General features: G+C 55.3%; 40 protein-coding genes (1 of these 40 only partly in view). 13 read left to right on the top strand and 27 right to left on the bottom strand.

The window, feature by feature from the left end; genetic code table 11:
* From HOV93_RS10535 to HOV93_RS10545, 3 genes are all read left to right on the top strand, one after another.
* On the top strand, nucleotides 1-184 hold a 184-nt coding region (locus tag HOV93_RS10535; RefSeq protein WP_207396458.1), incomplete at its 5' end, for a hypothetical protein.
* Entirely contained in the window at nucleotides 178-14,514 is a 14,337-nt protein-coding gene (locus tag HOV93_RS10540; RefSeq protein WP_207396459.1) for a putative Ig domain-containing protein, read from the top strand. The genes HOV93_RS10535 and HOV93_RS10540, both read left to right, overlap by 7 nt.
* A gap of 636 nt (nucleotides 14,515-15,150) precedes the next feature.
* Entirely contained in the window at nucleotides 15,151-17,175 is a 2,025-nt protein-coding gene (locus HOV93_RS10545; RefSeq protein ID WP_207396460.1) for an RHS repeat-associated core domain-containing protein, read from the top strand.
* 503 nt (nucleotides 17,176-17,678) lie between these two features.
* On the opposite strand, the gene HOV93_RS10550 is transcribed toward HOV93_RS10545, so the two are convergent.
* From HOV93_RS10550 to HOV93_RS10560, 3 genes are all read right to left on the bottom strand, one after another.
* Nucleotides 17,679-18,245, bottom strand: a complete 567-nt coding sequence (locus tag HOV93_RS10550; RefSeq protein ID WP_315853388.1) for an ISAs1 family transposase — start codon at nucleotides 18,243-18,245, stop codon at nucleotides 17,679-17,681.
* Nucleotides 18,246-18,321: 76 nt separating this feature from the next.
* The gene (tnpA, locus tag HOV93_RS10555; protein ID WP_207396462.1) at nucleotides 18,322-18,765 is read right to left on the bottom strand and encodes an IS200/IS605 family transposase; all 444 of its coding nucleotides are present in this window, start codon (nucleotides 18,763-18,765) and stop codon (nucleotides 18,322-18,324) included.
* A 29-nt stretch (nucleotides 18,766-18,794) separates the two neighbouring features.
* The gene (locus tag HOV93_RS10560) at nucleotides 18,795-19,424 is read right to left on the bottom strand and encodes an ISAs1 family transposase (protein WP_207396463.1); all 630 of its coding nucleotides are present in this window, start codon (nucleotides 19,422-19,424) and stop codon (nucleotides 18,795-18,797) included.
* Nucleotides 19,425-19,711: 287 nt separating this feature from the next.
* On the opposite strand from HOV93_RS10560, the gene HOV93_RS10565 reads away from it, so the two are divergent.
* On the top strand, nucleotides 19,712-19,954 hold the full coding sequence (locus HOV93_RS10565) for a hypothetical protein (RefSeq protein ID WP_207396464.1): 243 nt from the start codon (nucleotides 19,712-19,714) through the stop codon (nucleotides 19,952-19,954).
* A 52-nt stretch (nucleotides 19,955-20,006) separates the two neighbouring features.
* Here the strand turns inward: HOV93_RS10565 and HOV93_RS10570 are convergent, their stop codons facing one another.
* The 10 genes from HOV93_RS10570 to HOV93_RS10615 form a co-directional block, all read right to left on the bottom strand.
* Nucleotides 20,007-20,801 (bottom strand): hypothetical protein, encoded by a 795-nt coding sequence (locus HOV93_RS10570; protein WP_207396465.1) that lies wholly within the window; start codon nucleotides 20,799-20,801, stop codon nucleotides 20,007-20,009.
* Complete coding sequence (locus HOV93_RS10575) at nucleotides 20,798-21,562, bottom strand: coenzyme F420 hydrogenase/dehydrogenase beta subunit N-terminal domain-containing protein (protein WP_207396466.1); 765 nt, start codon at nucleotides 21,560-21,562, stop codon at nucleotides 20,798-20,800. The genes HOV93_RS10570 and HOV93_RS10575 overlap by 4 nt, the downstream gene beginning before the upstream one ends.
* 550 nt (nucleotides 21,563-22,112) lie before the next feature.
* Nucleotides 22,113-22,328 carry a hypothetical protein gene (locus HOV93_RS10580; RefSeq protein WP_207396467.1) on the bottom strand — a complete coding sequence of 72 codons (216 nt, stop codon included), beginning with the start codon at nucleotides 22,326-22,328 and terminating at the stop codon, nucleotides 22,113-22,115.
* Between the two features lie 94 nt (nucleotides 22,329-22,422).
* Complete coding sequence (locus tag HOV93_RS10585) at nucleotides 22,423-22,671, bottom strand: hypothetical protein (protein WP_235990138.1); 249 nt, start codon at nucleotides 22,669-22,671, stop codon at nucleotides 22,423-22,425.
* A gap of 8 nt (nucleotides 22,672-22,679) precedes the next feature.
* Nucleotides 22,680-23,555 carry a hypothetical protein gene (locus HOV93_RS10590; protein WP_235990141.1) on the bottom strand — a complete coding sequence of 292 codons (876 nt, stop codon included), beginning with the start codon at nucleotides 23,553-23,555 and terminating at the stop codon, nucleotides 22,680-22,682.
* 99 nt (nucleotides 23,556-23,654) lie between these two features.
* Nucleotides 23,655-25,151 (bottom strand): AAA family ATPase, encoded by a 1,497-nt coding sequence (locus HOV93_RS10595; protein WP_207396470.1) that lies wholly within the window; start codon nucleotides 25,149-25,151, stop codon nucleotides 23,655-23,657.
* A 53-nt stretch (nucleotides 25,152-25,204) separates the two neighbouring features.
* Complete coding sequence (locus tag HOV93_RS10600) at nucleotides 25,205-25,858, bottom strand: ATP-dependent endonuclease (RefSeq protein ID WP_207396471.1); 654 nt, start codon at nucleotides 25,856-25,858, stop codon at nucleotides 25,205-25,207.
* Between the two features lie 6 nt (nucleotides 25,859-25,864).
* A complete protein-coding gene (locus HOV93_RS10605; protein WP_207396472.1) occupies nucleotides 25,865-26,059 on the bottom strand; it encodes a DUF2997 domain-containing protein in 195 nt (64 codons plus the stop codon).
* A gap of 4 nt (nucleotides 26,060-26,063) precedes the next feature.
* Nucleotides 26,064-26,426, bottom strand: coding sequence for a DUF1257 domain-containing protein (locus HOV93_RS10610; RefSeq protein WP_207396473.1), 363 nt, complete (start codon nucleotides 26,424-26,426; stop codon nucleotides 26,064-26,066).
* A gap of 379 nt (nucleotides 26,427-26,805) precedes the next feature.
* Complete coding sequence (locus HOV93_RS10615; protein WP_207396474.1) at nucleotides 26,806-28,860, bottom strand: recombinase family protein; 2,055 nt, start codon at nucleotides 28,858-28,860, stop codon at nucleotides 26,806-26,808.
* A 251-nt stretch (nucleotides 28,861-29,111) separates the two neighbouring features.
* Between HOV93_RS10615 and HOV93_RS10620 the strand changes: the two genes are divergently transcribed.
* Both HOV93_RS10620 and HOV93_RS10625 read left to right on the top strand, forming a co-directional pair.
* Nucleotides 29,112-30,593 carry a hypothetical protein gene (locus tag HOV93_RS10620; protein WP_207396475.1) on the top strand — a complete coding sequence of 494 codons (1,482 nt, stop codon included), beginning with the start codon at nucleotides 29,112-29,114 and terminating at the stop codon, nucleotides 30,591-30,593.
* A 178-nt stretch (nucleotides 30,594-30,771) separates the two neighbouring features.
* Nucleotides 30,772-31,080, top strand: coding sequence for a helix-turn-helix domain-containing protein (locus HOV93_RS10625; protein ID WP_207396476.1), 309 nt, complete (start codon nucleotides 30,772-30,774; stop codon nucleotides 31,078-31,080).
* A 50-nt stretch (nucleotides 31,081-31,130) separates the two neighbouring features.
* On the opposite strand, the gene HOV93_RS10630 is transcribed toward HOV93_RS10625, so the two are convergent.
* From HOV93_RS10630 to HOV93_RS10640, 3 genes are read right to left on the bottom strand one after another with little or no spacing between them, the layout of a single operon-like run.
* Complete coding sequence (locus tag HOV93_RS10630) at nucleotides 31,131-32,264, bottom strand: tyrosine-type recombinase/integrase (RefSeq protein WP_207396477.1); 1,134 nt, start codon at nucleotides 32,262-32,264, stop codon at nucleotides 31,131-31,133.
* Nucleotides 32,257-33,342, bottom strand: coding sequence for a tyrosine-type recombinase/integrase (locus tag HOV93_RS10635; RefSeq protein WP_207396478.1), 1,086 nt, complete (start codon nucleotides 33,340-33,342; stop codon nucleotides 32,257-32,259). The genes HOV93_RS10630 and HOV93_RS10635 overlap by 8 nt, the downstream gene beginning before the upstream one ends.
* Nucleotides 33,343-33,513 (bottom strand): hypothetical protein, encoded by a 171-nt coding sequence (locus HOV93_RS10640; protein ID WP_207396479.1) that lies wholly within the window; start codon nucleotides 33,511-33,513, stop codon nucleotides 33,343-33,345.
* Nucleotides 33,514-33,737: 224 nt separating this feature from the next.
* On the opposite strand from HOV93_RS10640, the gene HOV93_RS10645 reads away from it, so the two are divergent.
* A complete protein-coding gene (locus HOV93_RS10645; RefSeq protein ID WP_235990144.1) occupies nucleotides 33,738-35,144 on the top strand; it encodes a sulfatase family protein in 1,407 nt (468 codons plus the stop codon).
* A 69-nt stretch (nucleotides 35,145-35,213) separates the two neighbouring features.
* Here HOV93_RS10645 and typA read toward each other — a convergent pair whose 3' ends face one another.
* Nucleotides 35,214-37,022 carry a translational GTPase TypA gene (gene typA / locus HOV93_RS10650; protein ID WP_207396481.1) on the bottom strand — a complete coding sequence of 603 codons (1,809 nt, stop codon included), beginning with the start codon at nucleotides 37,020-37,022 and terminating at the stop codon, nucleotides 35,214-35,216.
* Between the two features lie 362 nt (nucleotides 37,023-37,384).
* On the opposite strand from typA, the gene HOV93_RS10655 reads away from it, so the two are divergent.
* A complete protein-coding gene (locus HOV93_RS10655; protein WP_207396482.1) occupies nucleotides 37,385-38,419 on the top strand; it encodes a zinc-binding metallopeptidase family protein in 1,035 nt (344 codons plus the stop codon).
* Here HOV93_RS10655 and HOV93_RS10660 read toward each other — a convergent pair.
* Nucleotides 38,389-39,372 carry a DUF4261 domain-containing protein gene (locus HOV93_RS10660; protein ID WP_207396483.1) on the bottom strand — a complete coding sequence of 328 codons (984 nt, stop codon included), beginning with the start codon at nucleotides 39,370-39,372 and terminating at the stop codon, nucleotides 38,389-38,391. The genes HOV93_RS10655 and HOV93_RS10660 overlap by 31 nt on opposite strands.
* A gap of 96 nt (nucleotides 39,373-39,468) precedes the next feature.
* Nucleotides 39,469-40,029 carry a PSP1 C-terminal domain-containing protein gene (locus tag HOV93_RS10665; RefSeq protein ID WP_207396484.1) on the bottom strand — a complete coding sequence of 187 codons (561 nt, stop codon included), beginning with the start codon at nucleotides 40,027-40,029 and terminating at the stop codon, nucleotides 39,469-39,471.
* Nucleotides 40,030-40,188: 159 nt separating this feature from the next.
* Between HOV93_RS10665 and bioB the strand changes: the two genes are divergently transcribed.
* Complete coding sequence (bioB, locus tag HOV93_RS10670) at nucleotides 40,189-41,202, top strand: biotin synthase BioB (protein WP_235990146.1); 1,014 nt, start codon at nucleotides 40,189-40,191, stop codon at nucleotides 41,200-41,202.
* Between the two features lie 441 nt (nucleotides 41,203-41,643).
* Here the strand turns inward: bioB and HOV93_RS10675 are convergent, their stop codons facing one another.
* The 4 genes from HOV93_RS10675 to HOV93_RS10690 all read right to left on the bottom strand — a co-directional run bounded on the left by HOV93_RS10675 (nucleotide 41,644) and on the right by HOV93_RS10690 (nucleotide 46,740).
* Nucleotides 41,644-42,663, bottom strand: a complete 1,020-nt coding sequence (locus tag HOV93_RS10675; protein ID WP_207396486.1) for a hypothetical protein — start codon at nucleotides 42,661-42,663, stop codon at nucleotides 41,644-41,646.
* A 128-nt stretch (nucleotides 42,664-42,791) separates the two neighbouring features.
* Nucleotides 42,792-43,388, bottom strand: coding sequence for a 3-isopropylmalate dehydratase small subunit (leuD, locus tag HOV93_RS10680; protein WP_207396487.1), 597 nt, complete (start codon nucleotides 43,386-43,388; stop codon nucleotides 42,792-42,794).
* Nucleotides 43,389-43,438: 50 nt separating this feature from the next.
* On the bottom strand, nucleotides 43,439-44,854 hold the full coding sequence (leuC, locus tag HOV93_RS10685) for a 3-isopropylmalate dehydratase large subunit (protein WP_207396488.1): 1,416 nt from the start codon (nucleotides 44,852-44,854) through the stop codon (nucleotides 43,439-43,441).
* Between the two features lie 209 nt (nucleotides 44,855-45,063).
* A complete protein-coding gene (locus HOV93_RS10690) occupies nucleotides 45,064-46,740 on the bottom strand; it encodes a serine/threonine protein kinase (protein WP_235990149.1) in 1,677 nt (558 codons plus the stop codon).
* 302 nt (nucleotides 46,741-47,042) lie between these two features.
* On the opposite strand from HOV93_RS10690, the gene HOV93_RS10695 reads away from it, so the two are divergent.
* Nucleotides 47,043-48,380, top strand: a complete 1,338-nt coding sequence (locus HOV93_RS10695) for a nucleotide sugar dehydrogenase (RefSeq protein ID WP_207396490.1) — start codon at nucleotides 47,043-47,045, stop codon at nucleotides 48,378-48,380.
* 116 nt (nucleotides 48,381-48,496) lie between these two features.
* Nucleotides 48,497-49,606, top strand: coding sequence for a hypothetical protein (locus HOV93_RS10700; RefSeq protein ID WP_207396491.1), 1,110 nt, complete (start codon nucleotides 48,497-48,499; stop codon nucleotides 49,604-49,606).
* A gap of 8 nt (nucleotides 49,607-49,614) precedes the next feature.
* Here HOV93_RS10700 and HOV93_RS10705 read toward each other — a convergent pair whose 3' ends face one another.
* Nucleotides 49,615-50,163 carry a hypothetical protein gene (locus tag HOV93_RS10705; protein WP_207396492.1) on the bottom strand — a complete coding sequence of 183 codons (549 nt, stop codon included), beginning with the start codon at nucleotides 50,161-50,163 and terminating at the stop codon, nucleotides 49,615-49,617.
* Between the two features lie 371 nt (nucleotides 50,164-50,534).
* On the opposite strand from HOV93_RS10705, the gene HOV93_RS10710 reads away from it, so the two are divergent.
* Together HOV93_RS10710 and HOV93_RS10715 are read left to right on the top strand one after the other, a co-directional pair.
* On the top strand, nucleotides 50,535-51,545 hold the full coding sequence (locus HOV93_RS10710; protein ID WP_207396493.1) for a ketoacyl-ACP synthase III: 1,011 nt from the start codon (nucleotides 50,535-50,537) through the stop codon (nucleotides 51,543-51,545).
* Nucleotides 51,546-51,580: 35 nt separating this feature from the next.
* Nucleotides 51,581-52,135 carry a YqgE/AlgH family protein gene (locus tag HOV93_RS10715; protein ID WP_207396494.1) on the top strand — a complete coding sequence of 185 codons (555 nt, stop codon included), beginning with the start codon at nucleotides 51,581-51,583 and terminating at the stop codon, nucleotides 52,133-52,135.
* 230 nt (nucleotides 52,136-52,365) lie between these two features.
* Here HOV93_RS10715 and HOV93_RS10720 read toward each other — a convergent pair whose 3' ends face one another.
* From HOV93_RS10720 to HOV93_RS10730, 3 genes are all read right to left on the bottom strand, one after another.
* A complete protein-coding gene (locus HOV93_RS10720) occupies nucleotides 52,366-53,229 on the bottom strand; it encodes a hypothetical protein (RefSeq protein WP_207396495.1) in 864 nt (287 codons plus the stop codon).
* A 472-nt stretch (nucleotides 53,230-53,701) separates the two neighbouring features.
* Complete coding sequence (locus tag HOV93_RS10725) at nucleotides 53,702-54,805, bottom strand: M24 family metallopeptidase (RefSeq protein WP_207396496.1); 1,104 nt, start codon at nucleotides 54,803-54,805, stop codon at nucleotides 53,702-53,704.
* Between the two features lie 210 nt (nucleotides 54,806-55,015).
* On the bottom strand, nucleotides 55,016-57,671 hold the 3' end of the coding sequence (locus tag HOV93_RS10730) for a cadherin domain-containing protein (RefSeq protein WP_207396497.1). It continues 5,990 nt past the right edge of the window; 2,656 of the gene's 8,646 nt are visible here — the last part of the coding sequence; its start codon lies beyond the right edge, outside the window; the stop codon is at nucleotides 55,016-55,018.

A 57,671-nucleotide genomic window follows, 5' to 3' on the forward strand; every position in this document is an offset into this window, starting at 1 on the left:
CTTGGTGCTGGAGAAACGCTATCGGCTGACATCGACTCGTATCAACTGGATGACGGCTCCTTCTGGGCGTACGGCGGCCATGCGCACCTTCGCCTGTTCGATAGCTCCGGCAACCAGGTCGCCAACGCCGATTATGCCGGCGGCAGCGATCCTGACTCCGGCTACGGTGGCGATCCAGTGTTGAATTACACCTCGACCTCTGGGGGTATTTATTATTTGGGCGTTTCTTCGGATGGTAACGAAGCGTACCAGGCTTACTACGGGGGCTCTGGCACCAGCCGGAATACGTTCCAGTACGAGTTGGAACTGAACCGAGATTACGGTGGTGGGGCTGCAAGTGAAATTGTTGTCCTTGGTGATGTCACCGGTTCGTATGAACTTGAAGATGGCATCGGAACGATTGACTTCGGTAATGTCGCTGTCGGTGGCGCAAGTCGCCGCACTTTCTACATCCAAAATATCGGTGATGGCGAACTTGTGGTATCGTCATTCACGCCTCCGTCAGGGTATAGCCTGGTTGGCACCAGTGAACCGCTCACGATTCCAGCCAACTCGCAGCGGGCTGTGGTCCTGGAACTCTCAGGTACCACGCCGGGAACGCGCAACGGAACATTGGTCATCAACAGCAATGATTCCAATGAAGCGGCGTACTCCATTGCATTGACGGGCCTCATCAATCCACCCGCATTGGACGCTGTCAACGATACGATCGGCGGCATTGTTCCAGGCTCGAATATCTCGTTGGATGTCCTTGGCAATGACATTCACATCGACGGGACAATCACCTCCGTCACGGCGGTCAACGGCGAGACGGTCACGATCGCTGCGGATGGCAAGTCTCTCGATTTCATTGCCCCTGCCGATTTCGAGGAAGCCGTTTTCCTGTATACGATTTCCGACGGATTCACGACCGAAACGGCGACCGTCACGCTGACGGCCAACTTGGACCCGACGGCGGAAGCAGATGTCGTCACCGGCATCGAGGCAGGTATGGAGGTCTATCTTTATGTGCTCGACAATGATTTCGACGCGGATGGAGATGAAATCACGATTTCTTCCGTTGGAAGTTCAACCCAAGGCTATGTCGAAGTCCATGGAAGTTATCTGATTTACCAGGCCAAAGCGGGGTTCACTGGCGAAACGTTTGAATACACGATCACCGATTCCGCTGGCAATACATCCACTTCGACGGTAACCCTATCGGCTCCAGAATCTGCCCAGTCGAGCCTCGAGATCGACTGGGATCGTCTTTCCGATGTTACCCCAAGCATGGGTGTCAACTATCGCCAGACGTCATTCCATAAATCGCAGGATATGCTTTACGCGGGACTGGATCTGGAGAACGTCGGGACCTATGCCATTCGTGGCCCCGTCCTGCTTGGCGTCAAAAACCTGGACAACCCGAATGTTGTCGTACAGGGGCATAATGGCATCTCGCCAGGTGGAATTCCTTATTACAACATCACGGATCTTGTCGTCGATGACGCATCTGATCAGTTTGAACCTGGAGAAACCGCTGCCGGGCTTGAACTGCAGTTCTACAACCCATCCGGCGAACAGTTCCGCTACGAGTTGGTCTTCCTATCGCTTCTGAACGAGGCTCCCGAGTTCGTATCGACCCCGGTAACGCAAGTTGTCGAAGGGGCCACCTATCAATACCACGCCGATGCGATGGATCCCGATCAAGACAACGTCACCTATTCGCTGGTATCTGGTCCCGACGGGATGTCGGTGTTCGCGTCCAGCGGCATCGTTCAATGGGACACGGCCAGCGGAGACAAGGGGACCTATCCGATCGTCATTCGCGCAACCGATCCGTTCGGCGCTTATACCGATCAGCAGTACACGCTGGAAGTGGTCCAGACCGGCAATCGCCCACCGCGCTTCACATCGTTTGCTGAAACCGACGCCTACGTGAATACGCCTTATCGGTACCAACTTGCGGCGACCGATCCCGATAGCGACCCGTTGACCTATTTACTCGTCGAAGGGGAATTCCCCGCAGGAATGACGCTCGAAGATGCAACGCGTGGCCTAGTGAAGTGGACGCCCACGGCCGATCAAGTCGACCAGACTCATACCGTGATGGTCAAAGTGAGCGATGGCAACGGTGGCGAAGCGTTCCAGACATTCGATGTCTACGTGAACCCTGAGCCAGGCAACACGCCCCCTGTCATCGTCAGCGAGCCATCAACTCAGCTGATCTTGCCGGAAATCATGGCGGGCAATTCCACCGGAGACGTGTCCCCCATCAGCATCGACATTGCTCTGGAGAATGGAGAAACCATTACTCAGACTGTCAATCTCGTACTGGATGAGGAAGGAGTGCTCGGCGCAGATATTGTCTTTGTCGTCGATGAGTCGGGCTCGATGTCAAGTTACCACGACTGGCTGCAGAACATGGTACTAAGCCTGGATTCGTTCCTTGTAGCGCAAGGCGTTACCGACAATCGCTACTCGTTGGTTGGATACGGAGAAGCGGAAGGCGGAGGAAGCAGCAGTCAAGGTGAGTACCGACTGCATGTTTCACCAGAAACAATGCCTAGCCTTTCCGACTTTGGCGATACGATTTCAACTGCCTATGGAGTCACCGTCTCGGCCGGCAGTGGGTTACGACTAGCCGGAGATATTGGGGATGGTTCGCATAGTAGCTTGGATGTCGATATGTTCCAGGTTACGCTGAACTCCTACGACGAATTGTTCATCGACCTGGACGCGCTGACCCTGGATGATGGCACTTCGCTCAGCAGTTTCGACGGTACCATTCGCGTCTTTAATGATCAGGGAGACGTGGTAGCTTCGTCCTCGGATGATTATGGCGGCTATAGTGGTTACGGTGGCTACGGAGGAGTCCCTGATGGCGACGATGACTTCCTCCGGTTTACCAACTATGGAAGTACTGGCAATTTCTACATCGGCATCTCGGGCGAAGAGAATTACGACTACGATCCTTCAACGGACGCCAGCGGTTACGGCGGCAGCACCGGCGACTATGAAATTTTGCTATCGGTGAAAGGTTCAACGGGAACTGACATCGGAGACACCACCTCCGCGGCTCAGGCTCTCAGTCAACCGAGCGACGGCGGCATTATCGCTCACCGTACCCAGGGCAATGGAAGCTACGGCGAAAACGATGTCGATATGTATTCGCTGGATCTCACTTCGGGAGAAAGAGTCGTTATCGACATCGACTCCCTGGATGATCCTGACGGATATGGCGGCTACGGAGGTGGGATCGACACTCTCTTACGAGTTTTTGACGCCTCCGGTAACGAAGTTGCTTCCAACCTCAGGGTCGCGACGGGCTATAGCGATCCTCAGTTGACGTTCGAGGCTCCGTCGACAGGGACGTACTATATCGGAGTTTCCTCCGCGCAAAACGCAGTATACGATCCATATGTCGCCGACAGTGGCCCCCACGATCCGTACCTGGGGCACGTCTTTTCCACCACCTCTGGTGACGGATGGGGCTCTGCCTCCGAGATCTCAGACTTAACCAGTAGCCTGGAAATCAGTGGCGGGACGGAAGACGGTTACTCCGGAATCAGTACGGCCTTGAATAGTCTTAGCTATCGTTCTGCCGCATCCTCCCACGTCATCCTGATCACAGACGAGGATCGAGACAACATTATCTCGTCGATAACCTTCGGCTCTCTGCTAGACGATTTAGAAGAAGGTGGTGTCACCCTGCATAGCGTTGTCAGTGCGGACTTTGAGGACGGAAATTCACAAGTCGCACTGGGCGGCAGCGCCGACGGAACTGCCTATCTGGAAGGAGCCAGCGGTACATTCACTGAAAGTGTCGGACTCGACGTTGCATACGCGTCCGAAAACACGGAAATCGACTACATCGATCTCAGTTTTCAAAATAACGGAACCGTTTGGAGCTTGTATGAACTCTCTCAAGGAGGAAATACGGCCGTCTCATTCACGAACGCCTTCGTCGACGTGATGACGACCACGGTCCTGGAAGATCTCACGATTGATCTGCTGGTAACCGATGCTGGCGTTTCCGTCGTGAATTTGACCGGCGCTCAGTCGGCCACTGGCGAAACAATACTTTCGTTTGATGTTCTTATTACTGGCGATGGCAATGCCCACGCATTTGATCTACAGTTTGTCAGGGCCTCAAACCCATCGGTCGTTATCGGCTCGATTCCGGTGACGATCACCACCGGCTACCGATACGACGTCGACGCCGTAGATGCAGATCTGGACGAACTTACTTACGAACTGGTTGGTCAAACACATGGCGCGACGATTGATCCGCTTACCGGAAAACTCTCGTGGCAGCCGTCAACGCCCGGTTCGTACGAATTTACCGCGAAGGTAACCGATGGGCGTGGTGGCGAGGACCTGCAGACTTGGACCGTGGACGTGCTGTCCCCTTCGGCGGCCAACGCAGATCCGGTTTTCCAGACGGTCCCCGCGAAAACCTGGGATGCGGATCGAGACTATACTCTTGACGTCACCGCGACCGATGCGGACGGCGACACCGTCTTGTATCGGCTGGTCGACAATGAATCTGGCGGAATGCCGCTGCCCAGTGGGATGACCATCGATCAGCTTACCGGCCGAATCACCTGGTCTCCCACTGTCGACCAGGTTGGCACGCACCAGGTCCAGGTTCAAGCGATCGATGGTCGGGGCGGTTCGGCAACCCTCGTGCTGAGCATCGACGTCTCGCTGCCTGACGGGTACGGAAATGAGCGTCCAGAGATCACGTCGACGCCTGTGCTGGCCGCCATCGAAAGCGAAACGTACCGCTATGACGCAATTGCGGTGGATGCGGACGACGATACATTGACATTTGATTTGCCATATGCCCCCGAAGGCATGGCCATCGATCCCGTTACCGGTCGGATCGCCTGGATTCCGACCAGCGACCAGATCGGTTCCCATACCGTTTATGTGCGTGTCAAAGATGGGCAAGGCGGGATCGACTTACAGACCTTTAATGTCACCGTAGCATCGTTCAACGACGCTCCTCAGTTTGTCTCGGTTCCCCAAGGTGGAGCGGCCATTGGGGAGGCCTTCCAATATCAAGCCGAGGCCATCGATCCCAACGGTGACGTGGTTACCTACTCGCTCGATGCCGATTCGATTGCGGCTGGTCTTTCCATCGGTGTTACCAGCGGTCTACTGGTTTGGTCCAGCCCCACCGGCGGAAACCAACGCGTCACGATTACTGCCAGCGACGGACGCGGAAAAGAAGCCGTTCAGGAATTCATTCTCTCGGTAAATACGAACGCGCCTCCGACGATTACTTCGATTCCCACCGGGCCTGCGTTCATTGGACAGCCGTATAGCTACGACATCACCTACGACGATCCAAACCAGAGTGATGTCGTGACGCTCTCACTCGACCAGATCTCGCAAGATCGAGGTATGGTGCTTGTGGGGGACCAACTTCAATGGACGCCCACTTCGCTGGGAGATTTCGAGGTAGCCGTCACCGCGACCGATAATAGTGGCGCATACTACACGCAAACGTTTACCCTTTCGGTCGTTGCCCAAACGGTAGCGAGTCAGCCGCCCGAGTTCACCTCGACTCCTACCGGACCTGCTTGGGTTGGCAGTTCGTGGAGTTATGAGCTGACGGCCTCGGATCCGGATGGAGATAGCTTTACTTTCTCCCTGGGGAATGGTCCTACCGGAATGAGCCTGGTAGGTTCCACACTATCCTGGACTCCCTCTGCCGTAACGTATGGCGAATCGGTCGAGATTAAGGTAGAGGACCAACACGGTGCGTATTCGACGCAGACCTTCCAATTGCCTGCGGTCGCTCCGCCAGTGAGCAACGACCCACCTGTCATCACATCGTTTCCGACGGGCCCGGCAATCACTGGCAAACGCTTTCACTACCAGGTAGCCGCTCATGATCCAAATGGTGATGTGCTAAATTACTCGATCGATAGCGCCGCCGAGGCCGACGGAATCGAGATCGATTCCGAGACAGGTGCGTTGACATGGATTCCCGGTTCGAGCGGTAGCTATCCGATCACGATCACCGTCAACGATGGCACAGACACAACCACGCAGAGCTTTACACTTCCGGTCGTTGATCCACTTCCCAATAACGAGTACCCAGAAATTACCTCCACGCCGACGGGCCCTGCGGTGGAAAACAGCCTCTACGAGTATCAGGTCATTGCCACCGATGCCGATGGAGATGCGCTTGCCTACACGCTCGTTTCGCCGCCGTCAGGCATGACGATCGACAACGAGACTGGTTTGCTTACTTGGACGCCTACGACATCCGGTGATTACACTGTCACCATCACCGTCGACGACGGAAACGGCGGAGTGACCGAGCAAGAATTCATCTTGCCGGTTGTGGCAACGACGCCAGCCAATGATCCCCCGGTTATTCGCTCGGCACCATTGAGTTCCGTTCGTCTGAATAAAGGGTATTCCTACCAGGTCGACGCTTACGATCCCGATGGCGACTCGCTGAGCTACGAACTGACGAGTGCCCCCGCAGGCATGCAGATCGACGAGAACGGCCGCGTTACCTGGTCACCCCAGGTATTGGGTAGTTTTGACGTTGAAATCACGGTATCCGATGGACATGGCAATTCGGCGATTCAGTCGTATACCATCGCGGTCCAGTCTCCGGTTGCCGCAAACCTCGCACCGAAGTTCACTTCGAGCCCAACCGGTCCGGCGGTGCGAGACAAGGCCTATGTCTATCAAGTCGCGGCGTCCGATCCTGAAGGCCAGGCGATCACCTATGCCCTCGACGCTGCCTCGATCGCACTTGGCATGTCGATTGACTCGCAGACTGGACTTCTGACCTGGACTCCTGCGACCAGTGACAAGGTTCACATTGAAATCACCGCTTCCGATGGACAACTTGCCACGAAGCAGTCGTTCGACTTGGCGGTGGTCGATAACACACTTCCGACCATCACCAGCACGCCGGTACGCACAGTGGATGTTGGTACCGCGTACACCTATTCCATCGTGGCAAGTGATGCAAACGCCGGAGACGAAGTCACGATTAGCCTCTTGGATGTCGGTGCGTTGCCGGCTGGCCTGACCTTTACGCCTGGCAGTGCCGGAACTGCCACTATCGCAGGCACGCCAACGGAAACTGGGCTCTATTCCATTACGGTGTTGGCGTTCGATTCCGCCGGTGGCGTCGCTCAGCAGGTATTCGATCTACGAGTGGCCGACCCCAGCAGCAACGCCTCACCGACGATCGATTCCGTCATGCGATCGTCCATTCAGGCGGGGCATCTCCTGCTGCACCAGGTGGATGCCCTTGATGCCGATGGAGATCCCCTCTCCTTTGTTTTAACCTCGGCGCCTACAGGGATGACGATCGACAGTCGGGGACTCATTCAGTGGACTCCGACGGCAAGCCAGATCAACAACCCGAGTTCGCCGTACCAGGTCTCTATCGAAGTCTCAGACGGAGCTTTAACAGCCACAGCGACCTACGACATCAACGTCATCAATCAGTCAAACAACGCGGCACCAGCCATAACAAGCGAAGCGGTAGAGAGTGCCTTGGCCGATTGGGTCTATGCCTATCAAGCGACAGCCGAGGATACTGATAACGATTTCTTGCGCTGGCAACTGACCAATGCTCCGAGCGGCATGCTGGTTGACCCCAATACGGGGCGCGTCCAGTGGAAACCAGAGCGAAGCCAAGTTGGTAGTCACCTTGTCACGCTACGCGTTTCTGACCTCCAGGGAGGATACGACGAGCAAACCTTCACGGTGACTGTACGCGGGGCCAATCGACCGGCCATGATTACTTCCGATCCACCTATCTTCGGAAAGCCCGGAGAAACCTACACGTACCAGGTCGAAGGGTTTGATCCTGACGGCGATCCCGTCCACTTTACGCTCGATCAAAGCACCCAAGCGATGGGAGTCACGGTCGACTACGACACCGGCCTCTTGCAGTGGGCCAATCCCACCGAAGGTACCTACGTCATCAATGTGCGTATCGCCGACAATTTTGGCTTGGGCGTACAGCAAGTCTATCAGTTGGAAATCAGTAACACGGCTTCCAATAATGCCCCGGTATTAACATCCAGCCCCGACAGCTTCGCCGAGGTGGGGACGACATTCGAATACAACCCCGTCGTGGAAGACCCCGATGTCGGTGATACGATCATCTACACTTTGGACGTGGTTGGTACGACACCTACCAATTCGCTATCATTCAACACCTCGACCGGTGAGTTTGACTGGAACCCGGACGCAGCTGAAATTGGCAGCACATTTGCGTTCCGGATCAAAGCCACGGATGCGGCGGGTGCATTCGCCAGCCAACTCTTCTACGTCACGGTGCGCGACGCCAATGTCGCCCCCGTGATCAACAGTTCGCCGATCGAAGAAGTAACCGCCGGACGCACCTATCGCTATGACGTCAATGCGACCGATGCCAACAACGACCTGTTGTCGTATCAACTCGACGCAACGTCGGTCAGCAAAGGCATGGCCATTGATTCGTATGGGCGAATTACCTGGGAAACCCAGGAGACCGATATCGGCACGCACTCTGTCAGTGTCACCGTGACTGACGAACGCGGCCTGTCGGCGGATGTGCAGACATTTGACCTGGAAGTGGACGCCGACACGGTCGCTCCGAACGTTACCGTACTGGTGAGCCAACCCGCGATCGCCCCTGGCGATCAGGTCACCATCCAAGTGCGATCAGACGACGAGGACGTGGCAAGTCTCAAGTTGACGGTCGACGGAAACGAAGTGCCACTGAGTTCGGACGGCATTGCCCGCATTACGTTATCCGATCCAGGCTTGGTCACGCTCGTTGGTACGGCCATCGACCATGCCGGCAACCAAGGCACCGCCAACGGTAGCGTTGTCGTTCGCGATCCGAACAACGCGGCACCGACGATCAGTATCACGTCCCCCGATTCGAATGGCACGATAACCGAGCCAACGGCCTTGCTCGGCTCTATTATCGATCCGGAAGACGACCTGTTTTCCTATGAGGTCTCGATCGGCCGCTTGGATGGCGGCGAGTTCCGCGTCATTGAAAGCGTCAGTGCCGATTCGGGTCAAACGCTGACCGATATCCAGCAGCAAGCACTAACGGTTATCGATCCAACCACCTTGGTCAACGGCACCTACGTTGTCCGAGTTGAAGCAACCGATACGTCCCTCAACACATCGTCGGCGCAGCGGATCATCACCATTGATGGGGCCCTGAAGCTTGGCAACTTCAACATGTCGTTCGTCGACCTCGAAGTTCCCGTCGCAGGCATTCCGATCACGATCACCCGCAGTTACGACACCCTGGACGCCGACGTTCAAGGTGATTTCGGCTACGGCTGGAATCTTGATATCGCGACCACCAAGGTCGACCTGACGTTGCAAAACGACAGCCTCTCTGGCTACGGCAATTACCCTGCGTTCCGCGACGGAGACCGCGTGGTGATCACCTTGCCTGACGGGACCGAAGAAGGGTTCACCTTCTACGCCGAGCCCAACCAGACCGTCTTCAGTATCGTGATCGACTACATTCCGAAATTCGTCCCCGACTACGGGGTTACCAGCGAGCTGATCGTCGACACCGACAAGTGGCTCGTCAAGCAAGGGGATCAATACGTTTACCAAGGTACCGGCGAAGCCTACAACCCGGCCAACCCGACGTTTGGTGGATCGTACGAACTGAAGCTCCGAAACGGCAACAGCCTGATTATCGATGCCGAAACGGGCGAACTCAGCACCATCTACGACACCAACAACAACGCCATCTACATCGATGACTACGGCATCCATTCCTCCACGGGCCGCGGGGTACAATTTGAACGAGACTTTGCCAATCGCATCTCGGCAATTATCGACCCCGCCGGTAACCGTATCGAGTACAGCTACGACGCCGACGGCAACCTTGTCAGCGTGACTGACCGAGTCGATGCCACCACCGAGTTCACCTATCTCGAAGGGGCAAATGCACCGCCGCACTACATCGACCAGGTCATCGACCCCTACGGCCGCGCAGCCGCTAAGAACGTCTACGACGAATCAGGCCGCCTGAAGCAAACCATCGATGCCGATGGCAAAACGATCGAATACTCGTGGGACGGCAACACGAAGATTCAGCACATTTCCGATCAACTCGGCAACACGACCATCATTGAGGTCGATGCCCGCGGTAATGTCATCAAAGAGGTAGGCCCGGAAGGTTCCATCATGCTTCGTTCGTACGACGAAGATGATAATCAAACGTCCGAAACAGTCGTCATCGGTGAAATTGATTCACCAGAAAACGGCGAGACTAACGACCTCACCACCTTCTACGTCTACAGCGACAAAGGCGATCTCCTCGAAACAACCGATCCGCGTGGCAACGTTACCAAGACGCAGGTCAACGAGTACGGTCAGCCGACCATTTCGACCGATGCGTTCGGCAACACCACCCGTACCATTTACAATAGCCATGGCTTGCCCACTTCTATCATCGATGCCGATGGCCAAAGCACCAGCTTCGTCTTCGATGAAACGGGGAACCTCACCTCCGCCCGCAACGACGATGGCGAGCTTCTCTTCACCACCACCTACAACCAATTTGGTGACGTCACAAGTTCCAAGAGCTCGAGTGGGCGGACCGTCTACTTCGAGTATGATACCAATGGCGATCAAACCGCCACCTGGTACTTCGTTGGCACCGGTGCCAACGAAATCCAGATTCTCGATTTAACGGAATACGATGCTTCACGCCAGGCCACCGGCACCACCCGGGCCATACTACCGACCGGCGAGTTCGTCACCAGTAACTTCGAGTCAGTCACCATCGATCCCGCCTTCGTCGATTACACCACCAGCACCACCTACGACCTCAATGGCAACGTCACCCATTCCACCGACCAGTTCGGCTTCACCAGCGAAAGCATCTACGACCTCCGCGGTCAGTTGATCGAATCCCGCACCGAATCGGTCGACGAAGATGGAAATGCTGTTTGGCTGGTCAGCCGTAGCGTGTACGACGCCGCCGGACGGCAGATTGCCTCCACCTCGCAGTACGAACAAGGCACCACCGACCCCATTTCCGGCAGCTTTACCACCTACGATGCCGCCGGCCAGGTCACGTCGAGCAAGCAGGTCGACGATATCGTCATCGACGTCCTCGGCACCGGCGTCTTCCGCACCACCGTTTTAGTCGACGCTGGGACCACCATCTACGAAAGTAGCACCGACTACGACAACGCCGGACGAGTCGTCAAAACGATCGACAACTACGGCTTCGAGAGTCTCACGTTCTACAATCAGTTTGGGGATACCGTCGAATCGCGCCGCGAAGCGGTCGATGAAACGGGCAATACCGTATGGCTCGTCAACCGCACCCTTTACAACGAGAAGGGCCAGGTCACTTACCAAACCGATACCTATCAGGAAGGGTCCGGAGATACCATCTACGGCACCCGCACCATCTACGACGAGCAAGGCCGGGCCGTCCAATCGATCCGCCTGTCCGGACTCAATATTGAGATGTTCGATCCGGACGACGACACTACCGTCGCCGACCCGGTCGCCGCCGGGCTGGCGATCCTTGGCTCCCGTCTAGCGGCCGACGGCACCGAGATTTCCTCAAGCAAAACCATCTACAACGAAAAAGGCCAGGTCGAGAAGTCGGTCAGTGCCGATGGCCAGGCAACCGAGTACGAGTACGATGATCTCGGTCGCCAGGTCGCCACCGTCACCCACGCAGTCACTGCCGAAAGTGTTGGTCTGGGGGATCAGTACCCTGGGGCGATGGTCCGCTATCGCATGGAAACGATCCACGACGAGCAAGGCCGCGTTGAAACCGAGCGAGCCAATCTCATCCAGGTTGAATTTGCCGACGGCAACACCCTGGTCGACGAAAGCCAGGTCCAGGAAACGTCCTACCAGTACGACGAGTTCGGCCAGCGCACCCGCACGACGCTGACCGACGGCTCGTACATGCTCATGCGGTACGACGAGTTCGGCCGCACGATCGCCGAAAGCACGCAGATCGACGGCAGTATCAACGCCGTCTGGAGCGAAGCAGAAAGCAGCTTCATCGACGACGTCTCCTCCGAACACGTCGAAACGAAGCTTTACGAGTACGACGCCCAGGGACGCCTCGCCGCGGTCGAACTACCCGCCGTCGCCGATCCCGATAACGGCGGCACGCTGACTCGCCCCCGCTACGAATACGAATACGATGCCCGCGGCAACCAAACGGTCATCCGCGATCCCAAACTCCGCGAAACCCGCTTCACCTATGACGAAGATGGCCGGATGCTCAGCCGCACCCTGCCGCTAGGCTACGGGGCAGACGGCATTGAAGGAACGGCCGATGACAGCACGCTGCCGGAAGGGAACTGGACCGAGACTTTCGAGTACGACGACATGGGGCGGCAAGTCCGCCAAACGACCTTCGATGGACGGACCATTGACACCATTTACGACGAGTTTGGTCGCCTTGATCAAATGGAATACTTTGCGGCAGGTATCGATCCTGATGTTGTCCCTGCAGACGAAGTGGTTGATTACGACTATGACGCGTTCGGTCGCACCATTCAGGTAGAGGATGCCCGGGGCACGATTGATATGATCTACGACGATCGAGGGCAACTGATCGAGGAAATCTTGCTCGAAGGAACCATCTTCCGCGAGTACGACGAAGTCACTGGGCAGTTGACCCGAATGTACACCGGCAGCACGGCCGATCCGGTCAACGACACCCATTATGTGTACGACGACCTGCGTCGGCTGAGCGAAGTCCGCGCTGTCGAAATCAACGACACGGTCTTGGCGACCCCGGAAGTGACTTCCTATTCCTATACTTTGATGGGAAGTCTCGAACGAATCGACTATGCTAACGGCATGATCGCTTACCACGAGTACGATTCGCTGAACCGGTTGGAACTGCTCACCAACTATGGCTCCGACGCCACGCCAGAGGACTTGAGCGATAATCCGGTGCTGGAGTCGTTCGACTATCACTTGGATGTCGATGGAACGCGGACCGGGGTGACGGAAACGCGCTACGATGGTGGAAGTCCGCTGGTGACGGAAATCGATTGGACCTACGACGCGGCCGACCGCCTGATCCAAGAGGAATTCGACAGCCATGACGATAGCCTCGATTTCACGGCAACTTATACGTTCGACTTAGTCGGCAATCGCCTGGAAAAGACGGTCGACAACGGCAGCGATGGTTCGGTCGAACACGTGACTACTTATGTCGTTGATGCCAATGACCGCCTATTGACCGAGACACTCAACAGCACGAACAACGCAGAAGATCGTTTTACCGAGTTTAGCTACGACGCCGACCAACAAACAGGCAAACAAATCTTCGCAGGCCTGGACAATAGCGGCACATTGCTATCAGAGGCGACCTACGCCTACAACCTGCAAGGCCGCTTAGCGCATGTCGAAATCGATAGCGACGGTGACGGAGTTGTCGATGAAACGATCGACTACGAGTATGACCACACCGGCATCCGTACTCTGCAGTCAGTCAATGACGGCACGAACGTCACCGAGACCAAATACCTGATCGATCGCCACAACCACACTGGCTACCAGCAGATTGTGGAAGAGATTGTCAACGGAGCGCTGAAGCGTTCGTATGTCTTGGGACACGACGTGCTCTCCCAAGCGGATGTGGGCGAAAGCTCGCTAACACTTCTGTACGATGGCCACGGTTCGACACGCGGCCTGGTTGATGCCCTTGGCAACCGGCTCAGCAGCCAAATCTACCAATACGACGCCTACGGCAACCCGATCGGTTTCGACCAGATCGCAGCATTAACCACGATGCTTTACTCGGGCGAGCAGTTCGATAGCTGGCTCGGCATGCAGTATTTGCGGGCACGGTACTACTTCTCGCAGACGGGGACCTTTAACCGGTTAGATCCATACGCGGGTAATTCGCAGGATCCACAGAGTTTCCATAAGTATTTGTATACGCATGGCAACCCGGTGATGGGGATTGATCCAACGGGGCTGTTTACGATAGTCGGGACGCTATCTAGCATGTCGATTAGTAGCAATTCGCGAGGACAAGAGGCGCAGCAAAAGGGAGGTTTCTTTGCTCGGCGTTATGCGAACCGACCGTGGACCATTCATATCTATGGCAAGTTTGATGCCGAACTGTTGAAGCATGGGGGTATTCCATGGCACGTCGGAATCTACGCATACAGAAAAGGAGCACCTGCAGGAATCACATTCGAGGTAGTTACAAGATCCAGTGATTGGCTTGCGTACTCTGGCTTAGGAGTAAGCGAACTCAAAGTCACTCCCACAATAACGCCGGATGGACTTAGGTCAAAAGGATATCGCCTACTGCCGATAGCTAAACACAGTGATGCGTTATTTGCGTGGTTCGCATTTGCCGCAACTGCTGAAAGCGTAATAGCCAATGAAACACAGCGCATTAAACTAACATTGCCATTTGGCTACTTTGGGCCAGCCATTCCGCCTTGGGCAATTAATTGTACCGTATGGGTCGGAAGCGCCTCAGTTACAGCTGTAGCACTCTCCGCCCTGCCACTATGAACAGGAGATTATCGTGATCTCGTGGTTTGGGATTAAGCTGCTGCGGACGTCAGACGAGAACTATATAGCATCAACCATATACGAGTGGAAACAGGCATATGCCGAGTACCTGACAACGCGTGGATACACTCTAACTCAGTGGCCCAGTGGAGTCGAACTTAGAAACTGCCTTGTAAAATTCTCGGATTTCAGCTTCCCGAAACGACGTCTGCCACTGGCAGAATTTGAGGTTGTGGCAGAATCACAATGTTCAAGCAATGTTGCCATAGCTAGTTCAGTTCAGATTTGGTTCTCGGAAGTACCGCGACTAGTATGGGAAATGAATGACTCTCGATTTAACTTAATGCCTATTTCATGTCATCGATCGTTACTTCGCAGTCACGCCCTCGATCTTTTGCTATACAGACCACGCCAGATGACCATCGGGTGGTCGGATGCCACCTTGGCATGGAGCTGCTTTGAGGATATGAGTAAGTGTGACAATGCCCGTACCCATGACTTTGATGTTCAATGCGAGTTGCTATCGACATGCTTGCTTGAAGCCCATCAACATGTCGCTAGGGTTGATCAAGACAGGATTATACTTACTAAGAACCGACGATCCCGCAAAGCATTTCGCAGCCAAAGTGGTTTTATGTGCTGCTGAACATACAGCACACATCGTTTGTTCATATGTTATTCGCTGGTGTGATCGAAGACTACGTCTACGACGAACTCAACCGTCTCGACGTGCTGACCCATTACGCCCCCGATGCCACGCCGGAGGATCTGTCCGATAACGACAAGCTGGCCGAGTTTGACTACGAAGTGCGAGCCGACGGCAAGCGGACCGGCGTGACCGAAACGTACTGGCTCGACTCCGACGAGAACGGAACGCCGGAGCCCCATGTCGTCGATATCGACTGGACGTATGATGAGCTAGGCCGACTTGTCGAAGAATCGATCGATCACTTCGACAACCAGTTCGATCAGACCGAGTGGTTTGAATACGACCTGGTTGGCAGCCGTACCAAGAAGGAACTCGACAGCGACTTCAACGGCACCGTCGATGAGGCGATCAGCTACCTGTACGACGCCAACGATCGCTTGCAAACCGAAGAGCGGGATGTCAATAATGACAGTACGGTCGACGTCACCACCACGTACGACTACGACCACACGCAGCAGACCTCCAAATCGGCCTTTGACAATTTGGCCCAAGCAGACCTCTCGCAGACGAGCTTCACCTACGATCTGCAAGGCCGCCTTTATACTGCAACGGTCACGTCGTTTACAAGTGGCGTCGAGTCCCGCATCGAGAAGACAACCTACGACTACGACGCCAGCGGCATCCGTGTCAGTGCCCTGCATCAGGTCGATACCGACGCCAACGGCACCTGGGACGAAACCACAAGCACCGAGTACCTGGTAGACCACCAAAACTTCACCGGCTACCAGCAGGTGATCAAGGAAACGGTCTACGACGAAAACGGCAACGTGATCAAGACGATCACGTACAACTTCGGCCACGACGAAATCAGCCAAACCGTCACCCAGTACGACGGCAGCGGTAACGTCACCAGCGAAGAAACCCACATCTTCGGCCACGACGGCCACGGCAGCGTGAAGGTTCTCTACGACGCAGCCGCCGCCATTCTGCAGGTTTATACCTACGAAGCCTACGGCCAGATGCTGGCCATCCACAACGCCATTGCGGCAGTGGTCAGCACCGGAGCGCTCACCTCACTGCAGTACAGCGGCGAGCAGTTTGACTCACGCATCGGCCAGCAGTATCTGAGAGCGAGGTACTACGATCCGAACTCCGGGCGGTTTAATCGGCTGGATCCGTTTGCGGGTAACTCGTCAGATCCGCAGAGTTTCCATAAGTATTTGTATACGCATGGGAACCCTGTGATGGGGGTTGATCCGAGTGGTGAAATACTTATTGGAGCATTAGCTGGATTAGCCGTAGGGAATTACGTGCGAAAAGCGGATACGAAAAGAGCATTGACCGGCTATGCTGTAGCCGGTGCAGCAATCGACTACTTGGCTTTAGCGTGGACACGAAAGACACTTTGGGCAATAGGTTTGACTAGTTCTAAAAACCGATCACTTACAGCAGACGAGAAGGAGGTGCTTGAGTGGCTGCATAAGAACGCGAATCATCCATACTCACGCTCAGATGTTTCTTCTGTGCTAAACTCAGTGGATTTGGCAGAAGGCAGCTCGCTTGGCATAGGTGACTGGGCGTCAGTTTTTGGTACATTTGCATATTGTGCAATTAACTTCTCGAAGGCAGGCGCCGTAACTATAGGCGGTGATATATATTTTTCAAATAGTTATACAGTTGGCAAGGAGTGGGTGCCCAGCGCTTGGAGTGCGAACAACGTGTCATTGCTTGCGCATGAGACAACACACTCCCTCCAGGCTAATAGCTGGGGATTAGATCACTTTTTTGGCATCTACTATCTTGCGGAAACAATAGCATATGGCTACAGGGAATCAATTCCAGAAATCGAAGGCTATGCCATGCAGGCAGCGGTAGATCAGCTTATTGCAAAGTACCCTAACATTATTGTCGATATACTCGCAGGGAATGTGCCTCCAGGTGCATCAATGGACCTTCAAAACTTCTATAGTGTAGAAGAAGCTAATCTGCGGGCAAAATATGCACGGCAATAGACAACAGTAAATTTTCTAGTGGTCATGCAAGAATGGAAGAAAATCCCTACACGTCACCATTGCACCCTGAGGATCGCGGCCAACCTGAGTGGCACACATTGCCATGGATAAGTGTAATGGTCGGAGCTGCGATGCTTGTCGTTGCGCCAGCGATGGTGCAACTGCATACTAGCGGCCATTTTTATGGTAGTTCCGCTTTTGCTATTCCCTTACAATCATGTGGTGTATTTTGTTACATTGCATTTCCAGTGGCTTCAATCTTTTGCGGGTATTTTGGGGTCAACAAAAGCAGTGGTGTAGCACTTGTCATAGGGATATTGGTGTGTGTTATAGCTGTATTTGAGCTCTTGATTGTTGCCGTGTTTTTTGTGGTAACCTTGGCAGGGCCAGTCTAGAAGCTGTTTTGCCCTGTTGAAAACCAGTCTTCCGGGCTCTGTGGAAGACTCAAGCCCATCAGAGAATTAGAACATTGTGGGTCACGGCAATCGCATTCGAAAACCCTTCTAACTCCCGAGGATAATCGCTTCCATTGCCTGCTGCGACCAGCCGGCGACCTTTCTTTTGAGTCGGATGCTCATTTTTCGCTTCGAAGTGTCTCGCTTTAACAGGGTCAGCGCCACGCGTCTCAGGCTGGCCAGGATTTCCGGGCCGCTGCCTTGGCGAACCCGGCTGCTGTCTTCGGTAAAAGTTACATCCAGCGTCCAGTGCAGGCTGTTTTCCACACTCCAATGTGCGTGGACGTACTTCGCCACTTGCTTCGCTTTGGGAGGCAAGCTGCTGATGAAGAACGTTACCCGGGACGACGTCGGTTCCGGCGCTTGCCGCTGGCTGTTCGGGTCCGCTTCGCGGTGCCGATAGACCATCCCGATCGTCTTCAAGTCGGCCCATTGGCCTGTCTCTTTCAAGCTTCGCGGCGCGGCGGCCACATAGACGATGCGTTCTTCTAGACGACCGCGCGTCTTGCGAGTTTCCCAATGAGCCCGGCATTTGGGAGAACGGTAATTCTCTTCGCCGAACTTTTCAAATTCGCTGGCGATATGATTGAATAGCGTTTCCTGATTCTTCTTCACCGTGATCAACTAAACAACTTCCGGCTAAAGCCGGCAGGTTTGAAGATTTCGTGAGATTCGGACTGAAGTCCTCAACTCACGAAGGAGTAATTCGGAAGTGGTCGCCCCCATCGCCCGGTTCCGTTCCGTCCTGGTGGCGAATGTATTCCTGGATCACCTCATCGGTGACGTTGCCACTGGAGGCCACGAAGTACCCTCGTGCCCAAAGGTGACGGCCCCAATACGTTTTTTGCAAATGGCCGAACTCCATCATCAGTTTGCGGGAGCTTTTCCCCTTGATGTATTGCATGACCTTGCTGGGCGAAAGATTGGGCGGGCACGATAACAGTACGTGAACATGGTCTCGTGATACGGCTCCCTCCAAGATTTCGATTTCGTTAGCTCGACAAACTTCACGAACCAGTTCTCGCAGGCGAACGCCAACCTCGCCGGTCAGGATCGGTTTGCGGTACTTGGTCACCCACACAAAGTGAAACTTGATATCAAAACGACTGTGAGAACTGGTACGGTAATTTTCCATACCCTGATTTTATCCGGAAACGGAAGAACCTAAAGGTTTCGCCTGAAGGCGAGGGTTTTTGACCCATCGCAAGGACAATAATCAGCCTTCCGATCACGAATCTTGGCGACCGTCTTCCGCTGACAATTCATCGCGTCGAGCGTGACAACCGCTCCTTCGATGTTGAGCAGTTCCAATAGCATTGGTACGGCGGTAATTTCATTCGACTTCTCTTCAGTCGCGATTTGCCCGAGGCACACTTGCAGCCCGCTCGACCAGGCACTCACCATGTGCAGGGCCTGGCGATTGGTGGCCGTGTCGAAACTGTGCCGCAACGTCTTGCCGTCGATGTGCACGCCTTGGCCGCGGAGGTCCAGGCACAAGTGTTCGACCCAATCGTGCAGACAAGCCTGAAAGCTGTGGGAGTCGAGCGCGGCCAGCACACGGCCGATCGTATCGTGCGAAGGGATGCCGTTTTCAAGCGGCAAAAACTTGCCAAACCAATCACTCCGCTCGTCGGCGAACTGCTCGGCTTCGGTATAGGTCTCGCACCCAGCGACCGTCGCGCAGAGCGTGATGAAGAGAATGTCAAACAGCGAATGCCGCTTGTTGCCGCCCTCGGCACGAGGATCTTCAAGATCTTGAAAAACGGTAAAACCTTCCGGAAGCTTTGTAATCATTACCATCCATGCCCAAACGAAATTAACAATCTTCGCCGACTCCGAGCGATCAACATGCTAGCCATCGTGGCCCACATTTGCCTTGGGCAAGACTAGGTGCAACAATCATTCCGTGGTTTTGAATGCGATTGCCGTGCATTGTGGGTCAGAGCCATCGTCAGTTGTCGCGCTTTGTAGGTGGAATGGCCGTTTCTGCTATAGATGAAGTTGCCTTGGTGCCATTTCAATGCTGGGTCTGCTAAACATTAACCTACGACTATGGCACCAGCGGCATCCGGGTCAGTGCCTTGCAACAGGTCGATACCGACGCCAACGGCACCTGGGACGAGACCACCAACACCGAGTACCTGGTAGACCACCAAAACTTCACCGGCTACCAGCAGGTGATCAAGGAAACGGTCTACGACGAAAACGGCCAGACCGTCACCCAATATGATGCGGCTGGCCAAGTCACTGCGAAGCACACAGAAATCTTCGGCCACGACGGCCACGGCAGCGTGAAGGTCCTCTACGACATAGCCGCCTGGTAGCTACAGCCTGGTTCGTTTTACGGGGCTGAAGCCATGCAGCTGGATACGGTCTCTAAAACCCGATGTCTCGCGGGAACACCTCAATCAGCCGGGTCGGGTCAGGCGGGCGAAGGTGTTGGCCGATGTTTTCCCACCAGGCATGCGCCGAGGAGACATCTTGGCACCAACGGACATCCTTTTCTTCCCCTTCCAAAGTCGACCACACGTCGCGCCATTTCAGCGACTTGTCGATCTTGTCGCCGGGGCCGAGACACGGGGCGAAGGGGACTGCGTAGGCCAGGCAGGTGATCACGATGTGGAGACTGTTGGTGTACACAAACGGAGCCGTGATCAAGCGGGCAATGGCCTGCTGGAGGTAGTCAGACGAGCGGCGGATTTCGACATTGAAGAAATCGGCCTGCCACGCTTTTTCGGCGCCGTGTCGGCGATTGTTCCAGTGCGGGGCGTAGAGGGGCCACTTGGATGTGGGCAGGTCAGGCTTGGGAAACGCGGCCGGCAGGAGGAAGCCGGGATCGCACATTGGTGTCGATTGCGGTAGCTTCAGGGCTTCCCGCGTGATGTGCCCCCGTACGGCACGCACATCGAGCGTGCCTGGCTTGGGAGGTGTTCCGTGCGAGTAACCATACCCCCACACGGTGATCTTGCTGCGATCCGGGTGTACCCTCGGCAAAAAGTCTTCGTTCAGTTCACTTCCGATCATCAGCAACCGTTTGTGAGGCAGTGTCGAGTGTAGGCGAATGTTCGGCAAGTACTCGTAACCGAGATGGCGAACTAACAGGGGAACGATCGCCTCGCCAAAGTTGGCCCGCGTGAGCCCCGTCTGCCAATGATGAACAATGACTTTCACGTGCGGGCCCGTTTTCGATTGACGTGAGGACGGATGGAGTACTGATAAAGATGCTCGCTGATTGGCTCCAACACGATGTTGGCTTGATGTAACCAGGGAAGCAAGTCCCGATTTTTCACGTGTACCAAGGTCTTGCCGGGCTCGTTGCGATCAAAATGCTTGAACAGGCCCCACGGATCGGAGACGACGATATCGGGCCCCAGTGAAATTCGCCGACAAGTCAGGCATTTGGCAGGCTGCGTATCGTTCTCGCCCGTCGGCCAGGCATGCACAAACGAGAACTCACCGGATCGTCCGTCGTGCAGCTCGATGACTCCATAGCCTGGCCAGGTCCCGGTTCGGTAGTAAAACGTTCGCACTTCTTCCGGCTTGACTCCTTGGGCATCCAGCACTTCGGTAGTCCACTCAGGAAGAGGCGTCCGGCCGCAAAGCAGTTCGATAATCAGCTTGCACTTGTCGCGCGGGGCGACTTCCACATGACACGGCAAGAGGGTCGTCGCACAGGTTTCTTCGGGGCCAAGTTGCTTAAGTCCTGCCAGAGGGGAAATGGGATCGTAAATACTATTGGTGGCCGGCGTGAAAAGCTCTTGCGGATCATCCGTGACGACAACTTCCGACTTGATTCCGTTCATGCGAACAAAAACAGCCTTGGAGACCAGCTTCGTTCGCAGGGCATAAGCAAGCACCTCTTTCGTGAATCCGCCAGAGGTCGAGTAGTGCCGCACCTCAGGTGTTTTGGAGTAAGCGAGATAGTATTCCATCGATAAGTATCGCCATGGAGTGGAAAAAGAGCTTGACAGAATTGTGTTTTGTAGCAGATGTAATGATGAAATAAAACGGTGGTCAATGCCAACTCTTGACATGTTGCCGATACCGTCTTCTTGCAGGAAGTACGCAAACGCGTATTTTAAGTTTGAATTGATTGGGAGTGTGATAGCTAAAAGAAAAACAACGAAGGGCCGCCCAGTCGGGCGGCCCTTCAGAATCACATTTTAATGTCGCGAAGAACGCCCACACCGACGACCGGCGTGAAATCCTTTCCGGCTTCCCAATTGCTTACCGGTCTTGTAGCAAGCCCAGGCAACGACGGCCCAGAATGCAGCCTGTACGATGGTTTCCATAGATCCTCCCACTTCTCGAAGTAACAAAAACTACCTGTCCGAACGTCGCCAATTCGCACAACGAGGATGGTACCGATGCTGACGCCGCCCTCGCTGCTGACCACCTCGGATCAAACGCAGATCGACTTGATCCGCTGCATTCCGAGGATGCGTCGATCGTGACAAGACTGCCGTTTCCGAAATGTGAGAGTTAGGCTGCTTTCGGTTCATAAGACTCGCTCCCCGAAGACTCCCGTGCTCTCAAAAACTCGACTTCGTCCCAGTCGATGACGTTCGGGCCGAAACAGACTTCGTCATCGAGGTCGTCCGCAGGTTCTTCGACTAGCGACAATCCAAGTTGACGAATCGTGGAAACGCTCTCGCCAGTTGCCTTGGCAACGTCTCGATAAAACTCTGAAGTTTGCATGGATTCATATCTCCCTAGGTCAAGAAACAGAAATAGCCCTTGCCGGATCGCAATCCAGCAAGGGCTTGAGAAGGTTTGTGATAAACTGGGTGCATTAGTCGTTGCTTGAAGAGAGCCAATGCTCTTCCAACCAACGGACTTCAGCGTTTAGCGCGGCACTACGACTAACGAAAGGCCCGAGTTGTGGCCCGCCGACGGGCGAAAGATCTGCGAACCACTGGCCATCTTCGTTCGGCTCGACGTGGGAACCGCGTGAGATCGACGGTTTGCCGAGCTTATGCAGGTCGAGAGTCTCATCATAGAGACAGCGAATTTTCCCAATGGGTGTGATGACAAGTTGCATAGGGCACCTCACTTCGGGGAGCGGATAATCCGCCGACGAGGCCGATCGACCAACAATTCGTCCAAGGTGGCCTGTACGCTCGATAGTTCACGGCTGACCGACTGTCGTACTTGAGCGTCGTCTCGTAGCGTCTGAGGCTGCACGCCCTGAACAATGTCCTGGCACTGCGAAACGAGCGCGTCGAGCTGATCGTTCGATCGAACATTCAAGGAACGAAATCGTTCGAAGAATGCATTCAAGTTGCCAATTGCCGAGTCCCGAAAGACTTTGGCGCGACCATCTTGCTGGCCCGAGAGTCGTTCCGTCAGATGTGTTACCAAGCCCGAAAGCTCTTCCACGAAGGCGGACTCGGCAAGTTGAACTGCCTCATCAAACCGAGCCTGCACACGACGACACTCTTCCTGGTACAGCTGAGGGTCGAGTTGCCGCAGATAGGACGGAGCCTCCACATTGGGAAAATCCCAGGAAACATCGAAAAGTCCGATCAACGACATCGGGTAGTCGGCCTCGTTGTAGAGGCGACCGAGTCGCTGCCGTGCCGCCTCTTTCAACGAGTAATAGTCTTCGTCGAGCTCCTCGACCGCCTTGATTAGTTCCTGGCGATGCTCACTCATCCAGTCCTGAAAGGTGTCGACCCGATCCTGCCGGATCAATCGTACGGCCGGTTCCGGATAAGGCAGGCTGATGGACGTCCAGAACGAGCGGATCCGATTCCGTTCCGAGGTCACCGCTTTGAAACGTGGATTTTTCGTATCCAGCAGCTTCTTGCCTGCGCTCAAGAATTCGCCCTGAGCGTCGAAGGACAAGGCTGCCTGGGCCCGTTGATCTCGTGTCAACGTCTTCTGAGTGCCTAACCAGGTAAAGTTGACGCGGGTCGCACACATCGTGGATCGCAGCCTCCCGGAGGGACTGCTGCGATCAGTTGGATGTTCTAAAGTTGTTGCCGTCATAAATACCTCACATGAAGATGGATTAGTTTTGGGCTAATTGGATTCAGGATTCTGCGTTAGTCGTCGCCGCGGCTTTCGTGTAGCCTGAGTCGTTGTGGTGAACACGCCATCGGACTCGGCAGAGAGACAGCGACCGCTCGCCCAGTTCCGGAGCCGCTCAACCGATTCGGCCGACGTGACGGCGACCGGAACCACGTTCTGCGCCGCCTGCACCAGGGGAACATTCAAGAGGGCTGCCAACCGGCAACACGCGCGGATCTCGGCGCCCGTCCACGATCCGTCGTTGGGCAGACCCTGGGACGGATCTAAACCAAATCGCTCCAGATACATCTGCCAGATGGGTTCCTTCTGCGACTTCCCAGGTAAGTCGAGAAAGAAGATCGCATCAAAGCGTTCCGCTCGGGTGAGCTCGGGCGGCAGCTTGGAGACGTCGTTACTCGTAGCAATCACGAACACGTCCGATTCATGATCGGCCAGCCAGGTTAGCAGCGTGCCAAGCATCCTTGAGCCCACGCCGCTATCGGCCTGTCCGGAATTGGTGGTGCCGCCGAGGGCCTTTTCCAGTTCGTCGATGAAGAGCACCGCAGGCTGCATCGCATCGATAATTTCCAACGCCCTGCGAGTTCGCTCCTCAGTTTGGCCGACGATGCCACCCATGAGTGCACCGGCGTCGAGCGTCAACGTCGGCCTGCCAATTTCACGCCCAAGAGCCTTGGCGAAGGCCGACTTGCCCGTACCCGGCACCCCCAGCAGTAAAACGCCCTTTGCCTGGACGGAGCGGGATTCATCCGATCGCAGTGCCTGACAGCAAAACTGCTTGAGTGATTCCAGCCCTCCAAATTCGGCAAAGGACTCGCCGCCACGATGGAGCGATAGCAGGCCACTCTTGATGAGCGTCTGCGACTTGAGCTGCCAAATGGCCGACGGCTCCAGTCGGCCATGTCTCACCAACGACAACGCAAACGCGTTTTCCGCCTCGTAGCGACTCAGGCCACAGGCCGCATCGAGTATTCGTTCTCGCTCAACACCTGTGGGGAACTCATCCCCTTCGGTTGCAATGTCCGTCGCAATTTCGGTGAGTTGTTCCCGAGAGGGCAGCTCATGCTCTACTACGGTGAACACACGTTCGAGTTCCACTGGAAGCTGAACCACCGGTGCCAAAATCACGAGAAAACGTTGATGAGCTTTCCCCTGGGATACCTGATGAAAGATCGCCTGCACCACCTCCGCCGAACCGAGGAGGCGATGGAGATTGGACAGCACCAGTAGCGAGGGCTGTCCGTTACTGGGAATTGATTCGAGATATCGAACGGCCCCTAAGGGATCGGTGACTGACACCGCCGGCGAATCTACCTGGTCCGTCTGGGCACCTCTGAGACCGACGTCAATATCCCAGGTGTTCATTCGCCAGTCTTCGTCGCGGCAAAGCTGAGCCAGTTCGGCAATGGCATCATCCTGTTCGCAACTGCGAACCCAGATGCCGCTGAAGCCAGCCCGCACCAGTTCCTGAATTTCTTCTGCTAAGCGCATACCGATTCCTTGTAAATGAAGTATGGAAATGAAAAAGCTCGGGAGAGCGAGCTTTAGACAGAGTGGGCGAGTTGCCCGATCGTGGTCAGCCAGCTGGCGATTTCGCCTTCAGGATCTCGGTCCCGAAGGTGGTCTACCGTCATGTGGCCTGCGCACTGCGTGTTGAGCCAACGTTTAGCGCGGCTGGACAGTCGATTCTGAGAGCGACGCGACAAGAGTTCCCAAGGCCTGTCGTGGAGACGGCTTTCATAGAGCTGCTTGGCGACGAGGATGGCCACCGGATCAAAATCCCCAAACGCAATCTCGATTGGTGTAACTTCACGGATCGCTGCCGGATGGAGATAGTTTTCCAAGCTACGCTTTCGTGTAAGCACCGCACGACATTGCGGCCGCTGGTTGATGACCTCGGCCAATTCCTGACGCTGCTCCGTTTCGGGCGGCACCTCATGGTCGAGCAAGAAGAACTCCGGCTTGCCAAGGGAAGCGAATCGATAGGTCCAACTAGGCAAGTTGCTGCCCCCGAAGGGAACGAATACCAAGTGCCCTTGCTGTTCCATTTCCGCCAGATTCGGCAGGTCTTGATCATGAGCGTGCAGCGTTAACGAAATCCGGCGAAGGAACTCGATATCGTTCGTTCCCTCGACAATCACCAGAACGCGTGCCAGGTCGATCGTTCCGTGAGTGGGAGTTTCGGGTATGGGATCCATAGGCAGTTATTCCTTCTGTTCGATTTGATTTTGTTGCGTGATTTCCGAGGCGTGGAACTCGGCTGTGAGCGTCTCGGACGTGTGTTGTCCCAAGGCGGCTTCCAGGAAGCGACTTGCCTCGCGACACTCTGAGCCCTGAAAGCCCCACGTTTCTAGGCGTGACTCGCCAGTGGGGCCGACGATAATCTCAATAGTTTTCAAGAGCTTACCCTCCAACTTGAATGACGAGTTTGATGCTTCCGTCCGGAAGCGACTGTTCGATGGCGGTGTGGCCTTGCTTGCGGGCCTCGATCGTCGCCCGTTCAACGGCGTACCGCTGCAGAAACTGATCAAGTTCTTTCTGGCTGCCCCAATGGCCGTTGTAGTTGTCGTAATCGAGCCGACCGGTCGTTACATCGGCGACGACCGGGTAACGCCAATCTCGAAGCTGGATCGCCCAGCCCCGCTTGCGATCGTTGAACAAGCGAACCTCACCGAACGTGGGCTCGGGAAGTTGAAGACGTCGTGTTGCCTGGCGGATCGCCGTAACATCACGCACTTCGGTTTCAATGGTGACGACATGTGACATAGAGCCTCCTGTGTTGGATAAAGTAGATTGTGATCACCTCTCCGCTGGAGATGGTGGTGACCATGGAAGGCATAAGACCTCCCCCATCTATTTATGCCCCGTTTTGGGCAGAAATTTAGCTTTCGGGAGCCTCGGCGTTATTCGATGAAGAGTCGACCTCCTGTTGATCCCGCCGATGTGCTTGCACGACGAGGTAGGCGAGATTAGCCGCTAGTTGAGCTCGCTGCGAATCCCTCTCGGATTCCTGAGAGTTGTCCGGGTTTGAGGTGGATGGCATCTACTCTCCTGTCATAAGAGTGATCGTTAAAGAATTTGTGAGCGCATGAAAAACGCCTCATCACGAGGACGAGGCGTTGGTTAAAAATTATTTATGGCCAACTTAACGGGAACGCCGCTTTTTGCCGTTGTTGTAGGGCACTTTCGGTGGCTCGAGACCCTGCATCTCATACCAACGATGGTAGCTATACCAAACGTTTCCGGCGTTCACATTCTGCCCTTCACGCTGCAACTGCTTTGCGGTCTCGCGATGGCTCATTCCCTCGACGTCGATCAATTGATGGACGCGTTCGGCAATCAAGTCCAGGCGAGGCGGCTTGCGTAGCCAGACGGTGACCTCATCGCTCAATGGCAGATCCTGGCCCGCCAGGGGCAATTCCGGAAATACATCCACAAACTGCAGACGAAACACACCCCGCACGCTGGTCCGTTTGCGACCTGCACGGCGTTCCACATGCACCATGATTTGTCCGCCGGTCAACTTCTCAAAGATAGAAAGAGCCTTATAAACGCCGTCCTCGCTTAGCTGGCCCGAGCCTGCCGAAATCAACAGTTCCTCGGTATTAGACAGGACGTCTCGGATACCCTGGGGAGTTAACGTGGAGGATGCTTTCTCCAGTTGCTTTTGCAACTGCAGAACCTCATCCTGCGTCTGGGCTCGCTCAAACTGGACAGCCTTGATCTTGGCCTTCAACTCTTTGTGCTCGTTCTTATCCACTTCACCCAAGAGGTCGTATAGACCATCAATTTTTTTGGTGATGGATTGCACTTGTCGTTGTCGGCGTTGGACCTCTTGGTCCAGACGTTCAGCAACCTCTTCGTCTATCTTGGTCGCTTGGCAGATCACTCGCTCGATCAAGTCCGTATCACGACGAATCGCCGCTGCTAGTTCCTTGCACACGGCGCGAACCGCCTCTTCACGGCGAACAGCAGACTTGCAGGGACATTGGTCCCCATGCTTGCACTGCATCCCGCCGCCTCCCGCGCCGACCTGGTAAAACCGAACATGGTCATCCGGCTCACTGCAGGCAGCGCAAAAGAACATGCCCGTCGTAAGATCCCATAGTTTTTTGGATTTGTCCTTGCGAGGACCACGAGGGCCATGTTTGCGCTGAAGCAGTTTCCGCTGCAGCGCAACGAACAAGTCGTCGTCCAAGATTCGCAGTTCCTCGCATTGGTACCGTGTGACCTCTGAGTCGGGCTGCACGATCTGACGAGTATAATCGAGCTTGCTGGAGAAGTCGTTCTTACGACGTCCAAACTCCCACCAACCTGTGAGGCGAATATTGGAGAAGAGGGTGCGGTACGGGACATAGTTCATCTGGCCCGTTGATGCCCGTGGATCACAGGGTCCTCCCACCGCGCGCCAACGGCGAAGTCCTTCATTGAGGGGCATGCCGTCGAGCAAAAGCAAAGCGTGCTCGCGAATTAGTTCGGCTGCCTCGGGATCGACCTCGGGAGCCGTGCGGGGGAGCCCGCGGTTGGTCAATGGCGCGTCGGGGAGAATGCGGGGGCGGTAGCCGACCCCTAATGCACCCGTTGTCCAGCCCGCCAGAAACAGCCCCGTCAAACCTGCCCGGACATGGTCAGCAATCGCCTCTAAGAGCATTTCATCCATGATTCCATGAATTTGCAACTGCATCTTCCAGGCCTTCTTGTCGGCCGTGTCGATCCCTTGGGAGACACTGACAGCCCGCATACCGGCTTCGACAACCTCTTCCTGGATAAGCTCAAAGCCCTTGTAAGGATGGCGAAATAATCGGCTCGCTTTGTACACTAAGAAAGTCGAAACGAGCCCCGACTCTAATATTTGTTTGGCGCGTTTCAGTCCCTTGCGTCGATCACGTTTGCCTTTCTCAGCCTCATCGACGCAGATCGATTCTGGCAGGACATAGACACCGTTGCGGGCAGCCCAGATGAGACACTCGCGAATCTGGTCTTCCGTCGAGTGCTGCATCTTCGTGGAAAATCGGGCATAAATCATTCCGACCGTCAGCGCTAATCTCGCCGCCCACGCTAGGCGAGACGTGCGTGGAGCTCTCGGATTGAAGCCTGACAAGTCAATCCCATTGGCCTGGGCTGCCTGAAGCCAGATGGCATGCATCTTGTCGCATTGTGCCTCGCTCAGGGCTCCCTCCTGAGAATAAATGTGAGTCATTTTGATTCTCCTTCTTGCTTCTGAGTCGCGCTGCTCCGGAAACGACTAGTTTCCTTGTAGCGCGACTTGATAGTTGGTTATGCCCAACCCAGGGAAATCCGGTCACAAAAAATGAATCGTGTGAGCCAGGGCTACAAGCGATCTCTTGCACGTGAAAGAGAATGCGATTTACTAAGATGAGCATTGATTCGCGCCTCAAAAGTAGGCGATAATCGACGCTGAAATAAGAATGTCTACACGGAGGCTTTCCTGTGAATTCCGAACGAAATTTAGAATTTGGAAATGTCGAAGAAAGTGATGCTGGCGTAGCAGAACTGCCGCTTTCAGGCGGTCGCCCATCCTTGCACCTTTCGAAAGCGAGTCTTCGCTGGAGGCCACCGGAAGATCTTGCGTCGAATTTTCATTCTGATTTTTACATCGCCTTTGACGTCTATTCCCAAGAAGACGGAACAAGACGTTTCCTGCCGGGAGTTCCCCCCAAGACCTTTATCGACAACGCCTTTCTGGCCGGGCTCCATCTCCTCGCGAGAGATCGACGTCTGACATCAGACATGGTGGCTTGCTATCGGCAACAAAAGTTGATATTCGATCGCGTACTTGTCATGCAAGAGCATATGGAGCGTTCCTTTGCACACTCTCGCGATCTGTATATTCGACGGTCTGGGAGACAGTCCGACGAGGACCGCAGCATCCTACCGATGGATCTGAGATTTGATTCCAACGGAGATGGACGAACATGGAATGTTACCAGACTTTGTGAAGAAGGGCGTGCCCGAGCCCACCGTAACGGTCTTACTCGCCCGAATAAGCAGCAGGAGATTTCGTATGGACTACTTCGAGCTGCTGAGCTCAATCCCCTAACAATTCCTGAAACCAGAGTTGAATCTCTCGTTCGTTCAGCTCTTTTTGCAATACCGGATGCCATCCCTGCGCCAAACAACGACCTCTTGGAAGAGGTTTATGATCGAATGACAGATCGGCTGAATTCCCATCACGCTGATACGAATGACGAGTTTGACAACTGGCTTAAAGGTAGAAACAGCAATCTCTTCAAATCAATTGGTGGTAGAGCGATTGCTCCGTCGCAGGTCCGGGCTGCTTTCTTAGAACTCGGTTGGCAATCGTACCAATACGTTTCTGGAAGCATCAGTTATCTCTGCCAAGCATTTGCAGTGTGTTTGCCTAACCGCATGGACGAACTTGAGCGAGAGCTTTTCGCCCACACATTCCAACCGCAATCCTATCTGGGTGGCCTTCCACTTATTCTATTCATGGAACGAGCTCAAGTTCTTGGTCTCATGATTCATCGTCTTTGGTCGAATCCGGGCGCCCCTGACGATATCCGAGTACTTCACCGACTCCTTGATTATTATTCGAGAATGGCGAGAAGTCGCCGTGAATCTGACAACCTTAGTAAGCAAAGAAACGGCCGAATTGAAGCGACTATTGGCGAATCCGTCAAAGGCCTTGCCGCCGCGCAGTGCTCTTCTCTCGCGACGGAAAGTGTTGCCGTGATCATAAATGAGCTCCTTGAGAGGCGAGAAGTTCGTTGCAAGACTTGCGACGGTGCCTTGGAAGCTGACCTCACCAAATCCCCTTTGGAAGATTCGGTTGATACCTTCAAACTTTTTTGCCACTGTCCGGAACATGGCGGAAAAAGAATGATCAAAACAACACAGAGAGAACTCTTTGAAATCGCAGAGGCGATGGGCTTCGATGGTTCCGACATTTAGGTGTACCAATAAGCATCAAGTGTCGGATCAAAATAGCTAAGATTCCCCCACGTTACTTGACGCAAAAACAGACGAAATTTAGCAATTCCCCATTTTCATCGCGAATCACTAGACAGCCACTATCATGGCGACCGGATTTCCCGGGGTTGGAAAGACTCCAACTTGGGAAATCTCGAAGATGTCGAATCTATATAACGCAAAAGAGGCCGCCCAACTCTTGGGAATTCGTACCTCCACGCTTTACGAATGGCTGTCTAAATCGGATGCAGGAGAATTTGAAGTACGTGGTATCCCGTTCGTAGTTAACTACCTACAAGGGGGAAAACGAGGGCAGGGACGAATCAAGATCGAGCCGTCCGAAGTAGAGCGTCTGAAGGAGGCGATGCGCGTTCGACCGAATGTTCGTTATCAGAGAATACCAAGCAATAGGACGAGCTTCCCAGGTATTACGGTACCGCTGGGGCGACCTGACAATCCAGTACGATGAAATCATTCATCGTCGAATTGTGCAACCTGGCGGAAGACGAATTGCGATGCCTAATCCACTCCGATCGCCGCCCAGAGTGGATCCTGAAAATGCTGTCCCCACTCCTTTCCGTAGTGGTCGAAGGCAACTTTGGGTGTATCTCCCATGAGTTCTGCAAGAACTTCAATCGAGCAACCAACGCCGTCCGTCCAATAGCCAGCCAGCATTCGGTGAGCGAATGTGTGCCTGCACGTGTAACACGAGTAGTTTTTCCGTTTCGAATCCTCAATCCATCCGATTTTTTGGCGGAGATTCCGAAATCGAGAGCCCCCAGTGACCTTCTTCCACGGATCACCTTGTGAGTTCCGGAAAATCACACCGTCCGTCCCAGAATTGTCCCTGGAAAGGATGCTCCGCGTTAACTCGGCAACCTCTTTTCGGATCGGAATCACGCGTGTCTTCTTGGTTTTAGAAGCATAAACCCGCCACATCATGCCGCGGTCGCTCTCTACGACATCGTTACCCGTTACCTGAGCCAATTCCGAGAATGGCCGCAGGCCAGTATGAATTGCCGCGAACAGAAAATCGCGATAGGGCTCATCCGTAGCGTCGTAAAGTGCCCGTTCATCCTCGGTACTGAAGGAATGTAGCCGAGGACAATGTGCAGGCTTGGTTAAGCCGCGAAGCGGATTGGAAACTGAATAAGAATTTTGAGCGTGGTTGAACGCTGCCATAACTGCTTCAATGGCGAAACGACGGGTTGCCGAAGACTTCCACGTGGAATGCGTTTCCACCCAATGCAGCACATGTGTCTTGCGTAAGTCACAGAGTGGCAATGCGCCGCAATACTTACAGAGGTCCTGCAAGAAACGTCGCACTTCCTTCTCATACTCGATGCTGATCTCTCCGGCTCTCGATCGCTTCTCACAGTTCTCAATGTAGATGGAGCACACTTTTGCCACGATCCAGTCGCTTTCCTCCGCCGGCTTCACTTCGGGACGCCAGTCTCCAGCGGCCTTAACACGTGCCAAGGCCAGTTCCGCCTGATCAATGCTACTCTGGCCGCGAACCGGATTGCCCCTCTCATCCACGAGCCGGACCCGTCGCTTCGTTCCCGGTGGCGTAAAGTACCACGTGTCGGTCTGACGCCAATACCAGGCACGTCCGCGAGAACGACGCTTGCGTCCTGTGTTTGCCTTAGCCATGACGCTTGTTCCTGCTGGCGGATGCCTTAGTTCGTTTCGGTTTTGTCTTTGTGGCGGACGACGCGGTACTCTTCTTTCGCTTCGTAGGAGGAGGCTTTACCTGTGCACTCGCCAGTGGCGTCGATTCTCCGATGGCCTTCCAAAGAGGATCTTGATAATGCTTTCCCCACTCCTTGCCGTAATGATCGTAAGCCACCTTTGGCGTGTCTCCCATCAACTCCGCTAAGGTTTCAATCGTGCATCCGGCACCGTTATTCCAAAAGCCGGATAACATCCGATGGGCAAAAGTATGGCGCGACGTATAACACGAATACTTCTTCCTGAGCGGATCGTCATTCCAGCCGAGCTTTTCCCTCAAGTCGACAAAACGAACGACTCCGGTCGTTCGTTTCCAAGGCTTTCCCAATGTATTCCGAAAGATTGGTAAGCCTGACCCGCGCGGAACTGACTTCATGAGTTGACGAGTCAGCTCTGCCACTTCGGGTCGTACGGGAATTTTGCGAGTCTTTTTGGTTTTGCTCGCGTAGACGCGCCACATCATTCCTCGTGGCGTCTCTTCGACATCTTCCGCTTTGAGTTGCGCGAGCTCACTAAATGGACGAAGCCCTGTGTGAATCGCGGCAAAGAGGAAATTGCCAAAGCAAGGTTCCGTGGCCTTGTAAATTGCCTTCTCATCTTCCGGAGAGAATGACGTAAGCCGAGGTTCTGCCTTGGGAAGCTTGATTCCCTTGATCGGGTTACTGATACCGTGCATCTCCTCAACGCGATTGAAGGCTGCCATGACGACAGCAATAATGCAACGACGCGTCGCGGGACTCTTCCATGATTCGTGCTGATCAACCCATTCCAGAATATGACCCCGTTTGAGTTGGCTAACTGGCAGTGCACCGCAGTAGCTGCAAAGATCGTTGAACCACTGAGTCGCATTCCGATGATATCCCTCGCTGACAGAACCATCGTTCTGGCTTCGCTCGGTATACACCAAGTAGTCCGAACAAACGCGGGCGACCAACCAGGGCTGTCCCAGGGCAGGGCCATCATTCGATTCGCTATCCCAGGCTAGTTTCTCCCGTGCCAACTAGATCTCGGCTGCCTCCTTGTTTTCCTTTCCCCGAATCCTCTCTCCTTGTTCATCAAACAGGGCGATGCGTTTCTTCGTCCCTGGAAGCGTGTAATACCAGCAATCCGTTTGTTTCCAGTGCCAGGCCGATCCGTGAGACTGACGTCGCTGCTTCGTTTTTCTGGCCATAAATCATATCCCTCTAAACGACGGCATGTCCGCACAATCGTTGACCCTGTCCTCGCTGCCGACGATACTAGTGCTGCCTATCACCCATCCCGCCGAACACGAAATCTCATGGAGCCGCTTAGACTATGCATGGCTTGATTAAACCGACCCGGGAAAACCCTAGCCCGAATTTACTACACATATTTGCTACACTTATCTTTATACTGACTCTTTCGACAGTTGCATTGTACCCGATAAACCAGGCACATTCAGCTGAAAAAGACCGTGTACCTAATATCGTCCTCATCTTCATCGACGATATGGGCTACGCCGATATTGGTCCGTTTGGGGCGAAGGATTACCAGACGCCTCATCTCGACCAGATGGCCGCTGAGGGCCGCACGTTTACGGACTTCTACGTGACCCAGGCAGTTTGTTCGGCATCGCGTGCGGGGCTGATGACCGGGTGCTATAACGTTCGCGTTGGCATTCAAGGGGCGCTCGGGCCTAACGCCAAGATTGGCATTAACCCGGAAGAGATGACCCTGGCTGAACTATGTCAGCAAAAAGGGTACGCGACAGCCTGTTTTGGCAAGTGGCATCTGGGCGACAAAAAGCCCTTTCTGCCGCTGCAAAACGGTTTCGATGAATACTTCGGGCTGCCTTACTCGAACGACATGTGGCCTTACCATCCGGGTGTGCGGCATTTGTCGGAAGAAGATCGCGTGAAGCGTTGGCCTCATCTTCCACTGTACGACGGCAACGAAGTCGTGAATCCTAAGGTCGATGGAAAAGCTCAAGAACAATTGACCACTCAGTACACCGAGAAGGCCGTCGAGTTCATCGACCAAAACAAAGACAAGCCATTCTTCCTGTACTTACCGCATAGCATGGTACACGTGCCGTTGTACGTTTCCGACAAGTTTAAAGGCAAGTCAGGTGCCGGGTTGTTCGGCGATGTTGTGATGGAAATCGACTGGTCGGTCGGTCAGGTTTTGGAAGCTTTGAAGCGAAACAAGATCGATGACAATACGCTGGTCATCTTTACGTCGGACAATGGTCCCTGGCTTTCCTATGGCAACCATGCTGGCAGCGCCGGGCCATTTCGCGAAGGGAAGGGGACCATGTGGGAAGGGGGCTGTCGCGAGCCGACCATCATGCGTTGGCCTGGCAAAATTCCGGCTGACACAACCTGCGATACGCCTGCGATGACGATCGACATATTCCCTACGGTGGCCAAGTTGATTGGGGCCGATCTGCCGCAGAAGCCAATCGACGGCAAGAACATCTGGCCGCTGATCGCCGGAACCGAAGGAGCCAAATCGCCGCACCAAGCGTACTTCTTCTACTACGGCAGCGGTTTGAAAGCCGTCCGCAGCGGCAAGTGGAAGCTTGTCTTTCCTCACCAGTACCGCACGATGGCCGGCAAGCCTGGCGGTACCGACGGCATTCCCAACGGCTACACGCAAGCGACCACGCCACTGGCCCTGTTCGACCTAAAAGCAGACCCAGGCGAGCAGAACAATGTCGCGGATCAACACCCGGACGTTGTCAAACAGCTGCAAACGATGGCCGATGGCATTCGTAAAAAGCTGGGGGACTCGCACCAAAAGATTAAGGGGAAAGAGAATCGTCCCCCAGGTCGAGTCTAAGCCAAAAGCATGTATCTAATGACTGGTGCGGACAGTTCCGCACCAGTCCTCTTGGTTGTTGATGCCGAATTACTTACGGCTCTGTCGACGACGATCCGTTTCTTTCAACAAGATCTTTCGCAGACGGATATGGTTCGGAGTCACCTCGACCAACTCGTCGTCTTCGATGTACTCTAAGGCGACTTCCAGGCTCATGTCTCTTGGCGGACGAAGCACAATGTTTTCGTCCGAACCCGAGGCACGCATGTTGGTCAGCTTCTTTTCCTTCGTTGGATTCACGGTCAAGTCGTCGCTACGCGAGTTCTCGCCGACGATCATTCCTTCGTACACTTCGTCGCCGTGACGCACGAACATGTCGGAACGTTCCTGCAACGCAAACAGGGCGAAACCGACTGCCTTGCCAGGCACCATCGAGATCATCGCTCCGTTGGCTCGGCGAGGAACGTCGCCGGAAACAGGCCGGTACGACTCGAAACGGTGATTGACGATCGCTTCGCCCTGGGTCGAGTTGAGCAGTTTGGTTCGCATGCCGATTAAACCACGCGAAGGAATGGTGAAAACAACCTGGCTGTAGTCGCCACGTGGTTGCATTTCGACCAATTCACCACGACGTTCACCGACCAGTTCCATGACCGGGCCCATCTTTTCCGATGGCACTTCGATCACTAATTGTTCGTACGGCTCTTCCTTCACGCCATCGACGGTACGCATGATGACCTGAGGCTTGCCGACCGAAAGTTCGTACCCTTCGCGGCGCATCGTTTCGATCAACACGGCCAAGTGCAGCACGCCACGTCCGCTGACAAGGAAGCTATCGCCAGATTCGCCTGGACGAACACGCAGGGCCACGTTGCGTTCGAGTTCCTTTTCGAGACGTTCGCGGAGGTTACGCGAGGTGACGTACTTGCCATCCTTACCCAACAGCGGAGACGTATTGATGGTGAACATCATCTCGAGCGTCGGCGCGTCGACGGCCACGCGAGGTAGCGGCGTGGGGTTATCGATGGCACAAATTGTATCGCCGATATCGATGTCTTCCAAACCAGTCACGGCGACAATATCACCGGCATCGGCTTCTTCCACTTCGGCGCGGCCCAGGTTTTCAAACACATGCAAAGCCACCACTCTTCCGCGTTGGAAGGTATCGCCTGGCTTCGAGATCATCACCGACTGGCCTTTTTTGATCTTGCCAGACTTGATGCGGCCGATCGCGATTCGACCGGTGTATTCCGACCAGTCGAGCGTTGTCACACGCATCTGAAGGGGGTCGTCCGGATTGACGTCGGGACCGGGAATGTGCTTTAGAACGAGATCCAGCAGCGGACGCATATCCCCTTCGCGAACCTCAGGATCCGGCGACGCGAAGCCGGCCTTGGCACTGGCGAACAGGTAAGGGAACTCGGCGATCTCGTCGTCGGCACCCAGCGACAGGAACAAGTCGAGCACTTCGTCGACCACTTCGTGTGGTCGGGCATCCATCTTGTCGATCTTGTTGATCAAGACGATCGGCTTTAGTCCGACTTCCAATGCCTTGGAAAGCACAAACCGCGTTTGTGGCATGGGGCCTTCAGCCGCATCGACCAAAACCACGGCACCGTCGGCCATGCTCAGCACGCGTTCGACTTCGCCGCCGAAGTCCGCGTGCCCAGGCGTATCGACAATGTTGATCTTCACGCCTTCATAGGGCAGGGCGATGTTCTTCGCCAAGATCGTAATGCCACGCTCTTTTTCCAGGTCGTTCGAGTCGAGGATCCGCTCGCTCGAAAGCTGGCTCTCCCGAAACTGACCACTCTGGTGCAGCAGGCAGTCCACCAAGGTCGTTTTACCATGGTCGACGTGGGCAATAATAACAATATTTCGTAGGTCGTCGCGTCGCATACTGATTCGTGCTTATAAAGCAGGCCTAAGCTTCCCGTCCAAGAACCGGAGATCCTATCAGATTCACCCGATTTTGTGGTAGGGGTCCCGCCCTTACATTCACAAATCCGCAAGAAAGGGGCATGGAATTCTCAAAACGATAACACCCTGAACCCCGCATTTCGCCAGAATGGGCCCCATCCGGGGAGGTTTGCACAATCCACAGCCACGCGCCCACATCGTTGGAACCGGTCTCAATTCCGCAAGGTGCGTTCGTGATTGCCGCTACCAGGCTGCCTACAGCGGCAATCGGTCCGACAATTGCTCTATGATTGGTTCGCCCTACAAAACTTCACCCGTCCCCTTACTCAGGTCTTACTTCGATGCAAACGTTTCGCTGCCAATGCGGTCATAAGCTGTTCTTTGGAAGCACTTCCTGTCTCTCCTGCAAAGAGACCGTCGGCATGTGTCCCACGTGTCGACAGGTGACCGCTTTGAAGTCGCTGGGGAAGGATCAGTGGCAGTGCACCAACCAGGTGTGCGGGCAGAAGCTGAAGCTTTGCCAAAATCGGATCGACTACAAGGCTTGCAACTGTACCGTCGCTATCGAAGAAAAAGAGGAGCCGCTGTGCACCTATTGCCGACTGAATCAGGTAATCCCTGACCTTTCGATCGAAGGCAATCTGCTAAAATGGGTCCGCCTGGAAGCTGCGAAACGACGCGTTTTGTATGGGGTCGAATCGGTTGGACTTCCCATTGGCGATCCTAGCCGAAACGATTTCTTACCGCTGATGTTTGAATTCAAAGCCGACGACGTCGAGCCCGTTTCGACAGGGCACGCTGCCGGCCTGATCACTATCAATATCCAAGAGGCCGACAGCGTTAAGCGGGAACAAACCCGAGTCGAATTCGGCGAACCCCAACGCACGCTCGTCGGCCATTTCCGGCACGAGCTAGGGCACTACTACTGGGATATGCTGGTCGAGCCTTCGAAGCGAGAGGCCTTTCGGAAACTGTTTGGCAACGAAGAAGACCCGACCTATGCCGATGCCCAGACGGCCTACTACGCCAACGGCCCACTGCCTAACTGGCAGAAGAGTTTCATCTCTGAATATGCGACCATGCATCCGTGGGAAGACTTCGCCGAGAGCTTTGCGGCCTACCTGGATATGACCTCGATTGTCAGCACGGCTCAGGACTTCCCCCGGATCTACGCGGAAGTTCCGCCAGATGACTTCGATGCCCGGCTGAAAGCGTATCGAGAAATCGGGGTGATGGCCAACGAGTTCAACCGCGACATTGGCCTGCTGGATCTCGTGCCGGAAGTCTTCACCAAACCAGTGGTCGAAAAGCTGCGATTCATGCACGACCTGAAGGGTATTCAAGCTCAATCGCCGGACGTTTCGTCGTCGGTTTGATCTTCTTCTGCAGATCGACCGGAAGTTTGCACGATTTCCGGCACATCGTGATCGTCCAGCGGCACAAAACGAAGTGTATCGCGAGGAGGATCGCAGATACCGTTCTCGAATTGGATGGCCGCCCAGTGGATGTCACCGGGGCCATCCATCGTTTCGCCATCGTTGATCGTGGCTCCGCTTTGCACCAGATAATTCGAGGCATTGCGTAAGAAGTTAGCGACCTCGTTAACTTCGTAGTCGTCGGTGACAAAGCAGGCTTCAATATCTGGAATTTCCAACTGCCAATTGCCGACGGTATCCATCAACGCCCAGCTTTCATCAATGTTGAAAAGCCGCACGTTCGACCAGACGTCGAGCGGAAGCAACTCGTTAGCCCAGCTGAAATTCAAGCTATTGCGGAAGCCATCTTGATCTAACAGAATTTCGCCGTTGGGATTGAAGTAACACAGCGTCCCTTCCATGCCCAGCAGCGCCTCGACGATCTTCATGTTGAATTGAAGCTCGGCGATAGGATCGTACGGTTCAGGAAAGCAATTGGTGTCTTCCTCTTTTCCGATGACGTAGCTTGTCCGCAGGCGAAGAAATGCCTGGTGACGCTCAACCACCTCGGCACCTTCTCGCCAACCCCACGACTGCTGCGCCGCGCGCTGGAGCCCGCCAGGATAGGCAAAGGGTCCGAAGTGCCCCATCGACCAGGCCCCGAAGACCATGATTTCTTTCTGGGGGTCGCCCATATCATCGGGCCAAACATGATCGACGGTATCGACCGTGACCGTGCCACCGGTCGTCTCGTCAAACATGACCAGGGCGCTAGGACCACCCATGGCCCACTCTTCGCTATCTTCGCGGGTTCCCAGCACATCGAAGTCACTCAGAGCCAACGCGATCTGCTCAATCGAAATGGGTCGATCGACGAGCACGCATACCCCTTGCGTGAAGATTCCCTTGGCCATGTCACATGCCTCGTTGAAGCTAAAAGTCTGGCAGGTATACGGACGCCAAGCATAAGCCTAGAGCGTGGGGCCGTCAAACTTTGTTGCCGGCGTGAGCTACTTCTTGCACGCCTTAGCAATCGAACATCCGGCGCAGGAACCACCGCAACCACCGGCCTTTTCTTCCGTTCCGCAGCCGGGACCGCAGCCGGTTTCCAATAGATCCGAGAATTGGCTGATGCCAGCGGCCGCGTTGTAAGTTTCGGCCAGGCGATTGGTGAGTTCGGCGACTTCCTCAGGCACGTCCCCCAGAAAATAGAAATAGAGCGAGCCCCCATCAAAGAGCTGCTCGACTTCGAGCAAGGGGATATGGATGCCGCGATGGGACAATTCTTGTTCACAGGCCGCGAACGCTTCTTGGCGATTACGTTCCAGACGGGCCAGGAGCAAATTGTCTTCGACCGTCACTCCGCGGACGATCGAGCCGTCTGAATCGTTCACCTCTGACTCGCCCGCCGGGCCGAGAATTTCCCCGACTTCCAGCCCGCGCGAGGTTCGACAGATAACGCGCATCCCCCGACCGTATGCAATCGCATCGACCGATGTGAACCTTCCGACATGCCCCAGCACGCTGACGCGAACGAAATGATGACGCCCAATGGCGGTTTGTTGTATCAAAATGGTCTCCTTACCCTCATTTTCGCTGATCACCGCGACGTTGCCAAGTGTCGTCTGGCACTGACCTTACAATTCAATGCCAACCGATTTAGAATGGGCACTTGGTTTAACCGCCGAATTCTCATGCCCACTCGACAGTTAAAGAAGAGAACGCCGCCGATGTCAATGTCGACGCTATCATGGTCCGCCTTGGCCGAAGAAGTCTTGCGTGGCCATCAATTGACCCTGGAAGAAGGTCTTTCGATCCTCCATTCGTCCGATGACGAACTATTGGACGTCATGTCCGCCGCGTTCAAAATACGCCGCCAACACTTTGGTAAAACGGTTCAATTGTACCAATTGATGAACGCCAAGAGCGGCCTCTGCCCCGAAGATTGCGGGTACTGCTCGCAATCGAAGGTCTCTGACGCCGAAATCCCCAAATACAACTTCCTCAGCCGCGACAAGCTGATGGAAGGGGCCAAGGTCGCCGCCGAACGCGACGTGAAGACCTACTGCATCGTGATTTCGGCCCGCGGTCCGAACGAACGCGAGATGAAGGCCGTCGAGACGATCGTGCCAGAGATCAAAGAAAAGTACGGCCTGAAAATCTGTGCCTGCTTGGGACTCTTAAGCACCGATCAGGCCGACCGCTTGAAGGCCTGCGGCGTCGATCGTGTGAACCACAACGTGAACACCAGCGCCGAGTATTATCAGAAGATCTGTTCGACCCACACCTACGAAGACCGCATCGACACGCTCAACGCTGTCAAAAACGCCGGCCTGGAAATGTGTAGCGGCGGCATTGTGGGCATGGGCGAGTCGGACGAAGACGTCGTGAACATGGCCCTCGAACTTCGCAACCTGGGCGTGCACTCGATTCCGGTGAACTTCCTAAACCCGATCGACGGCACACCCCTGGAAGGCCTGGGCAAAGACCTGAGCCCACGACAGTGCCTGCGAATCTTGGCCATCTATCGCTTCGCCAACCCCAGCGCAGAACTCCGCATCGCCGGCGGCCGCGAGATCCACCTGCGAAGCCTGCAACCGATGGGCTTGTACGCGGCGAACTCCATCTTCCTCGGCGATTACCTCACCACGCCAGGCCAGACCGCCGACGACGACTACAAGATGCTAGAAGACCTGGGCTTCACGGTCACTAAGACCGAAGAAGTCTCGGTAGGCTCGGCGTAGTCGCAAACGGCGACGCGAAGTAAGACACGAGCAGCAAAGCAAACGCTGCTCGTGCGTGCATTCAGTCAGCTCGACCGTGTCGAGGCTTGGTCAGTTCGACCTTGTCGCGGTCTGACCAGTTCGTTCCAGTCAAGGTTAGACCGTGTCGCGGTCCCTCTTACGCACTGAAAGGGCAGCCGAATATAGCCAGGGGAGAAAGCCCCTGGCAGACAACAAGAAAAAAAAAGCCCTGGAAGGGCGACCGAAATTATCTTGGTTGAAATTCGGTCGCCCTTCCAGGGCTTTAGCATTTACCAACCCCATGCTCCAGGGGCTTTCGCCCCTGGCTATTTTCGATCGCCCCGCCGGGGCTAAGAAAACATCCGAGCTGATTCGACAATGGGCGAATTATGAATACCCCAGAATCGAATCCCATACGGAGCTTTCCTAAACCGATCGGGCCTACAAGCCTTCGCCAATCTTCAACAGCTTGCCGGTCGCTGGCGTCTTGCTTTCATCGGCTCCGTCGCCGTTGCCGAAGACCGTGACGAACAGTTCGCCGGCGTCGTTGAAGGCCAGGGCGGTGGGCTGGTCGAGGTCGATCAGCTTGGTCGCTTTCACCACTTGCTTGCCATCGCGGCGAACGGCGTCCAGGCGGTAAAGTCCCCCTTGCTTCGGATCAGCCCAACTGTAATCGACCCCGTACAGGCGACCCGTCTTGGGGCTGTATGCCAAACCAACCAGGTCGAACATTTCGGCCGGCAGGCTCATCAACAGCTTCTTCGACTTCTGATCGTAGAAGGTCAACAGGCTGTCTTTCTGATCGTTGATTTCACCCATCTGGCCGACCACAACTTCACGTCGCGGGCTAATGGTGATCGCCGCGGGGGCATCGACGTCGACGCTTTCCTTCGTCGCGATGTAGCGTTCTAGTTTGCCGAGCCCTTCTTTTTCGAGCTTCAAACGAGCGACCCAACCCTTCTTGTCGTCGCCGTTGGCGGTGGTATAGACATCGTCGGCATCGACCGCCACGGCATAGAAGTTACCTTCGCCGGGCACGTCACCGTCGGCCGCCAAGGGGTTGGTCTTCTTGCCGGCATCGGCCGAGAGTGCCTCTTTGCCATTTTCAGGCACGTCGTACACGCGAACGACTTCTTCGCCATCTTTCAGGCTTCCGTCGCCGACGACCAGGCGGCTTTTGTTGATAAATGCGAGACCCAGCGGTCCGATCTGATAGACAGGGCCTTTGCCGTATTCATCGTGAGGGAATTCTTTCACGACGACTTCCGCTTTGCCATCGACCACGCGAATGATCTGCGAGGCGGCCGTTTCGGCGACGAAAACAGTGCCTGTCTCAGGCTGAACGGCGACACCACTCGGGCACTTGAGCCCTTCCAAAATGACTTCTGGCTTGATTTGAGCTTGCGTGGCTGTAGCCAGGAAAAGAACCAACGCGCAGGGCAGAGCAACTCGGTGAAGCATAGTAGTCCTCGTTAATGTGTTCTGGAAGCGACTTAGCTGTCTAGTTTGGCCCATTGGCAATGCGTTTCCAACCATAGGCGCATAAAAAAAGGCGAACTGTAGTTCGCCTTACATTTTGGGTTGGCAGCTTAGGCACCAATTCCGTTGGCTTTCTCGTAGGAAGTAATTTTCTCTTCCAGTTCCAGCGTGCTGGCGATATCGTCCAGGCCTTGCAGCAACTTGTTGCGGCGATGCTCGTCGACGTCGAAAGAGACCTGCAACCCGTGGGCATCGCTGATCGTCTTCGCTTCCAAATCGACCGTCAACTTGTAACCAGGATGCTTGGCAAATCGCTTGAAGAACTCGTCTACTTGGTCTTCGCTCAAAGCGATCGGCAGCACGCCGTTTTTGAAGCAGTTGTTGTAGAAGATATCGGCAAAGCTTGGCGCGATCACCGCGCGAATACCGTAGTCATCAATCGCCCAGACCGCATGCTCGCGGCTCGAACCGCTGCCGAAGTTACGGCGCGTGACCAGGATAGAAGCCCCGGCAACGGCCGGCTGGTTCAGCTCGAACTCAGGGTGGAGTTGGCCATCGTCCATGAAACGCCAATCGAAAAACAGGAACTGACCAAAGCCGGTTCGCTCGATCCGCTTCAAAAACTGCTTGGGAATGATCTGGTCGGTGTCCACATTGGCCCGATCCATAACGGCGACAACGCCGGTCTCTTTGACGAATGGTTGCATGATCTTGGACTGGAAAAAAGAGGGTTGATCGTTAGCTTTGAATCAATGGCTTACTTGAAGTCCCACTGACGAACGTCGACAAAATGTCCGGCGACACCTGCTGCGGCAGCCATTTCGGGGCTCACCAGGTGGGTCCGTCCGCCGCGTCCTTGACGCCCTTCAAAGTTGCGATTGCTGGTCGAAGCACAACGCTCGCCCGGTTCGAGTTTGTCTGGGTTCATCGCCAGACACATGCTGCAGCCGGCTTCACGCCATTCGAAGCCCGCTTCGATGAAGATCTTGTCGAGACCTTCTTCCTGGGCTTGCAGGCGAACCTGACCACTACCAGGGACGACCATCGCATGCACGCGATCGGCCTTCTTGTGACCCTTGACGACACTCGCCGCAGCACGCAGATCTTCAATACGACCGTTGGTGCACGAACCGATAAAGACGCGATCGATGTTGACATCCGACATCGGCTCGCCGGCCTTGAGGTCCATATATTCCAAAGCCAGTTCCGTCGAGCGGCGTTCGGTCGCGTCGGCGAAATCGCCCGGGGCGGGAATCGGCTTATCGACGGCACAAACCTGGCCGGGGTTGGTTCCCCAAGTTACCTGCGGAGCGATGTCCTTGGCTTGGAACTCGATCAGCTTGTCGTACTTGGCACCGGGGTCCGAGGGAAGATTCTTCCATCGCTCGACGGCCGCTTCAAAATCCTTGGGAGCGTACTCGCGGCCGCGGATATATTCGAAGGTCGTTTCGTCCGGAGCAATCATACCGGCTCGGGCACCTGCTTCGATCGACATGTTACAGACGGTCATCCGCTGTTCCATGCTCAGGGCGCGGACCGCTTCGCCGGTGTATTCCAGCACATAGCCGGTACCGCCGGCAGTGGTCAGGTGGCCAATAAGAAAAAGCACAAGGTCCTTTGCCGTGACACCACGACCAAGCGTGCCGTTCACGCGAAGTTCCATCGTCTTGGGCGAAGTTTGAATCAGCGTCTGCGTCGCGAGCACGTGCTCGACTTCGCTCGTACCGATACCAAATGCGAGCGCCCCAAAAGCACCATGCGTGGCCGTATGACTGTCGCCACAAACGATTGTCATGCCCGGCTGCGTTAGCCCCAGTTCAGGGCCGATCACGTGGACGACCCCTTGTTTGGCATCGTTGAGGTCGTACAGCTGAACGCCGAAATCCTGGCAGTTCTGCCGCAGCGTATCGATCTGCTGCTTCGAAATCTCGTCGACGATTGGCAGCGAGCGATCGGTGGTGGGTACGTTGTGGTCGGGGGTTGCCTTGGTGAGTTCCGGTCGGCGAACCTTTCTACCGGCCAGACGCAGGCCTTCAAAAGCTTGAGGGCTGGTCACTTCATGGACCAGGTGCAAGTCGATATATAGCAGGGCCTGCTTGTGAGGTTCGGCATCGACAACGTGGTTGTCCCAGATTTTCTGGAACATCGTACGGGGGGCGTTTTCCGCGATCATTCGTCATTCCCCAAACAGCTTTGACTTAGGTCCGTAAGAGATACACAAGCGAGAACAGGCCCGCTCGGTTTGCCAAAGCCCCCTACAAACTATGTGGGGGGCAGGGCATAAGGATAGACCAGCATTATATCTGGAAATCATGAAAACGGGAGGGGCAGCCAGCTCAACCCACAAGTGGGGGGAGCCTAAGCCCGGTCCCGTGGGAAGAATTACCCGCGAATTTCAGCGATGCGTGTTTCGTCGGTCGGCTGAAGTTCTTCCTCAGGCTGAGGGCATTCCGCAATCGTTTCGTTTGCGGTCCACCACTGTACGGCGTCGGACTGGAGCCAGGTGCCGGACGAGGCACACTTGTCCAACGCTTCGGCCATTTCCAGGATCGACTGATAGCGGTCGTCTGGATCTTTGGCAAGGCAACGCAAGACGATCGCTTCCAGATCGTGCGGAATCGAGGCAACATGCTCCGACGGCGGCACGACCGATTCGTGGGCGTGGGCAATGATGACCTTGATCGGCCGGTCGTACTCGAATGGAGCATGACCGGTCAGCATGAAGTAGGCCAATATGCCGACTGAATAAATATCGCTTCGAGCATCAGGCTCGCTTTCGCCGCTGGCCTGCTCAGGCGACATGAACAGGGGTGACCCGGTGATCATCCCTTCCTGCGTCAAATTGGAATCTTCGTTCGAGGCGATCGGCTTGGCCAAGCCAAAGTCGAGCAGTTTGCCCACGTCATAGAACCCACCACGCTTGGCCGCAAACACATTGGCGGGCTTGATGTCGCGGTGGATCATGCCCTGCGAGTGGGCTTCGTTGAGGGCCTCGCAAACTTGACGTAGCAAGTGAATCACGCGTCCCGGTGGCATCGGCCCAAACCGACTGACCAAATCCGAAACATTCAGCCCCGGCAAGTATTCCATCACGTAATAGAACGTGCCGTCTTCGGTACGACCGTAGTCGTAGATATCGATATTGTTCCAGTGCGAAAGCTTCGAAGAAGCGTGCACCTCGCGTTCAAATCGAGCCAGCACGTTCGAGTCGCCAGCCTTCTCGGGGCGAATGATTTTGATCGCACACGGGCGTTTCATCAGGTAATGATGGGCCAGGTAGACCTCGCCCATGCCACCGGTCCCCAGACTGCGGCTCAGGCGATATTGGCCGAGCTGCTGAGCCTGAAACGCTTCGGTTCGCAGTACGTTGATCGTGTACACGCCAAACACAGCAACCGCGCCGCAAATCACCATCTTCAGGCCGATCTCGGCCAGTTGCTCGGGATTGTCGTAGATAATGGTGTAGCACATCTGATTCGTCGCCCAGGCATACCCCAAAAGTGCTAACGGAGCAATCACCATGGCCCCGATGACGACAGCCGCCCGATGCCAGGTGTTGGGAATGAACAGAGCGTAGATAAAGATCAGCAAAATCCAGCCCGAGCTAGGGCTCAAGAGCACGCCGTGATCGCGAGCGCACATCTGCATGGAATGATATTGGGTCATCAGTAGAAATAACGCGGGAAGCCCAAACGTCACAATCTCTTGCGATCGGAGTAGCCCCCGTCGAACATCACACTTCGGACAGAGCAAATAGCCCGTCGAGGCCAGCAAAAGCAATAACGCTGCGTGCATGTAAAGCAGAACAGGGCTCTTGTCAGCTACAAGATTGTTTCCCCAGAAATGCTCGTAAGCATGCCACGCGAAAAAGACGGCGAAAATACCGAACATGACCGCCGTGGCCACCCGCAGCCGAAGTCGCAGCAGCGACTGGGTTACCCGTGAAAAGTGCGGGCTGGACGAACCTTCCACCAAAGCAATATGGGGCGCAGACGAACTCGTCTTCTGAACGCCTGAGTTACTCGGCGCAACAACGGTCTCGTCAAAATGCCGATTCATCGAATTTGGTGGAGTATTATCTGTCATACAGTAATTTAGAAAGCCTTTCGGAATTCTAGCGGAGCATCCGTCCGTCGATTTATAGTAACGTGTTCGATATCAATAGGCGAATCTTAAACCAATACACGATCTTAATTTTCAGATAGCCGCAAACAACGATTTACGGTGCACTCGCGGAAACCAACTAATCACACCTTTGAACCAGTATTACCGGTCGCCGTTCTACCCTCAAGGGAAAACGACCACCAAGTTGGTTTGTGATCCTATTCCTTTTAGTAACGCTTACTCGAAAAGACACGCCGATGGCTGAAAAAGTTCTGCATTCTTACGAATCCCTTAGCCAGAAGCTGCACGATCATACGGCCGTCGTGGGTGTCATCGGAATGGGTTACGTCGGTCTCCCGCTGGTCAAAACGTTCGCCGACTGCGGCTATCAATGCCTGGGCTTCGATACGGATCCTAACAAAGTCGAGAAACTTCTCCGTGGTGAAAGCTACATAAAGCACATTAATAGCGAGTGGATTGCCTCGAATGTTAAAATAGGGCGTTTCTCGGCGACTTGCGAGACCGCTCGCATGGCCGAAGCCGACGTCCTTCTTATTTGCGTGCCGACCCCACTGGACAGTTCTCGCGACCCTGACTTGAAGTATGTGGAACGAACCGCAGAGGCGATCCGTTCTTCACTACGCCAAGGGCAATTGGTTGTTCTCGAGAGTACGACCTACCCCGGAACGACGAGAGACGTGGTTCTACCGATTCTTGAAAAGAGCGGTCTGACCCCCGGCGTCGATTTCTTCGTCGCCTATAGCCCCGAGCGGGAAGACCCCGGCAACCCTCAATTTTCGGCGGCGAACATCCCCAAAGTGATCGGCGGGCTCGAACAGCATAGCCTGAAGCTGGCCTGCGCGTTGTACGAAAAAGCAATCGCTGAGGTCATCCCGGTTAGCAGCCTGGAAGTGGCCGAGGCCTGTAAGATCCTCGAGAACACCTACCGAGCCGTGAACATCGCGATGGTGAATGAACTGAAGGTACTGTTCGATCGCATGGATCTCGACCTGTGGGAAGTGATCGACGCGGCCAAGACCAAGCCGTTCGGTTTTCAGGCCTTCTACCCGGGGCCAGGGCTGGGGGGGCACTGCATCCCGATCGATCCGTTCTACCTCAGTTGGCTGGCTCGCAAGGAAGGCCTGCCGACGCGATTCATCGAACTGGCTGGCGAAATCAACACCAGCATGCCGCAGTTCGTCGTGCAGAAGCTGATGCTAGCCCTCAACGACAATCAAAAAGCGGTCCGCGGCAGCAAGATCCTGATGCTCGGTGTGGCCTACAAACCCAACGTCGACGACCCCCGCGAAAGTCCTGCGTTCGCCATCATGGAACTTCTGGAACCGCTCGGCGCCGAGATTAAGTACAACGATCCGTATATTCCCAAGCTCCCGTCGATGCGAAGCTTCGAGTTCTCGCAAAAGGAAAGCATCGAGCTGACCGCCCAAACGCTGGCCGAAGCGGACGCCGTGTTGATTGTCACCAACCACAAGGATTATGACTGGGAGTTCATTGCCCAACATGCCCAACTGGTGATCGATACCCGCAACGCAATGAGCGGGGTCACCGAGCGGGCGAATATTCGTAAGGCGTAGCTCGACCTATCTGCGAGCGATGACAAGCATCCAATTGCAGCCGTGTAACGAGCCAGCAACCGTGTATACTGTGTAGTAGGTCTAACTTGCGTTCGACATATCCAACGGACTTATTCATGTCAGCTCACTTCATGCATATTTCGCTCACCGCCGTTTTGCTGGGACTCGGTCTTTTCGGCAGCCCGGCCCTGGCTCAAACCACTTCGTACAACCAGAGCCAATCTAACCACACCTTCACCAGCAAGCACGGTAGCTTCGAGTTCACCGGCAAGGCGCTCAAGAGGGAAGGGGACTACGTTTCGTTTCGGGCCAGCGATCGAACCGAAATCTGGCTTCCCGTCAAATACTTGAGCAGCGAAAGCGTCGACTATTTAAAGTACCTCAGCGGCGAAGGCCCGGCTCCGACCGGCGTCACCGATTCGCCCATGAATCCTTCTTCCATCGGCTCGACGACTGGCCCAACGACTGGCGGCCCAGCAAGCGGGGAGATGGCCAATAAACCCGACGACAGTTCATCGAGCACGCCCCCAGGCGATGAAACCAAAACGCCGATGGACACCAAGCCAGCCGACCCAGGCAAGGGAGACCCCGACAAGATCTACGCTCCTGGGACGGCAATCGACGTACTGGTCGACAGCGAGTGGTTTCCCGGCAAGGTCTTTGCCCGACGGCCAGCCGACAACGCCTACTTCGTTTCGTACAGCGTCAACGGTCGGCCCAAGTCTGCCTGGATTCCCGCTGTCGAAATTCGCCCTCAGGGGGAAGAGCAGCCCATGTCCGGCGAACCGATGGAGGACTCATCCGATGACGACGACATGGCTTCCGACGATCTCTCTTCGTTCGACTTCAAAAACGTGAAGATCACCGCGAAGGACCCGATTGGCTACGAGGTTGGCCCGATGAATAAAGGGGACATCCTCAAGCTGCGTTATGTTTCCGGCAAGTGGAAAACCTGGGGCGGACTGGCCACCGCATCGCCCGATGACAAAACGCCTGCCGGTGGCGACAAATGCCGGATGGGGATCTGCGCCGTGCACGACAATGGCGATCTTCAAAAGTTAACGCTCGTTCCTGGCGAGACCGTCAGCAATCCCTTCAGCTGGACGGCCGATCGTACGTTCGAGAAGATCATCTTGCAGGTCAACGACGACGACGGTGACTTCGCGTCGAATCCTGAACGCGATGTCACCTATGCGATCGCCATCGAGCGGACCGCTTCTTCCTAAGGCGAAGCCTACGCCGCCCGACGTACCGGGCTGGTGGTCATCGCTTCGATCTGGCTCATCGAATAGCGACCGAAGCTCAGCTCTCCCTGGGCGTCTTTAACTTCCCACAGCACCAGACTTTTCTCGTTAAGCATCCGAGGAATCCACGAAAGCGATCGGCGGATGCTCTCGATGTCTTGATCGGCCGAGATAATCAGCAACTGCACGTCGCGAAAAGCATTCGCCACGCGGGGCAGGGCACTGGCAGCGTCGCCGGGAACCAGTTGAACCTTGGCTCCCAGGGCATTGAGTGTCTTGTGGGCGGACTTGAGCGGTACTCCGTCTTCCCCTGGGCGACCCTCGAACATGTCGATGCCCAGGAACTGGATCGGTCGATCGTCAGCATAAAGCTGAGCGAACTCAATCAGGTCTTGAGCGCGTTGAGTCTTACCCAGACCAACCTCAGCGATCTTAACGATCGGAGCTTGCTGGCGAATCCAAGAGTAAATTTCACGCTGATGAACCGGCTTGGAAAACCACGACTTCAGCAAATAACGAAGAACACGCCCGGCAGCCAATTTTGAGTCCCTTCAAAACGACGCCCATACTTTTAGTAGAATGACACGAACATTTTTTCGGCATTAGGTGCGGTCTGTCCGTAGTTTTTTCGTGGCTACCTGAAAAGCGTTTATCCGCGTCCCCTAAACCTTCAGTAGATTACCTAAACCAACTTGCATGCCCCATGCTTGCCCTGTCGATGAGACGTTTCACGTCAACTCGGCAAACCGCCCAAAATAGGGAATTCCTACGCACGGGTATCGCACGTTTCCTGGAATTGATAAGCTTCGAGGACTCAAATGGTGCGCTTGGTCGCTCCGGAAGGCCGCTCTGACAGGACGCAGATTGTCGGCCGACTCCAGCTGTCAATTCGAAGTGAAGAGTGTCGTTTGTGAAATACGCATCTATCGGTCCCATCTCTACTTACCTTCCTCAAAAGATTGAGACCAACCAGCAATTGCAGGACGAATTTCCCAGCTGGGATATGGACCTCATCTATTCCAAAACGGGGATCGCATCGCGACATATCGCCGAGCCAGGCGAGTGCGCGTCGGACTTAGGGGTGAAAGCGGCCGAGCGTCTCTTCGACGAACACCAGATCGACCCGCAGTCGATTGACTTTCTGCTCTTTTGCACGCAAACGCCCGACTATCCATTGCCCACGACGGCCTGCCTGATGCAGCAGCGGTTGGGCCTGCGGGTTTCCTGTGGGGCATTGGATTTCAACCTGGGCTGTTCGGGGTTCATCTACGGATTGTCGCTGGCCGAGGGTCTCATCCGAGCTGGCATTGCTCGGCGAGTCCTCTTTATTACGGCCGAGACCTACTCCAAATACATCGATGCCGACGACCGGAGCTTGCGCACGATCTTCGGCGACGGAGCAGCCGCGACCTTGATTGAAGCGGCCCCCGAACCAACGCTCGGCGGGTTTCAGTTCGGCACCGATGGAAGCGGGGCCGATACGCTGATGGTCCCCGACGGCGGGGCGAGACCGGCTGACCAAGCCCATAAGCCCCGGCATCGCAAGCGTTGGAATAGCCGCTTGTACATGGATGGCCCAGCCCTAATCAACTTTACCGTGGGTGCCATTCCCGAGTTGGTGCGAAATATCTTCTCGGCCGCCGGGATTCCGAAATCGGACGTGAAACTCTATCTATTTCATCAAGCGACCCGTAAAATGCTGGAGCAGTTGCAGGAAGCTTTGGAGATCGATAGCGATCGCATGCCGATCGCGCTAGAGACCGTTGGCAACACCGTCTCGGCGACGATTCCCCTCATGATTCACGACTTGCGAAAGCAAAATCGACTGACCAAAGGAGCAAAACATCTTCTGGTGGGCTTCGGGGTCGGTTGGTCCTGGGGCGGATGCATTTGGCACGATCATTTCGGCAACGGCGATTGACCCGTTCGTTTTGACCTCGAGGAGTTGCGCCAGCGATGCAGTCTTTGGCCGGACAATTTCTGATTGCGTCCCCCTATCTTCCCGATCCCAATTTTCTGCGGACCGTCGTCCTGATGGTTCAGCACGACGACGAAGGGGCATTGGGCCTGGTGCTTACCCGCCCGATCAATCTGACCGTTCAAGAGATCTGGAAAAACATCTCTGGCGAAAGCATCGATGCCCCTGAAAGCGTCCTCCAAGGCGGCCCGGTCGAAGGACCGCTGATGGCCCTGCACCAGGAAGAAAAGCTGGGCGAACTGGAAGTCATCCCCGGGGTCTACTTCTCGAGCCAGCGCGAAAACATCGAGCCACTCATTCGCGAAAGCCGCCACGAATTCCGCTTGTTCCTCGGCTACTCTGGCTGGGGCGATCAGCAACTGGAAGACGAAATGGAAGTCGGCGGTTGGCTCACCCTGGCGGCCAAAAAAGAACAAGTCTTCGAGACCAACAACGACGCCCTCTGGAAAAGCGTCTCCGGCGAAGTCGGCACGAACATCATGCGCGACTCGCTGAACCTAAAACGCATGCCGCAAGACCCCAACGTGAACTAACACGGGGGTTCTTCTGGTACGCGCACCGCTCTCCTGTCCCCTCGCCCCCGTACCCGGGGGCGAGGGGACAGGAGAAGAGAGTCCTGTTCTGCTGTAGGGTGCTGAGCAGCGCAGCGAATCGCACCATGCACAACGTTGTCGCGTTGCCATGGGATGGAGGCCGCATTTGGTGCGATACGTTCCGCTTCGCGTCACTGCTCACACCCTACCTTGGGTGAAGGGTCGCGTTGTTAGGGTGGACCGCGTTCTTTGGTTTGGGAAGCTCTTTCTAACGCCTGACGTACTCGGTCACGTCTTCTGTTCTGGACGACCTTTTTCGCATGCCCACGAAGACGTGGGCATGGCACCCGGCGCTTTGTTGGTAGGGTGGTTGGGTGTTCTTTGTTGGATGGCGTTTCGTGCGGGCGGTTGAGTTCGCGCTCTAACGCGTCGATCTCTTCCTGCTTGGCGCATATTTCTCCCTGCAGTTGCAGGTTGAGCGCCTTCATGCGGTAGAAGGTCCAGGCGAAGAACCGCTTCTCTTGGTAGGACAACGGCTCTTGGATTGGTTGTTTGCTTCGACGGATTTCCCGCTCGCGGTAACGATGGTGAAGCTGGCGTTCGCGTTTTGGTCGAGGCTCCAGCGGTGGAAGCTTAGGAGGTTGGCACTTCTTCGGTTTTGCGATTGTGGGCGGATCTTCCTTGGGAAATTCGTACGCTTCGATCTCGGGATCGATGGGTACTACCAAGGGGTCTGCCCGGTAGCTGGGACCGGCTTCGTCCATTACTCGCGTGAAGTGTTCTTCTTCGGTTACTTGCGGGGGTTCTTCTGGCTCACGCGTGATCGCCTCTTGGGCTTCTTGCCTTCGAGTGATCGCGCTCAAGGTTGCCCCTTGCGGGCGGCCCAGCGGATCGTTGCCGTATTCGGCCCGGTGCATGGGGTTTTCGAATGGTGGCTCCTCGGGTGGCTCTTGGGGAGGCTCGTCGGCCAGTATTGCCAGGACTTCTCCGCAGAAAGGGCATAGGAGTCGGTTGCCATCGATCACGGCAACCTGCGAACCGTGCGCGGAGGCGCCCGGTTCGTGTTTTTCAGGTTTTTCGTGGTGATGGGACATAATGGTGCTCGTAAATATTTGTGTGCAAAGTGATGGGTTAGTTTAGTAGGGCCCGCGTGTCGCGGGTCGCGAAGCTGGTACCCGGTATACGACCCGCGACACGCGGGCCCTACGGTTTGCTGCTTGTCTAGCAGCGAAACTGGGTACTGTTTTTCGTATGCCTAAAAAGAAAATAGGCATGATGCCGGGGAAGCGTCCCCTGGGCATGATTTAGATATATCAGCCTGGTGTAGCATATGTATAGTGCTCAAATGAAAATTTTTTTAGATTCGCGCGGGCGTGGGTTGGATACCGGGTGCCAGCTTCGTGACACGCGTTCGCGTGAGGCCCTGCGGATGGATACTTGCTTCTGGGTTCGGGCCCGTTGTATTAGCCGCTTGTGGTCTGGGGCCGCTCAGAGATGAATCTCTGAGCCACCCCCAGGGTAACAAGTCGGATCCGCGGCGTATCAGGCGTTACACGCAGAGAGCGATTAGGCCAATTCCATCTTGAACGGCGAGAGATTCTCGATGCCGTTCTCAGTGATCAGGTAGTCGTTTTCCAGACGCATGCCGAACTTCAGCCGGGCATCGTACAGGCCTGGTTCGCAGGTGAAGACGTCGCCGACTTGGAAGGTATCGTCCCAGTTCGAGTTCAGGTGCGGAGCTTCGTGCGGGTACAGACCAATGCCGTGTCCCAAGTGATGGGGGAACTCGCCAATGGGGGCTCCCTTGAGAATCCCTTGAACTTCCAGAAACAGCTCTTTGCAGCTCTTGCCAGGTTTCACGACCGAATCGAGGTGCGTGAAGACCTTCATGACGTGCGTCCATGCTTCTTGCTGCTCGTCGGTTGGTTTTCCGTTAACAGCAATCGCACGGCAGTTGTCGGCAAAGTAACCCCGGAAGGCCGGACCAAGATCGAGAATGTACAACTCGCCATCTTCCACGCGACGATCCCGGGCAGGGCCCCCCATCTCGCCGCTGGCATAGTCGTTGCCGGTGCCCGTTAACGCTTCGCCAAACTGGGAAACGGCGGCCGCTTGCAGTTGATTGAAGACTTCCAGTTCGTTGATCCCCGGACAGATGATCTCGCGGGCCTTTTCGTACATCTTCTCGGTGCCGCTGATGGCCATACGAATCTTGGCGATTTCGTCGGCGTCCTTCTTGCGGCGCTGGCGATAAATCTCGGGCTCGATATCGACCAGCTCGGCGCTGAACTGACTCGACACGTGAACCGGGTAGCTCGAGTACTCGACGCCCAAACGCTTGGCCGAGCCTGCTTCTCGCAAGATATCGAGGACAACCTGGCTCGATGCGGCTCGCTGGTCGTTTCGTAGCGTCGAGAGCCACTGAGCCTCGTAGGTGCGAACGTCATCGGCAGCGGCCGAATCGGGGGCCTCGTTCGGAGCGACCAAGGCCAGGCGACCATCGGCAAACAGCACGACAGCTGGCGAAAACTTGAAATCGTAGCGAGGCCCTGCCAGCCATTGCACGTGTTCGTTTTGCGTGACGACGATTGCGTCGAGCGAGTGGCTTTCCAAAGCGTTTAACAAGCGTTTCTGGCGACTACGGCAAGCGTCGATGTCGATTCCCAGCATGACAGTGCTCCGCTACGATGATGACGGTGGGGGTAGGATTAATGCGGAGAACAACCTAACAGCCAGGCGCTATGCTGAAAAGTATGGACGCACGGCAATTTGCCCATCTTTAAGTGGCGGCATGGTTTGCAGCGCGCAAAACAAGGGCCGCCCCCGGGAAGGCGCGGCCCTTGCTTGCGATCTTGATGGCTTCACTCTCTTATCGAGCGATTAACCTTCGAGATCCGAATTGAAATCCCAGTCGGCGAATAGATCGTCGACGCTGTCCGAATCTTCTTCGATGGCAAAGTAGTTGGCATCTTCGACCGAGTCGGCCAACAGCAGCGAGGAGTCTTCGACGGCCAGCGAGGAAACGACCGAGTCGACGTCTTCCATTTGCTGTTGAACTTCAGCGGACGAGGAGGTCGTCACTCTTACACCGTTGCGAATTAGTTCGTGGTAAACCATCGGTGCGATTGCCGCTTCGTAGCCAGTACGACCACTGATGCTTTCGACATCGACGACTTTATCAAACACGAACGAGACCGGGTTGTGGGTCTCGACCGGGGCGATCGTTTCTTCGACGATCGACTCTGTGGTCACGGCGGCCTGAAGAGCAGCCGAACCACCGACGAGCGTCTGGCCTGCGGTGGCCGAGGCGTAAGCCGTTTCCAGGATCTGGACATCCAGAGCCGAGATCATCTTACGTTGACCTGGGTCGAGGGTGGCGTTCATCACATCGCCCATATGCTCGGTCGAGTCAAGGTGATGTGCGTAGTCGTCCAAGACAGCGACGAAGTCGGAACCGATGAAGACCTTGTTGCCTTCATGGTCGGTGACGACGTTGTCCGAGAATCCTGCGTAGTGCGACATAAAGCCATACAAGTGACCCAGTTCGTGCAGAATGACCGTGTACAAGTCGTACTGGCCTTCTGCCGGACCACCTTCCAGGTCAGAGCTCCAACCTAGACCGGCACCATCGTCATCGAGCGTGAGGATACCGAATTGCGGCAGGCCATTTTCGTCGAGCCCCAGAAGCTCGGCTTCACCCAGTTGGGCATCGCCGAAGTCCTTCACAACCAGCTTGACGTCGATGGGTTCTTCCCAACCTAACGCTTCTTGCCAGTCGGTGACGGCTCTGTCGAAGACATCCTGCATCGTATCAGGGCCGTTCAGCTCGACACCCTTACCAACCCACATTTGGGTGAAGGTTTCGGGGTACTGGATGCTGCTAACATTCAGCTTGGTTTTGCCGTAGTTACCGATGAACGCGGAGAAGTCTCCCAGGCCGACCTTACCGTCGTTGTCGAAGTCCAACGCGGCCGTCATGGCGTTGTTGGCTGTCAACGTCGACTTCCCGTAAGCACTGATGAACTGGCTGAAGTCCGCGAGACCGATCTTGCCGTCGTCGTTGGCGTCGTAAGCGACCGCCCAGATATCGACATCGGCCACGTCGGTCACATCCGCGTCGACTTCGCCGATATAGCTGAGCATGACCTTCGTGTTGGTCGCTTCTAAGCCGAGCGATTCGGCCGTCAAGTCGCCACCCACCGAGACGTCGATGCCGTCGTTTGGCAGCGATTCGAGTTTGACACGACCCAGCAGGACGAACGAGCCGTTACCCAGGTCAGTCTGTTCGCTCTGGCTGCCCAGCCCGGTGATCATGCCGTTGGCATCGTCGATCGTGCCGGTACGGTTTACGTTCATCGACGAGGCGTATTCAATTTCGGTAGCCGTGAACAGGCTGGTGTCGTAGCCCAGGTCCAGCGAACCACCGTAAACGCCGGCTGCATCGGCCGTGTTGCCCCAAACTTCGACCCACAGCGAGTCCCATTCCGAGGCCCAGTCGGCACTATCCGGCAGTTCGGCCACCTGACCACTGGCATCGATGCCGGTGCGGTTCTTGTTGACGGTCACAAAGATACCGGAACCATCTTCCAGAGGCTGTCCATCTTTGGCGAAGACCGTCCCTTGCAGAGGCACAGCACCACCGGCCGCGGCTACAATCGTACCCTCGAAGTTCAGGTTGATTCCTACCATCGAACCACTGATATCGAAGGTGTTCTGAATCAAGCGGTTGAGGTCCAAGGTGAGGATATAACCACCGAGGCCATCCCCTTCGATGCTCGAGGCTTCCGCCCCGTTTGCACCCAAGGCAATGCCACCCAGGAATTCTCGCTCGGCGGCAAATGCACCACCACCATTTACTGCGGTTTTGGTTTGCACATCGACGAAGCCGGTGGCGATGTCGATTCCGAAGGAGGAGGAATCAAAACCGACATTTCCGGTATAGGCATTTCCAGAAAGCACGACTTCGGGACTACCGGCGATGCGGATCACCGTTTCGCGAACCGCGACAAAGTGGTCGGTCTCGACCGAAGCTCCGCCCACATTGATCGTTTCATGAGCTTCCAAACCGAAGTTAGCGGAACTGTCTCCATTGATCTCCGGGTTACCGCCGAGTTCGTCAGGTTCGCCCGGCGTGTACGAGCCCTCTTCGGTCAGGATCAATTCGGTACCAATGATCTCGAACGAGTCGGGATCCATTTCGTCGCCACTAAACAGGACGAAGATATTTCCGGTAAAGCTAGTTACGTTTCCGACACCATTGCCACCTTGCCCCAGGGCTTCCAGGCCGCCGATGGTGCTGGCACCTTGACCGAGGATAATAGCCGAACTATCGGCGGAAGAGATGGTGAACTTCTCGGCATCGACGATCTCAACCGATGTGTTTTCGATGGTGATCTGCGAGGTGTTGATTACGGCCCTGATCTCATCGCTGCGTGGAAGATCGGTCTCGGGGTCCCCCCCTACCAGAACGTCCTCTTCGTCGGCAGGGTTCAGGGTTATCGTTGTTTCGCTGTCGTTGAAGTCGATCGATACCAAA

The sequence above is a fragment of the Bremerella alba genome (genome assembly GCF_013618625.1).
Lineage (GTDB): Bacteria > Planctomycetota > Planctomycetia > Pirellulales > Pirellulaceae > Bremerella > Bremerella alba.

What these genes read in the sequence shown, in the direction of transcription:
- typA (WP_207396481.1), bottom strand. Translation starts at nt 37,022, where the DNA reads ATGCGACGCGACGACCTACGAAATATTGTTATTATTGCCCACGTCGAC.
- bioB (WP_235990146.1), top strand. Translation starts at nt 40,189, where the DNA reads ATGTCAATGTCGACGCTATCATGGTCCGCCTTGGCCGAAGAAGTCTTG.
- HOV93_RS10585 (WP_235990138.1), bottom strand. Translation starts at nt 22,671, where the DNA reads ATGCAACTTGTCATCACACCCATTGGGAAAATTCGCTGTCTCTATGAT.
- HOV93_RS10675 (WP_207396486.1), bottom strand. Translation starts at nt 42,663, where the DNA reads ATGCTTCACCGAGTTGCTCTGCCCTGCGCGTTGGTTCTTTTCCTGGCT.
- HOV93_RS10610 (WP_207396473.1), bottom strand. Translation starts at nt 26,426, where the DNA reads ATGTCACATGTCGTCACCATTGAAACCGAAGTGCGTGATGTTACGGCG.
- HOV93_RS10715 (WP_207396494.1), top strand. Translation starts at nt 51,581, where the DNA reads ATGCAGTCTTTGGCCGGACAATTTCTGATTGCGTCCCCCTATCTTCCC.
- HOV93_RS10600 (WP_207396471.1), bottom strand. Translation starts at nt 25,858, where the DNA reads ATGGATCCCATACCCGAAACTCCCACTCACGGAACGATCGACCTGGCA.
- HOV93_RS10560 (WP_207396463.1), bottom strand. Translation starts at nt 19,424, where the DNA reads ATGATTACAAAGCTTCCGGAAGGTTTTACCGTTTTTCAAGATCTTGAA.
- leuD (WP_207396487.1), bottom strand. Translation starts at nt 43,388, where the DNA reads ATGCAACCATTCGTCAAAGAGACCGGCGTTGTCGCCGTTATGGATCGG.
- HOV93_RS10615 (WP_207396474.1), bottom strand. Translation starts at nt 28,860, where the DNA reads ATGACTCACATTTATTCTCAGGAGGGAGCCCTGAGCGAGGCACAATGC.
- HOV93_RS10690 (WP_235990149.1), bottom strand. Translation starts at nt 46,740, where the DNA reads ATGAATCGGCATTTTGACGAGACCGTTGTTGCGCCGAGTAACTCAGGC.
- tnpA (WP_207396462.1), bottom strand. Translation starts at nt 18,765, where the DNA reads ATGGAAAATTACCGTACCAGTTCTCACAGTCGTTTTGATATCAAGTTT.
- HOV93_RS10655 (WP_207396482.1), top strand. Translation starts at nt 37,385, where the DNA reads ATGCAAACGTTTCGCTGCCAATGCGGTCATAAGCTGTTCTTTGGAAGC.
- HOV93_RS10700 (WP_207396491.1), top strand. Translation starts at nt 48,497, where the DNA reads ATGTCAGCTCACTTCATGCATATTTCGCTCACCGCCGTTTTGCTGGGA.
- HOV93_RS10625 (WP_207396476.1), top strand. Translation starts at nt 30,772, where the DNA reads ATGTCGAATCTATATAACGCAAAAGAGGCCGCCCAACTCTTGGGAATT.
- HOV93_RS10580 (WP_207396467.1), bottom strand. Translation starts at nt 22,328, where the DNA reads ATGCAAACTTCAGAGTTTTATCGAGACGTTGCCAAGGCAACTGGCGAG.
- HOV93_RS10575 (WP_207396466.1), bottom strand. Translation starts at nt 21,562, where the DNA reads ATGGAATACTATCTCGCTTACTCCAAAACACCTGAGGTGCGGCACTAC.
- HOV93_RS10660 (WP_207396483.1), bottom strand. Translation starts at nt 39,372, where the DNA reads ATGGCCAAGGGAATCTTCACGCAAGGGGTATGCGTGCTCGTCGATCGA.
- leuC (WP_207396488.1), bottom strand. Translation starts at nt 44,854, where the DNA reads ATGATCGCGGAAAACGCCCCCCGTACGATGTTCCAGAAAATCTGGGAC.
- HOV93_RS10595 (WP_207396470.1), bottom strand. Translation starts at nt 25,151, where the DNA reads ATGCGCTTAGCAGAAGAAATTCAGGAACTGGTGCGGGCTGGCTTCAGC.
- HOV93_RS10725 (WP_207396496.1), bottom strand. Translation starts at nt 54,805, where the DNA reads ATGCTGGGAATCGACATCGACGCTTGCCGTAGTCGCCAGAAACGCTTG.
- HOV93_RS10695 (WP_207396490.1), top strand. Translation starts at nt 47,043, where the DNA reads ATGGCTGAAAAAGTTCTGCATTCTTACGAATCCCTTAGCCAGAAGCTG.
- HOV93_RS10640 (WP_207396479.1), bottom strand. Translation starts at nt 33,513, where the DNA reads ATGGCCAGAAAAACGAAGCAGCGACGTCAGTCTCACGGATCGGCCTGG.
- HOV93_RS10720 (WP_207396495.1), bottom strand. Translation starts at nt 53,229, where the DNA reads ATGTCCCATCACCACGAAAAACCTGAAAAACACGAACCGGGCGCCTCC.
- HOV93_RS10590 (WP_235990141.1), bottom strand. Translation starts at nt 23,555, where the DNA reads ATGTGTGCGACCCGCGTCAACTTTACCTGGTTAGGCACTCAGAAGACG.
- HOV93_RS10630 (WP_207396477.1), bottom strand. Translation starts at nt 32,264, where the DNA reads ATGGCTAAGGCAAACACAGGACGCAAGCGTCGTTCTCGCGGACGTGCC.